The 56,753-nt window shown below is 70.4% G+C and carries 51 protein-coding genes (2 of these 51 only partly in view); 25 read left to right on the top strand and 26 right to left on the bottom strand.

The window, feature by feature from the left end; all coding sequences use genetic code 11:
* Window positions 1–151 carry the 3' end of a GNAT family N-acetyltransferase gene (locus AB0I98_RS09425; protein ID WP_362937769.1) on the top strand. The gene continues 305 nt to the left of window position 1, outside the view, so 151 of the gene's 456 nt are visible here — the last part of the coding sequence; its start codon lies beyond the left edge, outside the window; its stop codon occupies window positions 149–151.
* On the opposite strand, the gene galK is transcribed toward AB0I98_RS09425, so the two are convergent.
* From galK to galT, 3 genes are all read right to left on the bottom strand, one after another.
* Window positions 144–1,307, bottom strand: a complete 1,164-nt coding sequence (galK, locus tag AB0I98_RS09420; RefSeq protein ID WP_362937699.1) for a galactokinase — start codon at window positions 1,305–1,307, stop codon at window positions 144–146. The two genes, AB0I98_RS09425 and galK, sit on opposite strands and share 8 nt — an antisense overlap.
* 69 nt (window positions 1,308–1,376) lie before the next feature.
* Window positions 1,377–2,339 carry a UDP-glucose 4-epimerase GalE gene (gene galE / locus AB0I98_RS09415; protein WP_362937696.1) on the bottom strand — a complete coding sequence of 321 codons (963 nt, stop codon included), beginning with the start codon at window positions 2,337–2,339 and terminating at the stop codon, window positions 1,377–1,379.
* Complete coding sequence (galT, locus tag AB0I98_RS09410; protein ID WP_362937693.1) at window positions 2,336–3,397, bottom strand: galactose-1-phosphate uridylyltransferase; 1,062 nt, start codon at window positions 3,395–3,397, stop codon at window positions 2,336–2,338. The genes galE and galT overlap by 4 nt, the downstream gene beginning before the upstream one ends.
* 177 nt (window positions 3,398–3,574) lie before the next feature.
* Between galT and AB0I98_RS09405 the strand changes: the two genes are divergently transcribed.
* Both AB0I98_RS09405 and AB0I98_RS09400 read left to right on the top strand, forming a co-directional pair.
* Window positions 3,575–5,254: a sodium:solute symporter family protein gene (locus AB0I98_RS09405; RefSeq protein WP_362937690.1), complete on the top strand. Its 1,680-nt coding sequence runs from the start codon at window positions 3,575–3,577 to the stop codon at window positions 5,252–5,254.
* Window positions 5,255–5,275: 21 nt separating this feature from the next.
* On the top strand, window positions 5,276–5,593 hold the full coding sequence (locus tag AB0I98_RS09400) for a hypothetical protein (RefSeq protein WP_362937687.1): 318 nt from the start codon (window positions 5,276–5,278) through the stop codon (window positions 5,591–5,593).
* 97 nt (window positions 5,594–5,690) lie between these two features.
* On the opposite strand, the gene AB0I98_RS09395 is transcribed toward AB0I98_RS09400, so the two are convergent.
* The 11 genes from AB0I98_RS09395 to rsmI all read right to left on the bottom strand — a co-directional run bounded on the left by AB0I98_RS09395 (window position 5,691) and on the right by rsmI (window position 20,540).
* Entirely contained in the window at window positions 5,691–6,401 is a 711-nt protein-coding gene (locus AB0I98_RS09395; protein ID WP_328440223.1) for a response regulator transcription factor, read from the bottom strand.
* Window positions 6,402–6,660: 259 nt separating this feature from the next.
* Window positions 6,661–8,493 carry a PQQ-binding-like beta-propeller repeat protein gene (locus tag AB0I98_RS09390; protein WP_362937684.1) on the bottom strand — a complete coding sequence of 611 codons (1,833 nt, stop codon included), beginning with the start codon at window positions 8,491–8,493 and terminating at the stop codon, window positions 6,661–6,663.
* Between the two features lie 82 nt (window positions 8,494–8,575).
* A complete protein-coding gene (locus AB0I98_RS09385; protein ID WP_362937681.1) occupies window positions 8,576–10,444 on the bottom strand; it encodes a PQQ-binding-like beta-propeller repeat protein in 1,869 nt (622 codons plus the stop codon).
* 258 nt (window positions 10,445–10,702) lie between these two features.
* The gene (locus AB0I98_RS09380) at window positions 10,703–12,505 is read right to left on the bottom strand and encodes an ABC-F family ATP-binding cassette domain-containing protein (RefSeq protein WP_362937678.1); all 1,803 of its coding nucleotides are present in this window, start codon (window positions 12,503–12,505) and stop codon (window positions 10,703–10,705) included.
* A 659-nt stretch (window positions 12,506–13,164) separates the two neighbouring features.
* Window positions 13,165–14,277 carry a peptidoglycan recognition family protein gene (locus AB0I98_RS09375; protein WP_362937675.1) on the bottom strand — a complete coding sequence of 371 codons (1,113 nt, stop codon included), beginning with the start codon at window positions 14,275–14,277 and terminating at the stop codon, window positions 13,165–13,167.
* A gap of 211 nt (window positions 14,278–14,488) precedes the next feature.
* The gene (locus tag AB0I98_RS09370; protein ID WP_362937672.1) at window positions 14,489–15,382 is read right to left on the bottom strand and encodes a 4-(cytidine 5'-diphospho)-2-C-methyl-D-erythritol kinase; all 894 of its coding nucleotides are present in this window, start codon (window positions 15,380–15,382) and stop codon (window positions 14,489–14,491) included.
* On the bottom strand, window positions 15,379–16,296 hold the full coding sequence (gene rsmA, locus AB0I98_RS09365) for a 16S rRNA (adenine(1518)-N(6)/adenine(1519)-N(6))-dimethyltransferase RsmA (RefSeq protein WP_362937669.1): 918 nt from the start codon (window positions 16,294–16,296) through the stop codon (window positions 15,379–15,381). The genes AB0I98_RS09370 and rsmA overlap by 4 nt, the downstream gene beginning before the upstream one ends.
* 147 nt (window positions 16,297–16,443) lie before the next feature.
* Window positions 16,444–17,787, bottom strand: coding sequence for a ubiquitin-like domain-containing protein (locus tag AB0I98_RS09360; RefSeq protein ID WP_362937766.1), 1,344 nt, complete (start codon window positions 17,785–17,787; stop codon window positions 16,444–16,446).
* A 339-nt stretch (window positions 17,788–18,126) separates the two neighbouring features.
* Window positions 18,127–19,008 carry a TatD family hydrolase gene (locus AB0I98_RS09355; RefSeq protein ID WP_362937666.1) on the bottom strand — a complete coding sequence of 294 codons (882 nt, stop codon included), beginning with the start codon at window positions 19,006–19,008 and terminating at the stop codon, window positions 18,127–18,129.
* A gap of 85 nt (window positions 19,009–19,093) precedes the next feature.
* Window positions 19,094–19,492 (bottom strand): hypothetical protein, encoded by a 399-nt coding sequence (locus AB0I98_RS09350; RefSeq protein ID WP_362937663.1) that lies wholly within the window; start codon window positions 19,490–19,492, stop codon window positions 19,094–19,096.
* Window positions 19,493–19,682: 190 nt separating this feature from the next.
* Complete coding sequence (rsmI, locus tag AB0I98_RS09345; RefSeq protein WP_362937660.1) at window positions 19,683–20,540, bottom strand: 16S rRNA (cytidine(1402)-2'-O)-methyltransferase; 858 nt, start codon at window positions 20,538–20,540, stop codon at window positions 19,683–19,685.
* Between the two features lie 62 nt (window positions 20,541–20,602).
* On the opposite strand from rsmI, the gene AB0I98_RS09340 reads away from it, so the two are divergent.
* The 3 genes from AB0I98_RS09340 to AB0I98_RS09330 all read left to right on the top strand — a co-directional run bounded on the left by AB0I98_RS09340 (window position 20,603) and on the right by AB0I98_RS09330 (window position 25,847).
* Complete coding sequence (locus AB0I98_RS09340) at window positions 20,603–22,354, top strand: phospholipid carrier-dependent glycosyltransferase (RefSeq protein ID WP_362937657.1); 1,752 nt, start codon at window positions 20,603–20,605, stop codon at window positions 22,352–22,354.
* 73 nt (window positions 22,355–22,427) lie between these two features.
* Window positions 22,428–24,056 carry a penicillin-binding transpeptidase domain-containing protein gene (locus AB0I98_RS09335; RefSeq protein WP_362937654.1) on the top strand — a complete coding sequence of 543 codons (1,629 nt, stop codon included), beginning with the start codon at window positions 22,428–22,430 and terminating at the stop codon, window positions 24,054–24,056.
* A 111-nt stretch (window positions 24,057–24,167) separates the two neighbouring features.
* Window positions 24,168–25,847: a penicillin-binding transpeptidase domain-containing protein gene (locus AB0I98_RS09330; RefSeq protein WP_362937651.1), complete on the top strand. Its 1,680-nt coding sequence runs from the start codon at window positions 24,168–24,170 to the stop codon at window positions 25,845–25,847.
* Between the two features lie 18 nt (window positions 25,848–25,865).
* Here the strand turns inward: AB0I98_RS09330 and AB0I98_RS09325 are convergent, their stop codons facing one another.
* On the bottom strand, window positions 25,866–26,216 hold the full coding sequence (locus AB0I98_RS09325; protein ID WP_362937648.1) for an SsgA family sporulation/cell division regulator: 351 nt from the start codon (window positions 26,214–26,216) through the stop codon (window positions 25,866–25,868).
* A 168-nt stretch (window positions 26,217–26,384) separates the two neighbouring features.
* Between AB0I98_RS09325 and AB0I98_RS09320 the strand changes: the two genes are divergently transcribed.
* The 6 genes from AB0I98_RS09320 (at window position 26,385) to AB0I98_RS09295 (ending at window position 31,296) form a co-directional block, all read left to right on the top strand.
* On the top strand, window positions 26,385–27,440 hold the full coding sequence (locus AB0I98_RS09320) for an energy-coupling factor ABC transporter permease (RefSeq protein ID WP_362937645.1): 1,056 nt from the start codon (window positions 26,385–26,387) through the stop codon (window positions 27,438–27,440).
* A gap of 1 nt (window position 27,441) precedes the next feature.
* Complete coding sequence (gene cbiQ / locus AB0I98_RS09315) at window positions 27,442–28,203, top strand: cobalt ECF transporter T component CbiQ (RefSeq protein ID WP_362937642.1); 762 nt, start codon at window positions 27,442–27,444, stop codon at window positions 28,201–28,203.
* Window positions 28,191–28,958: an ABC transporter ATP-binding protein gene (locus AB0I98_RS09310; RefSeq protein ID WP_362937639.1), complete on the top strand. Its 768-nt coding sequence runs from the start codon at window positions 28,191–28,193 to the stop codon at window positions 28,956–28,958. Before cbiQ ends, AB0I98_RS09310 begins: the two co-directional genes overlap by 13 nt.
* A 46-nt stretch (window positions 28,959–29,004) precedes the next feature.
* Window positions 29,005–29,466, top strand: a complete 462-nt coding sequence (locus AB0I98_RS09305; protein ID WP_362937636.1) for a MarR family transcriptional regulator — start codon at window positions 29,005–29,007, stop codon at window positions 29,464–29,466.
* Between the two features lie 129 nt (window positions 29,467–29,595).
* A complete protein-coding gene (locus AB0I98_RS09300) occupies window positions 29,596–30,066 on the top strand; it encodes an organic hydroperoxide resistance protein (RefSeq protein ID WP_362937633.1) in 471 nt (156 codons plus the stop codon).
* A gap of 54 nt (window positions 30,067–30,120) precedes the next feature.
* A complete protein-coding gene (locus AB0I98_RS09295) occupies window positions 30,121–31,296 on the top strand; it encodes a serine hydrolase domain-containing protein (RefSeq protein ID WP_362937630.1) in 1,176 nt (391 codons plus the stop codon).
* Between the two features lie 21 nt (window positions 31,297–31,317).
* On the opposite strand, the gene AB0I98_RS09290 is transcribed toward AB0I98_RS09295, so the two are convergent.
* Together AB0I98_RS09290 and AB0I98_RS09285 are read right to left on the bottom strand one after the other, a co-directional pair.
* Window positions 31,318–31,842 (bottom strand): hypothetical protein, encoded by a 525-nt coding sequence (locus tag AB0I98_RS09290; protein WP_362937627.1) that lies wholly within the window; start codon window positions 31,840–31,842, stop codon window positions 31,318–31,320.
* Window positions 31,843–31,970: 128 nt separating this feature from the next.
* Window positions 31,971–32,246 carry a DUF1876 domain-containing protein gene (locus AB0I98_RS09285; RefSeq protein ID WP_362937624.1) on the bottom strand — a complete coding sequence of 92 codons (276 nt, stop codon included), beginning with the start codon at window positions 32,244–32,246 and terminating at the stop codon, window positions 31,971–31,973.
* Window positions 32,247–32,422: 176 nt separating this feature from the next.
* On the opposite strand from AB0I98_RS09285, the gene AB0I98_RS09280 reads away from it, so the two are divergent.
* Entirely contained in the window at window positions 32,423–33,937 is a 1,515-nt protein-coding gene (locus tag AB0I98_RS09280; RefSeq protein WP_362937621.1) for a metallophosphoesterase family protein, read from the top strand.
* A gap of 21 nt (window positions 33,938–33,958) precedes the next feature.
* On the opposite strand, the gene AB0I98_RS09275 is transcribed toward AB0I98_RS09280, so the two are convergent.
* Together AB0I98_RS09275 and AB0I98_RS09270 are read right to left on the bottom strand one after the other, a co-directional pair.
* Complete coding sequence (locus AB0I98_RS09275) at window positions 33,959–34,804, bottom strand: EamA family transporter (RefSeq protein WP_362937618.1); 846 nt, start codon at window positions 34,802–34,804, stop codon at window positions 33,959–33,961.
* Window positions 34,801–35,352: a YbaK/EbsC family protein gene (locus AB0I98_RS09270; protein WP_362937615.1), complete on the bottom strand. Its 552-nt coding sequence runs from the start codon at window positions 35,350–35,352 to the stop codon at window positions 34,801–34,803. The genes AB0I98_RS09275 and AB0I98_RS09270 overlap by 4 nt, the downstream gene beginning before the upstream one ends.
* A 103-nt stretch (window positions 35,353–35,455) precedes the next feature.
* Between AB0I98_RS09270 and AB0I98_RS09265 the strand changes: the two genes are divergently transcribed.
* A complete protein-coding gene (locus AB0I98_RS09265) occupies window positions 35,456–36,280 on the top strand; it encodes a methyltransferase domain-containing protein (protein WP_362937612.1) in 825 nt (274 codons plus the stop codon).
* Between the two features lie 172 nt (window positions 36,281–36,452).
* Here the strand turns inward: AB0I98_RS09265 and AB0I98_RS09260 are convergent, their stop codons facing one another.
* Window positions 36,453–37,022, bottom strand: a complete 570-nt coding sequence (locus AB0I98_RS09260; protein WP_362937609.1) for a YceI family protein — start codon at window positions 37,020–37,022, stop codon at window positions 36,453–36,455.
* Between the two features lie 98 nt (window positions 37,023–37,120).
* Between AB0I98_RS09260 and AB0I98_RS09255 the strand changes: the two genes are divergently transcribed.
* Window positions 37,121–37,795 (top strand): GNAT family N-acetyltransferase, encoded by a 675-nt coding sequence (locus tag AB0I98_RS09255; protein ID WP_362937606.1) that lies wholly within the window; start codon window positions 37,121–37,123, stop codon window positions 37,793–37,795.
* Between the two features lie 81 nt (window positions 37,796–37,876).
* Here the strand turns inward: AB0I98_RS09255 and AB0I98_RS09250 are convergent, their stop codons facing one another.
* Both AB0I98_RS09250 and AB0I98_RS09245 read right to left on the bottom strand, forming a co-directional pair.
* Window positions 37,877–40,132: an MMPL family transporter gene (locus tag AB0I98_RS09250; protein ID WP_362937603.1), complete on the bottom strand. Its 2,256-nt coding sequence runs from the start codon at window positions 40,130–40,132 to the stop codon at window positions 37,877–37,879.
* A gap of 150 nt (window positions 40,133–40,282) precedes the next feature.
* Complete coding sequence (locus AB0I98_RS09245; protein WP_362937600.1) at window positions 40,283–40,897, bottom strand: TetR/AcrR family transcriptional regulator; 615 nt, start codon at window positions 40,895–40,897, stop codon at window positions 40,283–40,285.
* 207 nt (window positions 40,898–41,104) lie between these two features.
* Here AB0I98_RS09245 and AB0I98_RS09240 point away from each other — a divergent pair, with 207 nt between their 5' ends.
* The gene (locus AB0I98_RS09240) at window positions 41,105–44,332 is read left to right on the top strand and encodes a S41 family peptidase (RefSeq protein ID WP_362937597.1); all 3,228 of its coding nucleotides are present in this window, start codon (window positions 41,105–41,107) and stop codon (window positions 44,330–44,332) included.
* A 37-nt stretch (window positions 44,333–44,369) separates the two neighbouring features.
* Entirely contained in the window at window positions 44,370–44,969 is a 600-nt protein-coding gene (locus AB0I98_RS09235) for a DinB family protein (protein ID WP_362937594.1), read from the top strand.
* A gap of 10 nt (window positions 44,970–44,979) precedes the next feature.
* Here the strand turns inward: AB0I98_RS09235 and AB0I98_RS09230 are convergent, their stop codons facing one another.
* Window positions 44,980–45,600 (bottom strand): MerR family transcriptional regulator, encoded by a 621-nt coding sequence (locus AB0I98_RS09230; RefSeq protein ID WP_362937763.1) that lies wholly within the window; start codon window positions 45,598–45,600, stop codon window positions 44,980–44,982.
* A gap of 191 nt (window positions 45,601–45,791) precedes the next feature.
* Between AB0I98_RS09230 and AB0I98_RS09225 the strand changes: the two genes are divergently transcribed.
* The 5 genes from AB0I98_RS09225 to AB0I98_RS09205 all read left to right on the top strand — a co-directional run bounded on the left by AB0I98_RS09225 (window position 45,792) and on the right by AB0I98_RS09205 (window position 50,951).
* Window positions 45,792–47,297 carry an NAD(P)/FAD-dependent oxidoreductase gene (locus AB0I98_RS09225; RefSeq protein ID WP_362937591.1) on the top strand — a complete coding sequence of 502 codons (1,506 nt, stop codon included), beginning with the start codon at window positions 45,792–45,794 and terminating at the stop codon, window positions 47,295–47,297.
* Complete coding sequence (locus AB0I98_RS09220) at window positions 47,294–48,211, top strand: alpha/beta hydrolase (RefSeq protein ID WP_362937588.1); 918 nt, start codon at window positions 47,294–47,296, stop codon at window positions 48,209–48,211. The genes AB0I98_RS09225 and AB0I98_RS09220 overlap by 4 nt, the downstream gene beginning before the upstream one ends.
* Window positions 48,208–49,092, top strand: a complete 885-nt coding sequence (locus AB0I98_RS09215) for an SDR family oxidoreductase (protein WP_362937585.1) — start codon at window positions 48,208–48,210, stop codon at window positions 49,090–49,092. The genes AB0I98_RS09220 and AB0I98_RS09215 overlap by 4 nt, the downstream gene beginning before the upstream one ends.
* Before the next feature lie 77 nt (window positions 49,093–49,169).
* Complete coding sequence (locus AB0I98_RS09210) at window positions 49,170–49,358, top strand: hypothetical protein (RefSeq protein ID WP_362937582.1); 189 nt, start codon at window positions 49,170–49,172, stop codon at window positions 49,356–49,358.
* Window positions 49,359–49,685: 327 nt separating this feature from the next.
* Window positions 49,686–50,951 (top strand): recombinase family protein, encoded by a 1,266-nt coding sequence (locus AB0I98_RS09205; protein ID WP_362937760.1) that lies wholly within the window; start codon window positions 49,686–49,688, stop codon window positions 50,949–50,951.
* A gap of 45 nt (window positions 50,952–50,996) precedes the next feature.
* Here the strand turns inward: AB0I98_RS09205 and AB0I98_RS09200 are convergent, their stop codons facing one another.
* A complete protein-coding gene (locus AB0I98_RS09200; protein WP_362937579.1) occupies window positions 50,997–51,788 on the bottom strand; it encodes an exodeoxyribonuclease III in 792 nt (263 codons plus the stop codon).
* Window positions 51,789–51,857: 69 nt separating this feature from the next.
* Between AB0I98_RS09200 and AB0I98_RS09195 the strand changes: the two genes are divergently transcribed.
* Entirely contained in the window at window positions 51,858–52,340 is a 483-nt protein-coding gene (locus tag AB0I98_RS09195; RefSeq protein ID WP_362937576.1) for a GNAT family N-acetyltransferase, read from the top strand.
* Here the strand turns inward: AB0I98_RS09195 and AB0I98_RS09190 are convergent.
* The gene (locus AB0I98_RS09190) at window positions 52,330–53,001 is read right to left on the bottom strand and encodes a response regulator transcription factor (protein ID WP_362937573.1); all 672 of its coding nucleotides are present in this window, start codon (window positions 52,999–53,001) and stop codon (window positions 52,330–52,332) included. The two genes, AB0I98_RS09195 and AB0I98_RS09190, sit on opposite strands and share 11 nt — an antisense overlap.
* On the bottom strand, window positions 52,962–54,245 hold the full coding sequence (locus tag AB0I98_RS09185; RefSeq protein ID WP_362937569.1) for a sensor histidine kinase: 1,284 nt from the start codon (window positions 54,243–54,245) through the stop codon (window positions 52,962–52,964). Before AB0I98_RS09185 ends, AB0I98_RS09190 begins: the two co-directional genes overlap by 40 nt.
* Window positions 54,246–54,441: 196 nt before the next feature.
* Here AB0I98_RS09185 and AB0I98_RS09180 point away from each other — a divergent pair, with 196 nt between their 5' ends.
* Together AB0I98_RS09180 and AB0I98_RS09175 are read left to right on the top strand one after the other, a co-directional pair.
* Window positions 54,442–55,179, top strand: coding sequence for an ABC transporter ATP-binding protein (locus tag AB0I98_RS09180; RefSeq protein WP_362937566.1), 738 nt, complete (start codon window positions 54,442–54,444; stop codon window positions 55,177–55,179).
* Window positions 55,173–56,753, top strand: the 5' portion of a protein-coding gene (locus tag AB0I98_RS09175; RefSeq protein ID WP_362937563.1) for an ABC transporter permease. Its footprint extends 966 nt past the window's final position; the window shows 1,581 of its 2,547 coding nt (coding positions 1–1,581); the start codon lies at window positions 55,173–55,175; its stop codon lies off the right edge, out of view. Before AB0I98_RS09180 ends, AB0I98_RS09175 begins: the two co-directional genes overlap by 7 nt.

Here is a 56,753-nt window from a genome sequence, read left to right as displayed (position 1 = left end):
CACGGAGCGCGGCTGTCGGGGCGCGCGCCTGGAGACCTGGGATTTCCAGGCGCCGGAGTTCTACCAGAAGCAGGGCTATGACGTGGTGTGCGTGATCCCCGACTATCCGCCGGGGATCACGGAGTACACGCTGACCAAGCGGCTCAGCTGAGCCGCCGCGCCCCCGCCGAAGGCACCGCCTCGAAGACGCGCGGTGCCGTGAAGCCGGCCGCCGCGAAGGCCTCCTGCACCGCCTTGGTGATGGTGTCGACGTCGGCCGTCTCGGCCAGCACGATCGCCGAGCCGCCGAAGCCGCCGCCGGTCATGCGGGCGCCGATCGCCCCGGTGGAGAGGGCTGTGTCGACGACCAGGTCCAGTTCGGGGCAGGAGATGCGGAAGTCGTCGCGCAGGGAGGCGTGGCCCTCGACGAGCACCTGGCCGATCGCGCGGGTCTCGCCGGCCTTCAGCAGGGCGACCGTCTGCTCCACCCGGTGGTTCTCGGTGACGATGTGGCGCACCAGCCGGCGCACCTCCTCCTCGTCGCCGAGCCGTGCGAGCGCCGCGTCCAGGCCGTCGTACGGTACGTCCCGCAGCGCTTCGACGCCCAGGAGGGCGGCGCCCTTCTCGCAGCCGGCGCGGCGCTTGCCGTACTCGCCGGTCGAGTGCTCGTGCTTGACCTGGGTGTCGACGACGAGCAGGCGCATGCCCTCGGCGGCCAGGTCGAAGGGGATCTGCTGCTGGGAGAGGTCGCGGGTGTCGAGGAACAGGGCGTGGCCCGCGGTGCAGCAGGCGGACGCGGTCTGGTCCATGATGCCGACGGGGGCGCCGACGTAGACATTCTCGGCGCGCTGGCACAGGCGGGCCAGCTGCCAGCCCTTGAGGCCGAGTTCGTACAGGTCGTTCAGGGCCAGGGCGACCGCGACCTCCAGCGCCGCCGACGAGGACAGGCCCGCGCCGGACGGGACGGTCGAGGTCAGGTGGATGTCGGCGCCGGTGACCGGGTGGCCCGCGTCGCGCAGGGCCCAGGCGACGCCCGCCGGGTAGGCCGTCCAGTTCGTGTCCGACCCCGGGTTCAGTTCGTCGACGCGCAGTTCGACGACCGGGCCCTCGACGTCCTCCGAGTGCAGGCGCAGGACGCCGTCCTCGCGTCGGGACACCGCCACGACCGTGACGTGCGGCAGCGCGAACGGCATGACGAAGCCGTCGTTGTAGTCGGTGTGCTCGCCGATCAGGTTGACCCGGCCCGGCGCCGCCCACACTCCCTCCGGCTCGGCCCCGTACAGCTCCTTGAACCGCTCGGCGACACCACCGACGACAGGCTCGCTCATCCCCTGACCCCTGACCTTTCGAACCGACCGGTCTGTACCGGCCCTGAATTTACTTGCCGCGCGTACGAGTCACTTGCCGCGCGACTGCGTGAACTCCCACGCGTCCGCGACGATCCCGGCGAGGTCCGCTCGGGACGGGTTCCAGCCGAGCCGCTCGCGGGCGGTGGAAGCGGAGGCGACAAGCACCGCCGGGTCGCCGCCGCGGCGCGGGGCCGTGACCTCGGGGATCGGGTGCCCGGTGACCTGGCGGACGGTCTCGATGACCTGGCGGACGGAGAAACCGTTGCCGTTGCCGAGGTTGCAGATCAGGTGCTCGCCGGGCTGCGCGGCCTGGACGGCCAGCAGGTGGGCCTCGGCCAGGTCGGCGACGTGGATGTAGTCGCGGACGCAGGTGCCGTCCGGCGTCGGGTAGTCGTCGCCGAAGACGGAGATCGCGTCGCGCTTGCCCTGCGCGACCTGGAGGACCAGCGGGATCAGGTGCGACTCGGGGTCGTGGCGCTCGCCGTACGCGCCGTATGCACCGGCCACGTTGAAGTAGCGCAGGGAGACCGCGGCCAGGCCGTGCGCCGCCGCCTCGCCGGTGATCATGTGGTCGACGGCGAGCTTCGAGGCGCCGTACGGCGAGGTGGGCGCCGTCGGGTCGGTCTCGGTGATCGGGGTGTTGACCGGCTCGCCGTACGTGGCCGCCGTAGAGGAGAAGACCAGCTTGCGGACGCCGGCCTCGCGCATCGCGCCCAGCAGCGCCATCGTGCCGCCGACGTTGTTGTCCCAGTACTTCTCGGGCTTGACCACCGACTCGCCGACCTGCGAGGACGCGGCGAAGTGCAGGACGGCGTCGAAGGTGGCGTCCAGCCACTTGGCGGCGTCGCGGATGTCGCCCTCGATGAAGGTGGCGCCGGTGGGCACGCCCTCGCGGAAGCCGGTGGTGAGGTTGTCGAGGACGACGACCTCATGGCCCGCCTCCAGCAGATGCTGGGCGACCACGCTGCCGACGTAACCCGCGCCACCGGTCACCAAGTACTTACCGCTCATGAACTCGCTACCTCTCGCAGTCGCTCGGCCGCGCGCTCCGGCGGCACGTCGTTGATGAACACGTTCATGCCGGACTCGGAACCCGCGAGGAACTTCAGCTTGCCGGACGTGCGGCGGATGGTGAAAAGCTCGAGGTGAAGGGCGAAATCGTCCCTGCTCACACCGTCGAACTCGTCCAGCGTGCCGAACGGGGCCTGATGCCAGGCCGCGATGTACGGCGTGGGCGGTTCGCCCTCGCCGAAGATCCGGTCGAAGCGCCTCAAGAGTTCCAGATAGAGCTGGGGGAATTCTGTGCGCGCCGCCTCGTCGAGCCCGAGCAGATCGGGCACGCGGCGCTTGGGGTACAGGTGGACCTCGTACGGCCAGTGCGCGGCGTACGGCACGAAGGCGACCCAGTGTTCACCCTCCAGGACGACCCGCTCGCCGGCGAGTTCACGCTCCAGGACGGCGTCGAAGAGGTTCTCACCTCCGGTCGCTTCCTTATGAGTTGCGAGAGAACGCAGCATGAGCGCGGTGCGCGGCGTGGTGAAGGGGTAGGCGTAGATCTGGCCGTGCGGGTGGCCCAGGGTCACGCCGATCTCGGCGCCGCGGTTCTCGAAGCAGAACACCTGGTCGACGGAGGGCAGATGGGACAGCTCCGAGGTCCGGTCGGTCCAGGCGTCGAGCACCAACCCCACCTGTTCCTCGGTCAGTTCGGCGAAGGACGCGTTGTGGTCGGAGGTGAAGCAGACGACCTCGCAGCGGCCGGAGTCGCCGGCGAGCGAGGGGAAGCGGTTCTCGAAGACCACGACGTCGTACGACGAGTCCGGGATCTCGCTCAGCCGCTCGCCCTGGGAGGGACACAGGGGGCACTCGTTGGCCGGCGGGTGGTAGGTGCGGCCCTGGCGGTGGGAGGCGATCGCGACGGAGTCGCCGAGCAGGGGGTCCTGCCGGATCTCGGACGTGGTGACGGTCCGCTCCAGCGGACGGCGGTCCACGGCGTCCCGGACCGTGTCGTCGCGCAGGTCGTAGTAGACCAGCTCACGACCGTCGGCCAGCCGGGTCGAGGTCTTCTTCACTGCGGACTCCCTATCAGGGCCACTCCACCAACCAACATAAGTCAACATATCGAAACACAAGCAACCAGGACAGTCAACATCACAATCAAACAAAGAGCACCATACGAAGTGTTCAGTTACTGAACACAGAGGCGTAGGTTCCGCTCTGGATCAGTTCGCGCAACGAAGCGAGTGCTTATGCAAACCCCCACATATCTGGCCGCTGAGCTCCGACTCCCCACCAACTGGCTCGACTACACGATCCTCGGCATCTACTTCGTCGTCGTCCTCGGCATCGGCTTCGCCGCCCGTCGCTCGGTCAAGACGAGCCTCGACTTCTTCCTCTCGGGCCGGTCGTTGCCGGCCTGGATCACCGGTCTCGCGTTCATCTCGGCGAACCTGGCCGCCACCGAGATCCTCGGCATGGCCGCCAACAGCGCGCAGTACGGCGCGTACACCGTGCACTGGTACTGGATCGGCGCCATCCCGGCCATGGTCTTCCTCGGCCTGGTGATGATGCCGTTCTACTACGGCAGCAAAGTGCGCTCGGTTCCCGAGATGCTGTTGCTCCGCTTCGACAAGTGGGCGCATCTGCTCAGTTCGGCTCTGTTCGCCTTTGCCGCCGTTCTGATCGCCGGTGTCAACCTCTACGCCCTGGCGATCGTCGTCGAGGCCCTGCTCGGCTGGCCGCAGTGGGTGGCGATCGTGGTCGCGGGCGCCTTCGTGCTGGCGTACATCACCCTCGGCGGCCTCTCCTCGGCGATCTACAACGAGGTCCTCCAGTTCTTCGTGATTCTCGCCGCCCTCATCCCGATCGTCGTGCTGGGCCTGAAGAAGGTCGGCGGCTGGGACGGTCTGACGGACTCGTTGACGAAGACGCACGGCGCCGACTTCACCACCGCGTGGGGCGGCACCGGCATCGGCAGCGACAACCCGCTGGGCGCGAACTGGCTGACGATCGTGCTCGGCCTGGGCTTCGTGCTGTCCTTCGGCTACTGGACGACGAACTTCGCGGAGGTCCAGCGAGCGCTGTCGGCCAAGAACCTGTCGGCGGCCCAGCGCACCCCCCTCATCGCCGCCTTCCCGAAGATCTTCATCGTGTTCCTGGTGATGATCCCGGGCCTGACGGTGGCGGCCCTGATCCCCGGCTTCGGCACCCCCGACTCGGGCTACCAGTACAACGACGCCATCCCGTACCTGATGGAGCAGTTGCTGCCCAACGGTGTCCTCGGCATCGCGGTGACCGGTCTGCTCGCGGCGTTCATGGCGGGCATGGCGGCCAACGTGTCGTCCTTCAACACGGTGTTCACCAACGACATCTGGGCCCGGTACGTGGTCAAGGGCCGGGAGGACGAGTACTACGTCGGGTTCGGCCGCCTGATCACGGTGATCGGCGTGTGCGCCTCGGTCGGCACGGCGTTCCTGGCGTCGTCGTTCTCGAACATCATGAGCTACCTGCAGACGCTGTTCTCCTTCTTCAACGTGCCGATGTTCGTCGTCTTCATCGTCGGCATGTTCTGGAAGCGCGCCTCCGCGGTGTCCGGCTTCTGGGGACTGCTCGCCGGCACCGTGGCCGCGATGGTGAACTACTTCTGGATCTACAAGGAGGGCATCATCGACATCCCCTCCGACCAGGGCGCCAACTTCGTCTCCGCGATCGTGGGCTTCGTGGCCGGCGCGGTCGTCATGGTCGCCGTGTCGCTGTTCACCAAGCCGAAGCCGGCCGAGGAACTCCAGGGCCTGGTCTACGGCACCGTCTCGCCCGGCATGTCCGAGGCACCGGCCGTCGGCGACGACGCCTGGTACCGCAAGCCGGCTCTGCTGGGCTGGGGTGCGATCGTCCTGGCCGCCGCCTGCTACGTCCCGTTCTCGTTCTGACCTCGGGAGGATTGAGAGACCATGTCTGAGCACTCCGGATACTCCGAGAAGGACGTCCACCGGGAAGTCAGCGAGTTGCAGGCCAAGTCCGCGACCGCGGCCCGCATCTTCGACCTGCGCCGCATCATCGGCGGCCTGTTCGTGATCTACGGCGTGATCGTCACGATCGCGGGCATCTCCCCGTCCGACGCCGACCTGGACAAGGCCGAGGGCGTCAACATCAACCTCTGGACCGGTCTGGGGATGCTGGCCCTCGGCGTGTTCTTCCTGGTGTGGCTGAAGCTGCGGCCTGTGGCTCCGCCACCGCCGGACGTCCTGCCGGACGAGTCGGCCGAGTGACCTCGCCGGTGAGATCGGGGCCGGAGTCCGTGACGGACTCCGGCCCCGTTTCTGATCCACTCGGCGCCCGTTTTCTGACTCGGGGCCTCGTTCCGACCTACTCCAGTCCGTTCCCCGTCCCCGTCTCAGGAGCCGAGTGCGGTACCGGACCCGCTCGGTCCAGCAGGCCGGTCCGGGCCGCCAGGGCCGCCGCCTCCAGCCTCGACCCCACCCCCAGCTTCATCAGCACCCGCTGCACATGCGTGCGGGCGGTCGACGGGGCGATGCCCATGCCGGCCGCGATCAGCCGGGTGTCCTCGCCGTCGGCGACCCTGACCAGGACCTCGACCTCCCGGGGCGTCAGCATCTGCAGCAGGCGCTGGCCCTCGTCGTCCGGCTGAACCGCCGGGTTGAGGAGTTCACTGAAAGCGCCTTGCAGGAGCTGCGGCGCCACGGCCGCCTCGCCCGCCCTGGCCTTCATGATCGCTCGCTCCACACCCTCGATGCGCTCGTCATGCCGTACATAGCCCGAGGCGCCCGCGGCGAACGCGGCGGCTATGCCGCGCGGTGACGGCACGGGCCCCAGGACCAGCACCGCGACCTGCGGGCGCTCGCGTTTGATCTTCATCACCGGGTCGAATATGCCCGGTTCCGCGGGCGTCGCCGTCCCCAGCAGGCACACCTCCGGCGCCCGCGTGATCACCAGCTCCGCCGCCCCCGCGGCGGGCGCCGCGGCGGCCAGCACCCGGTGCCCCCGCAGTTTCAGCGCCGAGGCCAGTGCCTCGGCCAGCAGTCGGTGGTCGTCGACCACCATGAGCCGCACTCCCATCGAGCAACCCCCCAGTCCCCCCAATGGATGCCCCACTATGCATGCCCACTGGTCCGCGCGGCCAGAAGCCCCCACCCGGCTCCCCCGCTCTTCATGCCCCCGGAAGCTACACGCTTGTTCGACGTTGCGCTCCCCCTACCGATGAGAAGTGCCCCGGATCGACGGAATTTCTCGCTTTCCGCTCATTCGAGGGTGATGGGCGGTACGCGCACGGCCCCGCCTCTGAGCAGGGACGGGGCCGTCAACGCGAGCGAGTGGTTCAGCCGTTCGTGCCGAACGCGATCACCAGGTACCTCTTGTCGTCCGGATTACCGAGTTCACTCGCGTACACAGAAGACATGTACAGATGCCCCTGCGCGTAGAGGAGCTCGGCGTACTGCGGAGACATCCGGGTCTCCACATCCCGCACCGTCTTCACGGAGGGGTTCTCCAGCAGCTTCGTCTCCTTGAAGCTGCCACCGTCGATGCTGACGATCTGCCCGCCCTTGTCGTACGGCGGACGCTTGTACGCGATGATGTTGCCGCCGTCCATGCGCAGCGGCGTGATCGTGTACCGGTCGCCCGCGTCCGCACGCTGCCCGGTCTGCTTGCCGGTGGCCAGGTCGAAGGCGACGATCTCGTTGGTACGGCCGTACTCGCCGCCGCCGGCGTGCTCCTGGGTCTCCACATAGAGCCGGTCGTTGCCCACCACGACGCCCGTGCAGGACTCGATCCTGGTGACGCCGGAGCAGCGGGCCTCGAACTGGTCGCCCGGCACGGAGATGCGGATGCGCAGCTTGCCGGTGGCGTTGTCGATCGAGAAGACGTCCGTGATGCCGACGGCGTCCTTCGACTCGCCGACCTCAGCGGCCACGACGAGCGGCTGGGTGGACAGGACGCTGGCGTAGTCGACACCCTCGGCCAGCTCGTACTCGGAGTTCACCTTCCCGGACTTCGGGTCGATGGTCTGGATGTGCAGCTGGGGACTGTCGTACGAGCCGCACTTGCGGACCGCGACCAGCTTCTCGCCGCCGGCGTACCCGGCGTCGTGGCAGTCCTCGTTGGCCTTGGGGAGCCACAGCGGCTTGCCGGACTCGAGGTCGAACGCGGTGCCGCCGCTGGAGCCGCCGGCGGCGACCGTGCCGCCGCTGACGGTGATGTTGTCGAACCGGATCGGCTGGCCGCCGACCTCGGCGGTCTTCGTCCACAGCTTCTTTCCGGCGTCGAGGTCGAGCGCCGCGATCTGGGTGCAGCCGTTAGAGGGCTTCGCCTTGGTCGGCATCGCGGGCTCGAAGGCGACGGCCGTCAGATTGTCCTCGGTGACGTGCTTGCTGGCCTGGCAGACCGGGCCCGGCAGCGGGATCGTCCACAGCTCGGTGCCCTTGTCGGGGTCGTAGCCGACGATCTCGGCGACGCCGCTCTTGACGTACGCCTTGTCGGTCAGCCACGAGCCGGACACGACGACGGTGGTGTCGTCCTTGACCTTGGGTGACGGGACCTGGAAGAGGACCTGCGAGGAGGCGTCGGCGGGCACCTTCTCCGTACCGGCGGGGACGCTGCCGCCGCCTGTCGTGCCGTCGTCGTCCCCGCCGCCGGTGCCGCCGCTGGAGCTGGCGGTGTCGTCCTTGCCGCCCTCGTCACCGGACTGCGCGTACCACACGCCGCCGACGACCAGCGCGATCACCACGACGGCCGCGACGATCACGGCCAGCGTCGTGTTGGACTTCCGCCCGCCGCCGTTCGGCCCGGTGGGGTGCGGGTGCGGATGCATGCCCGGCTGCGGATAGCCGTAGCCGGGGGGCTGGCCGTACGGGTTCTGCGGCTGGTTCTGGGGCTGTGCGTACGGGTTGGGCTGCTGGCCCGGGTAGCCGTATCCGGGCGGGGGCGACTGGGGATGCGGCGCCTGGGGGTGGCCGAAGCCGGGCTGCGGCGGTGGGGCGGCGGGCGGCGTGGGCGGCATGCCCTGGGGTGCCTGCGGTGGCTGCGGTGCGCCGAAGCCACCGGTGCCTTGCGGCTGAGGCGGCTGCTGCTGGGGCGGCTGGTCCTGGGGTGGGCCGAACCCTCCCCCCTGCGGGGGCTGGTGGGGCGGCGGTGGGGGCGGCGGCTGGGTCATGGCGTGGCTACCTCAGGGGAGGGGGACGGCGGGTGCGGCGGGTGCTTCGGGGACGGGGTCAAGGTCATGCCTGGTGCGCGCCTCACTTGCCGAAGGCGAGCATCAGCTTCTCCTTGCTCTCGTCGTTGCCGCTCAGCCGGGTGCTCGCAAGGTAGAAACGCCCGTCGACCCAGTCGAACGCGCTGGAGAAGAAGCCGTTTTCGATGTTCGCGGTGCCCGCCGGGTTCTGCAGCAGCTTTGTCGGAGTGTGGCTGCTGCCGGTCACCGGGATCGACACGACCTGGCCGCCCGCGTCGTACGACGGCTGGACGTACGCGATGAGCTTGCCGTCCTCGACCTTGATCGGCAGCATCGGCTCTTCCACCGGGGACTTGACGCGCCACTTCTCCTTGCCGTTGGCGAGGTTGATCGCGACGATCTCGTTGGCGCTGGTGGTGGCGTCGGTGGGCAGATAGAGCGTGTCGGCGTCGGCGGCCGCACCGGTGCAGCCCTGCAGATCACGCTGGAGGATGGCCCAGCCGCACTTGGAACCGATGTTGATGTCGACGCTGACCTGCGAGCGGAACTTGCCGCCGGCGCCGAAGGTGGAGATGTTCCACGCCTTCTTGTCCTCGTTGGTGCTGTAGATGACCAGCGGGTCGATGGAGTAGACGCGCGCGACCTTCCAGCCCTTCTGGAACTTCCGGGTCCACTTGGCCTTGCCGGTCGCCGGGTCGAGCTCCTGCACCTCGTCGTGCTCATTGGTGCCGGTGGCATCGCAGGACGCCACGGCGATCAGCTTCTCGCCGCCCGCGAACGCGTCCGGGAAGCACTTGTCGCCGTACCTCGTCTTGTCCCACAGCTTGTCGCCGCTGTCGATGTCGTACGCCGTACCGGACTGCGAGCGGCCCACCATCAGCGTCTTGCCGGTGATGGACAGCTCGACGTCGAGCGTGCTGTCGAACAGCGCGCCGTCGCCGACCGTGCCCTTCCAGCCCTGTTCGCCGGTGTTGAGGTCGATCTGCTGGAGCTGGTTGCACTTGGCGCGGTCGCTGGAGCCGTTCATGTACGCCACGACGATCTTGTCGCCGGACGACTTCTGCGGCGTGACCGCGCAGATCTTCTCCGGGAAGGTGATCGGGTCCCAGGTCTCGCCGCCGTCGCCGACGTTGTAGGCGAAGACCTGCTTGTACGCCGCCTTCACCGCCGCCTTGTCGGTGATCCACAGGCCGGGGGCGTCGGCGCCGCTGCCGGGCGCGTCCGGTGCCTCCTTGTACCAGAGCACCTTCGACTCGCCCGCCTGGCGGCCCTCGTTGAGGTCCTCCGGGTCGGAGCCGCCGTCACCGCCGCCGCCGTCACCGGAGCCGGTCGGGGACGCGGAGCCCTTCGGGTCGTCGCTCTGCTGGGCGACCGGCTTCTTGTCCTGGTCGTCGCCGCCCCTGGTCACCGCGAACACGGTGCCGCCGATGACGACCAGCGCCGCGACCGCCGCGCCGATGACGAGAGCGGGCTTTCCCTTGAAGGGGTTGCGCGAGCCGGGGCCGGGCGCGCCCGGATACTGCGGCGGCGGATAGCCGTAACCCTGGGCGGGCTGCTGGCCGTAGGGCCCGGGCTGGCCGTACGGTCCCGGCTGCTGCGGCGGCTGGCCGTACGGACCGGAGGCGTAGGGCCCCGGCTGCTGGTCGTACGGGCCTGGCTGCGCCGGCTGCTGCGGGTAGCCGTACCCCTGCTGCGGGGTACCGGGCGGCGGGCCCTGCGGGGGCGGCGGTGCCTGGGGCGGGCCCTGGGGCGGAGGGGGTGTCTGAGGGGCGCCCTGCGGCGGGGGCGGGGGCTGCGGAGTACCTTGCGGCGCGGGCAGGGGCTGCGGAGCGTCACCCTGCTGCGGGGGCGGCGGTGCCCCGAAGCCGCCCTGGCGTGGGTCCTGTGGTGCTCCGAAACCGCCCTGCGGCGGCTGGTTGGGCGGCTGGCTCATGAGCGGTTTCCCCCTTCGACCGGTGTGGTGCCACGTTCTGTGCCGTCGCGTCTCGGCCACACCAGCCGTCTCTCAGACTTTTCTCAGACGAGCCTTTCTATCACCCGCCGCCGACAGCGCACCGGCGCTCATCGGCCCCTGTTCCCAAGGGAGGACCGGCCTGTGATGCCCTCGTTATGACCCTTCACGCACCCTTCACGCACCAGCGCGCCGCCCGCGTGAAAGGGCCCCCGAGGCACGCTTGAAGGGCCCCAAGTGCTACGCGTCCTCGGCGAGTTCCAGCCAGCGCAGTTCCAGTTCCTCGCGCTCGCCGGTCAACTGGCGCAGCTCGGCGTCCAGTTCGGCCACCTTTGCGAAGTCCGTGGCGTTGTCGGCGATCCGGTCGTGCAGCTTGGTCTCCTTCTCGGAGATCTTGTCGAGCTGCCGCTCGATCTTCTGCAGTTCCTTCTTGGCGGCGCGCTGGTCGGCGGAGCTCGGCCCGGCGGCGGCCTTCACCGCGACGGGCGCCGCGGCGGCCACCGCCTCCTCCATGCGCCGGCGCCGCTCCAGGTACTCGTCGATGCCGCGCGGCAGCATCCGCAGGGTGGCGTCGCCGAGGAGGGCGAAGACCCGGTCCGTCGTCCGCTCGATGAAGAACCGGTCGTGGGAGATGACGATCATCGAGCCGGGCCAGCTGTCGAGGACGTCCTCGAGCTGGGTGAGGGTCTCGATGTCGAGGTCGTTGGTGGGCTCGTCGAGGAAGAGGACGTTGGGCTCGTCCATGAGGAGCCGGAGGATCTGGAGCCTGCGCCGCTCACCACCGGACAGATCACCGACCGGCGTCCACTGCTTCTCCTTGTTGAAGCCGAACGTCTCGCACAGCTGCCCCGCGGTCATCTCGCGCCCCTTGCCGAGATCGACGCGCTCCCGCACCCGCTGCACGGCTTCCAGCACCCGCAGATTGGGATCGAGCTCGCCGACCTCCTGCGAGAGATAGGCGAGCTTGACGGTCTTCCCCACGGCGATCCGCCCGCCGGCCGGCTGCTCCTCGCCCTCGGTCCGCGCCGCCTCGGCCATGGCACGCAGCAGGGAGGTCTTGCCGGCGCCGTTGACGCCGACGAGGCCGATGCGGTCGCCGGGGCCGAGCTGCCACGTCAGATGCTTGAGCAGCACCTTCGGCCCGGCCTGGACCGTCACGTCCTTCAGATCGAAGACCGTCTTGCCGAGCCGCGAGGACGCGAACTTCATCAGCTCGCTGCTGTCCCGGGGCGGCGGTACGTCCGCGATCAGCTCGTTGGCGGCCTCGACGCGGAAGCGGGGCTTCGACGTACGGGCGGGGGCGCCGCGCCGCAGCCAGGCCAGCTCCTTGCGGACCAGGTTCTGCCGCTTGGTCTCCTCGGTGGCGGCGATCCGCTCGCGTTCGGCGCGCGCGAAGACGTAGTCCGAGTAGCCGCCCTCGTACTCGAAGACCGAGCCCTTCTGCACGTCCCACATGCGCGTGCACACCTGGTCCAGGAACCAGCGGTCGTGCGTGACGCAGACGAGCGCCGAGCGCCGCTCGCGGAGGTGGTTCGCGAGCCAGGAGATGCCCTCGACGTCGAGGTGGTTGGTCGGCTCGTCGAGCACGATCAGGTCCTGCTCCTCGATGAGCAGCTTGGCGAGCGCGATACGGCGGCGCTCCCCGCCGGAGAGGGGCCCGATGACGGTGTCCAGCCCCTGCGGGAACCCGGGCAGGTCAAGCCCCCCGAACAGCCCGGTGAGCACATCCCTGATCTTGGCGTTGCCCGCCCACTCGTGGTCGGCCATGTCCCGGATGACCTCATGCCGGACGGTGGCGGTGGGGTCGAGGGAGTCGTGCTGGGTGAGGACGCCCAGCCGCAGCCCACCAGAATGCGTGACCCGTCCGGTGTCGGCCTGCTCCAGCTTGGCCAGCATCCGGATGAGGGTCGTCTTACCGTCGCCATTACGGCCCACGACGCCGATGCGATCCCCCTCGGAGACGCCGAGGGAGATCCCGTCGAGCAGGGCACGGGTGCCGTACACCTTGCTGACGTTCTCGACATTGACCAGATTGACGGCCATTACTCTCCTGACACGGGGGTCGATCGACCCTCCAGGGTAGTCCGCGCGGCGGGGCGGGGTCGGTCCGGCGGGGGTTCCGGGGGGCTGCGGGCTCTGGGGCCGGGGGGCTGCGGGCTCTGGGCCCGGGGACTCCGGCCCCTGGACCCGGGGACTCCGGCCCCTGGCCCCGGGGACTCCGGCCTCTGGACCACCGGTCGGCCTGGCCGAAACGCAGAGACTGGGCGCCGTACTCGAACTCGCGGGGATGCGCCGCGCCGGACGCATCCCCGCCCCGCCGGACAGCCACCGCGATCAGGGCAAGGTACCGGCCCTCGTACGCGCCCACATGCTGCCGTCAGGAGAACGCCAGCACGCCCTGTGTGTACGGCAGTTGGCAGGGGCAGGCCGATGAGTGGAGGCAAGGTCGAGTCACATGCACAGGCTGCCGAGCTGCCCATGTTGCGGGCCTACCGTCTGTGGTTCGAGCACGTCCTCAGGTGCGACGGCTGTAAGGGCGCCGGCAGGGCCCAGGACGGCTGTGATTCCGGGCGGGAGTGTGGGGCGCGTACCGCCTCGCGCGGATCGGGGGGACACCATGACGTGGGCTGCCCGGGGATGGCAGATCATGGCGGCTGATGGTTGGCCCGTATATCTATGAGGGCCAACCACCAGGGAAAACGTCAGGAACCCGTGCCCGCGACCGCCGTGCGGACCTCGCCCAGGAGGTCGTACATCGTCTGGCCGGGGCAGTCGGTCTGGAGCCAGTCGCGGTGGCCGCTGATCGTGTTGACGTCCTTGGTGACGCCGTTGACCGGGTTGACGAAGGTGACCTGGGCCTGGGGGTCGAGGCCCTTGAAGCGGGTGATCACCTTGATGAGGCGGATCAGGGAGGCCTTGGCGGCGTCGGTGGGCGGCTGGCCGGTCAGGTTGCCGAGGAAGGCGATGCCGAGGTTGCCGGAGTTGAAGCCGGCGGTGTGGAAGGCGGTGACGAGGTTGCCCTTCGCGTCGAAGGCGGGGATGCCGTCGTCGCCGGAGTAGCGGCCCTCGTAGACGGTGCCGGCCTCGTCGATGAGGAAGTGGTAGCCGATGTCGCCCCAGTCGTTGGTGATCGCGTGGAACTCGTAGATGCCGCGCACGGTCGCCGCCGGGTCGGGGTCGGCGTTCGGGGTGTCCGTGTGGTGGACGGTGATCGTCTGCAACGGGTAGTACGTCTCGGGCGAGTTGACCTTCCCGTCCTTGTACCGCTTCGACTCGTCCGCGCCCCACGCCGGCCGCGACAGGTACTGCACCCCACGCACCCGGGTCGGCTCGGTCGGCACCCGGAAGGTCTTGCCGGCCCCGCCCGTCGTGTCTATCGCCAGCGAGCGCACCCCGCTCGCCCCCTGCGGCGCCTTCAGCTCGTACGCGGTGGCGTCCCCCGCCGCCACCAGCGCCGTGCCGCCGTTCTCGACGGTCGCGCAACCACCGCCCAGCTCCTGCCACTTGCCGTCCGCGAACCGGATCCCGGCACCGGCCTCCGCGCCGGTCCAGCGGACACCGACGTACGAGATGGCGAAGGGGGCGGTGGTCGCGGCGGTACCGGCGGCGGCCTCGGTTCGGGTGGCCGGGAACTTCTGGGGCTCGGTGCCCGGAGTGCCGGACGAGGTGTCCGACGTACCGGAGTCCGAGTCGCCGGCCGCGAAGACGACCGGGGTCAGAGCGGCTCCCGCGGCCACCGCGCCGCCGGCGGCGATCATGCCTCGCCGGGAGAGAGAGCGCTTCCTGCGGTGGTCGGGAGTGGGGGATCCGGACACAGGTGTGCCTCCAGGGTCAGTTCACTTGGGGGACACCGCGCCGCGCGCACTCTGCGATGTGACACGGCGAGTGCTTGAAGTTGAAATGACCCTACGCGCCACACCCGCCCCACCCGCACCAACCCAGGCCAAGGAACGGTGAATTCACTGTGCCTGTCGGACAAATGGGGCGCGCGTGTTTGGTCCTGGGGTTTCAGATCCGCCTGGAGGTTCAGATCACTGTGGCGCCCGGCGCCGGGCCCGACGCCTGCCGTACGGTCCGGCACGTGCCGGACGCCAGCAACGCCTCCGCTACCTTCGACGCCGACTCCCGGTCCCGCGCGAGGAACGCCGTCGTCGGTCCCGACCCCGAGACCAGCGCCGTCAGCGCACCGGCGGCGCGGCCCGCGGCGAGGGTGTCGGCCAGCTCCGGGAAGAGCGAAAGCGCGGCGGGCTGAAGGTCGTTGGAGACGGCGGCGGCGAGCGCGTCGGGGTCGCCCTTCGCGAGCGCGCCGAGGAGTTCCTGGGAGGCGACGGGCTCGGGGATGTCCAGACCCTCGCCGAGCCGGTCGAACTCACGGAACACGGCCGGCGTCGACAACCCGCGCTCCGCCATCGCGAACACCCAGTGGAAGGTGCCGCCGACCTCGAGCGCCGTCAGCTTCTCCCCGCGCCCGGTGCCGAGCGCTGCCCCGCCGACCAGACTGAACGGCACGTCGCTGCCCAACTCGGCGCAGATGGCAAGCAGTTCGTCGCGCGAGGCGTTGGTGCCCCACAACGCGTCGCAGGCGAGCAGCGCGCCCGCGCCGTCCGCACTCCCGCCCGCCATACCGCCGGCCACGGGGATGTCCTTGACGATGTGGAGATGGACGTTCGGGGTACGGCCGTACCGCGCAGCCAGTGCTTCCGCCGCGCGCGCCGCCAAGTTCGTACGGTCCAGGGGGACTTGACCGGCGTCCGGACCCTCGCAGGTGACGCGGAGTTCGTCGGCCGGCGTGACGGTGATCTCGTCGTAGAGGCCGACCGCGAGGAACACATTGGCCAGATCGTGGAACCCGTCGGGCCGGGCGGCGCCCACAGCCAGCTGGACATTGACCTTGGCGGGAACGCGAACGGTGACGCTCACTGCTGACCGGGCTCCTTGTTGTCGGCGGCGCTCTTGCCTTGCTCAGCGGCGCTCTTGCCGTTCTCGGCGATACGGGCGAACTCCTCGACGGTCAGCGACTCGCCGCGGGCCTGCGGTGAGACACCGGCGGCGACGAGGGCGGCCTCCGCGGCGGCGGCCGACCCGGCCCACCCGGCGAGCGCGGCGCGCAGCGTCTTGCGGCGCTGGGCGAAGGCCGCGTCGACGACGGCGAACACCTCGCGCCTGGTGGCCGTCGTCTTGATCGGCTCGACGCGCCGGGTGAGGGACACGAGCCCGCTGTCGACGTTGGGCGCGGGCCAGAAGACGTTGCGCCCGATGGCGCCGGCCCGCTTGACCTCGGCGTACCAGTTGGCCTTCACGGACGGGACGCCGTACACCTTCGAGCCGGGCGGGGCGGCCAGCCGGTCGGCGACCTCCGACTGCACCATCACCAGCGTGCGCTCGATGCTGGGGAAGGTCTCGAGCATGTGCAGCAGCACGGGCACGGCCACGTTGTACGGCAGATTCGCCACCAGCGCGGTCGGCTCGGGGCCCGGCAGCTCGGTCACGTGCATGGCGTCGGAGTGCACGAGCGCGAACCGCTCGGCCCGCTCCGGCATCCGGGCGGCGACGGTGGCGGGCAGCGCGCCGGCCAGTACGTCGTCGATCTCTACGGCGATGACGCGGTCGGCTGCCTCCAGGAGCGCGAGGGTGAGGGAGCCGAGCCCCGGTCCTACCTCGACGACCACGTCATCGGGCCGTACGCCGGCGGTACGGACGATCCGGCGGACCGTGTTCGCGTCGATCACGAAGTTCTGGCCGCGCTGCTTGGTGGGACGCACACCGAGGGCTGCCGCCAGCTCGCGGATGTCGGCGGGGCCCAGGAGGGCGTCGGGGGGAGGGCTGCTGCTCACGGCGACAAGCGTACGGGGCGCTGGCCGCGGGCATTCGGGGCGTTCTGAGGAGGGTGTGCATTCTGCGGGTCGGTGGGGGCTGGGCGCGCAGTTCCCCGCGCCCCTTCGGGGCGCGATCCACCCCGCCCAGCACCACCCAGCGACCGCTCACCTGTGCAGCCGCGACCCACAATGCGGCCAAGGACTCGCCCCCCGCCGCACATACAGCCTCTTCGCCCGATGCGTCTGTTCCTCCGCCGACGCGTCCTGGGGTCGGCCGCTGCCGCCGAGGCTGTGCCACGTCTGCGTGTCGACCTGGTACAGCCCGCCGTACGTCCCGGAGGGGTCGACCGCGTTCGGGCGCCCTCCGGACTCGCAGGCGGCGAGGCCCTGCCAGTCCAGGTGGTCGGCGCCCTGCACGGACGTGGGCATCGGCTTCGTGCCGACCTTCACGACCCGGTCCCGCGGCTCCCGCACCACCTCGGTCTTCACGCGCCGCGGCTTCTGCTTGACCCCGTTGACGGTCCGGAGCACGTACGTGATGCGCCGCAGCCCCACCTGCCCGGCACGTTCGACGACTTCCGTGCCCTCGAACAGCGAGGGATCGTCCACCCGGCGCACCTGGACCGGGATCGCTTCCTCCCGGACCTCCTTGGTGCGGGTGATCCGCAGGACGGAGACGGTCTGCCCGTCCCGCGGGAAGCTCCCCGGCGCCACGGAGGTGGTGTCCTGCCCGCGCAGGGTGACCCCGGCCTCCTGGACGACCTCCCCCACGGTCGCCGCGTTCGTACGGACGGTCCGGGCCCGTCCGTCGGCCATGACCGTCACCGAGCGCTCGGTGCGGACGTCCAGCGCGAGCCCTTCACGCCCGATGCGCCGGGAGCGCGCGATGGACACGTAGGCGCCCTCCGCACGCACCCCCAGCTGTTTGAGCGCCTCTTCCACCGTGCGCGCGGTCGTCCACACCTCGCGCCGCTGACCGTCGAGGGTGAGCCGCACGGGCCGCCCGTAGCGCACGGCGACCTCGTCACCGTTGGCGAGCGCCGCACCGGGCGCGGGCGCCACCTCGTCGTGGGCCCCCGTCTCCAGGCCCTGGTCCGCGAGCAGCTCGGTCACGTCGTCGGCGAAGGTGTGCAGCGTGCGGGGCTCCCCGTCGACGGTGAGCTCGATCGCCTTGTCCTTGGCGACGAACGCGGAGGTGCCGCCCGCGAGGAAGGCGACGACCAGCGCCTGCGGCAGCAGACGGCGCATGGAGCCGTCGGCGCGCTCGGCGTACCGCGCCTTGCGCCGACGCGCGGACCGCCGATGCGCGCCGGAGCGCACAACGGGCGCGGGCGCCTCGTCATACGCGTCCTCGTCCCCTTCCTCCGCCGCCTCCTCATCCGCCGCCTCGTCCGCCTCCACAGCACCGCCGGCCTGCCGCGGCACCACCGGCTCACGCATCTCGTAGGCCGGCGCGTAGGTGTCCCCGTACGCCCAGGCGGTCTCCCCCTGCGCCTCGCCGGGCGCCATCCCGACCCCGTACCCCCATGTCTCGGCGCTGTACGGATCGAACGCGCCGCCCGAGGCGTCGTACGCCCCGTACGACACATACGGCCCGTACGCCGCGTCCACTCCGTACGGCGACTCCCCCGCGTACTGCGAGTCCTGCACGTTCTGCGCGTACTGCGAATTCCGCGCGTACTGCGAGTACTGCGAGTTGCTCACGCCGTCACGCTCCAGAAGGCCAGAGGGGTCCGGATCGGGCCCAGAACCTAGCGGAGCGCTGATCACTCTCCAAAGTCGCTCAACTACGCAGAGTAGTAATGGGACTGTGGTTGCACCTCGGGAGCGTTATCGGGCGGTTATGCGTCAGTAGCCGAAGGCAGTAGCCGTGTTCGAGCCGAGGGCCGCGGCCAGCGTGTCCTCGTCGATGCCCCGTATGGCGGCCATGGCGCGCACCGTGACCGGAATGAGATACGGCGCGTTGGGCCGTCCGCGGTACGGCACCGGCGTGAGGAAGGGCGCGTCGGTCTCCACGAGGACCAGCTCCAGCGGGGCCACGGCGAGGGCGTCGCGCAGGTTCTGGGCGTTCTTGAAGGTGACGTTCCCGGCGAAGGACATGTAGTAGCCGGCGCGGGCGCAGATCTCCGCCATGTCCGCGTCGCCCGAGTAGCAGTGGAACACCGTCCGCTCGGGTGCGCCCTCCTCCTTCAGCAGGCGCAGCACGTCCGTGTGGGCGTCGCGGTCGTGGATGACGAGGGCCTTGCCGTGCCGCTTGGCGATCTCGATGTGGGCACGGAAGGACCGCTCCTGCGCCGCCTTGCCCTCGGGTCCGGTGCGGAAGTAGTCGAGTCCCGTCTCGCCGACGGCCTTCACGTGGGGCAGCGCGGCCAGCCGGTCGATCTCGGCGAGCGCCTCGTCCAGGCCAGCGTCCCCGCCGGGCTCCCGTTCGCCCTGCCGGGACCAGCCGTCGGGGTCGCCGTGGACGATGCGCGGGGCCTCGTTGGGGTGCAGGGCGACGGCCGCGTGCACGGCGTCGTATGCCGCCGCCGTGTCCGCCGCCCACTGCGAGCCGCGTACGTCACAGCCGACCTGCACGACCGTCGTCACACCGACCGACGCGGCCTTCGCCAGACCCTCCTCCACCGTGCCGGACTGCATGTCGAGGTGGGTGTGCGAGTCAGCGACGGGCACCCGGAGCGGCGCGGGCAGCGGCGGTGCGGCGTTCTTGTCGGACGCGTTCGAAGGCATGCCTCGATCCTACGAAAGGGGCATGCCTTCTCAGCCGGGCCTCTCAGCGAGGCCTCTCAGTGGGCCCTCTCGGCGGGCGCCCGGATCAGCTCGCCTTGCGCTGGAAGACGTGCAGCAGATCGGAGAGGTGCCAGTGGTGGGGTTCCCCGGCGGCGGGCTCCGGCACGTCGACCGGCCCCGCCTGCGCCGGCACCGGACGCTGCCGATGCTCGGCGTCCCGCACGGACGACACCTGCCCCGCCCGCATGATCCGTACGACATGGTTGTCGCAGTTCTGACACGTGGGCCGGCTCAACGGGGACGGCACGATCTGCCCGTCGGCCACATACATGACGAACTCATGGCCGTCGGCGTCCGTGTGGTGCTCTATCTCGTACGACTGCTCCCAGCCGTGCCCGCAGCGCATGCAGGCGAAGGAATAGGACTCGTTCACTACGGCGGTCGCCCCGTTGCGAAGGCCGGTCTGCCCTGCGATCTCGGTCATGCCAGCTCCTGTTGTCCGCTGGAGGGACGGGTGGCGTCCCGGTTCCCAGTGGACTGCTCGGCCGGAGCGAACGCACGGGACCTGTCCAGTGTTGGGGCGCATTTGGGCGTTCCTTGCCGAAAGGGCCCGCGCGCTTTACCCGCTGATGGGGCGCTCGCTCAGCCGAGATACGCCCTGCTCAGAATGTGTTTCACGCCCCCGCGTTCTTCGCCGCCACCACCGCGTCGAAGACCTCCCGCTTCGGCACCCCCGCCTCCACGGCCACCGCGGCGATCGCCTCCTTGCGCCGCTCCCCCGCCTCCTCCCGCACCCGCACCCGCCGCACCAGCTCCTCGGCGTCCAGTTCCTCCGCCCCCGTCTCCGGCGCCCCCTCGACCACGACCGTGATCTCCCCGCGGACGCCGTCCGCCGCCCACGCGGCCAGCTCGCCGAGCCCGCCCCGCCGTACCTCCTCGTACGTCTTGGTCAGTTCGCGGCAGACGGCGGCCCGCCGGTCCGCGCCGAAGACCTCGGCCATCGCGGCGAGCGTCTCGTCGATCCGGTGGGTGGACTCGAAATAGACCAGCGTCCGCCGCTCCTGCGCGACCTCCCGCAGCCGCGACAGCCGCTCCCCCGCCTTCCGCGGCAGGAAGCCCTCGAAGCAGAACCGGTCGACGGGCAGCCCGGACAGCGCGAGGGCGGTCAGCACGGCGGACGGCCCCGGCACCGCGGTCACCTTGATGTCCTGCTCGACGGCCGCGGCCACCAGCCGGTACCCGGGGTCGGACACCGACGGCATCCCCGCGTCCGTGACGAGCAGCACACGCGCGCCGCCGAGGAGTTCCTGGACCAGCTCGGGCGTACGGGCGGCCTCGTTGCCCTCGAAGTACGACACCACGCGCCCCTTGGGCGTCACTCCGAGCGCCTGGGTCAGGCGCCGCAGCCGCCGGGTGTCCTCGGCGGCGACGACATCGGCTCCCGTCAGCTCTTGCGCCAGCCGGGGCGGGGCGTCGGCGATGTCGCCGATGGGGGTACCGGCAAGGACCAGGGTTCCGGGCGTTACTGTCACGTTTCCATCCTCGCAGCCCTCATCCACGGGACTCCCACAGAACGGTTCCCTACGATGGCGCGGTGACCAGTACAGCGTCGTCGATGGACTCCACGGACATCCGACAGGGCGAGGCCCTTCACGACCAGCGGCCGTCGTGGCAGCAGCGGCTGCGCCGTTTCGGCTACACCGCGGGGCCCAGAACCGACATCCGGGACCGGCTGGTGCCGCCGTACACCCGGCCCAGCCCGCGTCTGTGGGCCGCGCTCGGACTGCCGCAGGCGCTGGTCGAGCGGCTGATGCGCTGGTCGGGCTGGGGCGGTCCGCTGCTGGTGACGCTGTTCGCGGGCGTGATCCGGTTCTGGAACCTGGGCAGCCCGAAGGCGGTGATATTCGACGAGACGTACTACGCCAAGGACGCGTGGGCGCTGGTCCACCGCGGTTTCGAGGTCAACTGGGACAAGAACGTCAACAACCTGATCCTGTCCTCGAACGGCGACGTCCCGATCCCCACGGACGCGTCGTACGTCGTACACCCGCCGGTCGGCAAGTACGTCATCGGGCTCGGCGAGCTGATGTTCGGCTTCAACCCGTTCGGCTGGCGGTTCATGGCGGCGCTGCTCGGCACGCTGTCGGTGCTGATGCTGTGCCGGATCGGCCGCAGGCTGTTCCGTTCGACCTTCCTCGGCTGCCTGGCGGGCGCGCTGATGGCGGTGGACGGGCTGCACTTCGTGATGAGCCGCACCGCGCTGCTCGACGGCGTGCTGATGTTCTTCGTGCTCGCGGCCTTCGGCTGCCTGGTGATCGACCGCGACAAGACACGCGAGAAACTCGCCGCCGCGCTGCCCGGCGACTCCGACGGCCGGGTCGGCCCCGATGTGCACACGGCGGAGAACACCAGGTTCGGCCTGCGTCCCTGGCGGCTGCTGGCCGGCCTGATGCTGGGCCTGGCCATCGGCACCAAGTGGAACGGCCTCTACATCCTCGCCGCGTTCTGCGTGCTGGCCGTGCTGTGGGACGTCGGCTCCCGCAAGGTCGCCGGTGCCCGCCACCCGTACCAGGCGGTGCTCCGGCGGGACCTGGGCTGGACGTTCCTGTCGACGGTGCCGGTCGCCGTGGTCACGTACCTCGGCTCCTGGCTCGGCTGGATCCTTTCGCCGGCGGACGGCAGCGGCGGCTACTACCGCAACTGGGCCGCGACCGACGGCAAGAACAGCGACTGGTCCTGGCTGTTCCCGGACTGGTGGCGCAGCCTGTGGCACTACGAGCACCAGGTGTACGAGTTCCATGTCGGCCTGAGCTCTCCGCACACGTACGAGTCCAACCCGTGGAGCTGGCTCGTCGACGGCCGCCCGGTGTCGTACTTCTACGAGTCCCCCGCCCCCGGCAAGGACGGCTGCCCCGTCGACGCGGGCGAGAAGTGCGCGCGTGAGGTGCTGGCGATCGGCACGCCGCTGCTGTGGTGGGTGGCCGCCTTCGCGCTCCTGTATGTGCTGTGGCGCTGGTTCTTCCGCCGCGACTGGCGCGCGGGCGCGATCGCCTGCGGGATCGCGGCCGGGTACCTGCCCTGGTTCATGTACCAGGAGCGCACGATCTTCTTCTTCTACGCCGTCGTCTTCCTGCCGTTCCTCTGCCTCGCCGTCGCGATGATGCTCGGCGCGCTCGTCGGCCCCCCGGGCTCCAGCGACACCCGCCGCGTGGCGGGCGCGACGGGCGTGGGCGTGCTGGTGCTGCTGATCGCCTGGAACTTCATCTACTTCTGGCCTCTGCTCACCGGCACGGCGATCCCGATCGACGACTGGCGTTCACGTATGTGGCTGGATACCTGGGTTTAGGGGAACTCCCCTCACAGGTTCCTCTCCCGCCACTTACAGTGCAGGGACATGAGTAGGGGGAGGGAGCGCAGCCATGCGCAAGGGGGTCAAGGCCACCGTCGTCGGTGGGGTGTTCGTCGTGATGCTGGGAGGCGCCGGGTACGGCGCCTTCAACCTGGTGTCCGCGCTGAACGGTGACGGCGGGTTCGGGGCGAGCGAGCCGGAGCCCGTGAGAACCGGGCCGCCGAGCGGCGACGAGGTCAAGGAGACGACGGGGAAGTTCTTCGCGGCCTGGGAGAAGGGGCAGGCGGCGACGGCGGCGGCGCTCACCAACAACGAGCTGGCGGCCGAGCCGCTGTTCGCCGCCTACGGGCGGGACGCGCACATCACCGGCGTCAGCATCACGCCCGGTGCGGGGACCGGCGCGACCGTACCGTTCACGGTGAAGGCGACGGTGTCGTACGACGGGAAGTCCAAGCCGCTGACCTACAAGAGCACCCTCACGGTGGTGCGCGGCAAGACCACCGGGAAGGCGCTGGTGGACTGGAAGCCGTCCGTCGTCCACCCGGAACTGCAGCGGGACGACACCCTCGTCACGGGTGAGGCGGCGAGCCCGCCCATCGAGGCCGTGGACCGCGACGGGACCGTTCTGACCGAGGACAAGTTCCCGTCCCTCGGGCCGATCCTGGACGAGCTGCGCGGCAAGTACGGGGAGCAGGCGGGCGGTACACCCGGCGTCGAGCTGGCGATCCGGCACACGTCCGCCGAGGCCGCCGACACCCCGCTGCTGACCCTCGCGGAGGGCAAGGCGGGCCGGCTGCCGACGACGCTCAGCGCGAGCGCGCAGGCGGCGGCCGAGAAGGCGGTGAAGGGCTACGCCGAGTCGTCCGTGGTCGCCGTCAAGCCCAGCACCGGAGAGGTGCTCGCGGTGGCCAACAACCGCGCGGACGGCTTCAACGCGGCCTTCCTCGGCAAGCAGGCACCCGGCTCCACGATGAAGATCGTGAGCGCGGCCACGCTCATCGACAACGGGATCACGGAGATGAACGGCCCGGCTTCCTGCCCGAACGACGCGACCTGGCAGAGCCAGAAATTCAACAACATCAAGGGCATGGACCCGAACGAGAACGCGACCCTCTCCGAGAGCTTCGCCCGCTCGTGCAACACGGCGTTCGTGAAGTACGCGGACGAGGTGAAGGTGGACTCCCTCACCAAGGAGGCCGAGGAGCGGTTCGGGCTCGGCAAGGACAACTGGCAGACCGGCATCCCGTCCTTCGACGGCCAGGTCCCGGCCTCCGGCGGCCCGGACACCGCGGCCAACATGCTCGGCCAGGGCCAGGTCCAGATGAACCCGCTGAACATGGCGTCGGTCACAGCGACCGCGATCACGGGCACCTTCCGGCAGCCGGTGATCGTGCCGCAGAAGCTCGACGGCCGTGAACTGGCGAGCGCGCGCGGCCTGTCCGCGGACACCGTCGGCCAGCTGCGCGCCATGCTGAACCGCACCGCGACCAGCGGCACCGCGGCCGAGGCGATGTCCGGGCTGACCGGCAGCGTCGGTGCGAAGACCGGCTCCGCGGAGGTCGACGGGCAGAAGACGTCCAACAGCTGGTTCACCGGGTACCGCGACGACATCGCGGCCGCAGCGATGACCGAAGAAGGCGGGCGCGGCGGCGACGCGGCCGGGCCGATTGTCGCAGCTGTGCTACGGACCGGCGGCTGAACGGGCTGAGGAACTCACCCGCACAGGACGGGACTCTAGGGTGGTTGCCGTCGTTGATGAGGTGCATGAGGGCAACGGGGACCCTGGGGACTCTCGGAGGATTCGGAAGCTGTGGGAACGAGAAGGCGCGTCGCCGAGCGACGGAACACGAAGAAGCCCGCCGTCATCGGCGGGACCATCGCCGTGGTCATCGCCGGCGCCGGAGTGGGCGTCTACGCGCTGTACGGCGCGGGGGCCGCGGCCGACGACCGTACGTCCCCGACGGCGGCGCGCGCCGAGGAGAAGAAGGTCAAGACCGGCCCGCTGTCGGCGACCGAGGTCACCACGGCGGCCCGCACGTTCCTCACGTCCTGGCAGCAGGGCAAGGTGACCACGGCGGCGGCCGCCACGAACGACCCCACGGCGGCCACCACCCTGCTCACCGGCTACACCAAGGACGCCCACATCAAGGACGTCACCCTCACCGCGGGCACCCGCACCGGCGACAAGGTGCCCTTCACCGTCAAGGCGACGGTGTCGTACAAGGGCACCAGCAAGCCGCTGACGTACGGCAGTTCGCTCACCGTCGTCCGTGACACCAAGGACGGCAAGCCCTACGTCGACTGGCACTCCGCGGTCGTCCACCCGGACCTCGCGGACGGCGACACCCTGGTCACCGGCGCGTCCGGCACCCCGCCGGTCAAGGCGCTGGACCGGGACGGCGGGGAGATCACGACCGCCGAGTACCCGTCGCTGGGCACGGTGCTTGACGGGCTGCGCGAGAAGTACGGCAAGACCGCGGGCGGCAAGGCGGGCATCGAGCTGCGGGTGATCCGCGGCAAGGCGTCGAAGGCCAAGGAACTCTCCGACGAGACGGTCCTGGAACTCAGCAAGGGCACCCCGGGCACGGTCAAGACGACCCTGGACCCGGCCCTGCAGGCCGCCGCCGAGGCGCAGGTGGCCAAGAAGGCGAACTCGTCGGTCGTCCTCCTGCGCCCGTCGACCGGCGAGATCCTCGCCGCCGCCAACGCCTCGCACGGCTTCAACACGGCCTTCCAGGGCTCCCTCGCCCCCGGCTCCACGATGAAGGTCATCACCTCGTCGCTGCTGATCGAGAAGGGGCTCGCGTCGGAGGACAAGGCGCATCCGTGCCCGAAGTACTTCACGTACGGCGGCTGGAAGTTCCAGAACGACGACAAGTTCCAGATCAAGGGCGGCACCTTCAAGGCGAGCTTCGCCCGCTCCTGCAACACGGCCTTCATCAGCCAGGCCCCCAAGCTGGACGACGACGACCTCACCCAGCAGGCCCAGCAGGTCTTCGGCCTGTCCCTGGACAACTGGGCGATCGGCGTCCCCTCCATGGACGGCTCCGTGCCGGTCCAGTCGGACGCCCAGATGGCGGCCTCGCTGATCGGTCAGGGCGGCGTCCGCATGAACCCGCTCAACATGGCGTCGGTCTCGGCGACGATCAAGACGGGCGTCTTCCACCAGCCGTACCTGGTCTCCCCGGACGTGGACAACCGCAAGCTGGCCACCGCCTCCCGCACCCTGTCCGCCTCCACCCTGTCCCAACTGCGCGACCTGATGGCCTACACGGCGGCCTACGGCACGGCAGCGGAGGCCATGTCCGGCGTCACCGGCGACGTAGGCGCGAAAACCGGCTCCGCCGAGGTCGACGGTCAAAAGAAGCCCAACGGCTGGTTCACCGCCTACCGGGGCGACCTCGCGGGAGCGGGCGTGGTCCAGTCGGGCGGCCACGGGGGAGAAACGGCGGGCCCGATCGTGGCGGCACTGCTGAAGACGGGTGGGTGAGGGCGCTAAGGGCGCACCTCAGTGAGGGACGGGTTCGGCTGCCAGATACGTCCGGCGCAGGAACCTCATCAGTGCCTTCGTCTCGAACTGGACCACCGACACCCCCTGCGCGGAGTGGAACTCGACAACGGCTTGCACCCGCCCACACGGCCACACCCGCACATCCCCCGTGCCGGCCGGTGCCCGCAGTCCCTGTTCCAGCAGTGCCCGCGAGAACGTCCACTCGTGCGACGCCCCCGGCAGGCCGACCCGTACGGAACGCGGGTCGGCTTCGGGGTCGTAACGCAGGACGACCGGAATCGTGTCGCTGTCCTCGATGGGCGCGTCCGTGACGATATGGGCTCGTGCGTACTGTTCGACTGCAGACATCGGACGGCCCCTTACTCTGCGTTACTCAAGTAAAAAATGTGCATCCACTACCCCTCCAATGTCCCATATTTCGCGGATTACGCCCGCTGACGTCGCACATCTCACGTAGCCGATGTACGAGCCACTCGCTCTTGCAAGACATTCGCAACAAGCCACTATCATCGAACGGTGCACGTACCTGACGGATTCATAGACGCCCCCACCTCCGCCGTGACCGGCGTCGTCGCCGCGGCGGCGGTCGCCGTGAGCCTGCGCGGCGCGCGCCGGGAACTCGACGAGCGCACCGCCCCGTTGGCCGGCCTGGTCGCCGCGTTCATCTTCGCCGTGCAGATGCTGAACTTCCCCGTCGCGGCGGGGACCAGCGGCCATCTCCTCGGCGGCGCGCTCGCCGCGATCCTCGTCGGCCCCTACACCGGCGTCCTGTGCATCTCCGTCGTCCTGCTGATGCAGGGCATCCTCTTCGCCGACGGCGGCCTGACCGCGCTCGGCGTGAACATCACCGTCATGGGGTGCGTCACGACGGTCGTCGCCTACGGCATCTTCCGCGGCCTGGTGAAGCTCCTGCCGCGCACCCGTCGCTCCATCACCGCCGCCTCCTTCGTCGCCGCCCTCGTCTCGGTCCCGGCCGCGGCGGCCGCCTTCACGTTCCTGTACTGGATCGGCGGCACCACCGACGTCTCGATCGGCAAGGTCGCCACCGCGATGGTCGGCGTGCACGTCCTCATCGGCATCGGCGAGGCCGCGATCACCGCGCTGACGGTGGGCTCCGTGATCGCCGTACGCCCGGACCTCGTGTACGGCGCGCGCGACCTGCGCCAGCGCCTCCAGCTGCGGGTGAACGGCGAACTCGTCGACGCGCCCGCCCCCGAGGTCGCCGTGGCCGCGCGCACCTCCCACCGCAAGGTGTGGATCGGCGGTCTGGTCGCCTCCCTCGTGCTGGCCGGCTTCGTCAGCTTCTACGCGTCCGCCGACCCGGACGGCCTGGAGAAGGTCGCCGCCGACAAGGGCATGGACCAGAAGGTCGAGGAGCACGCGGCGGCCGACTCGCCGCTCGCCGACTACGGCATCAAGGACGTCGACAACGCCCGCCTGTCCGGGGGGCTGGCGGGCGTGATCGGCGTGGGCGTGACGGTCGTCGCGGGCACCGGCGTCTTCTGGGCGGTGCGCAGGCGTCGTACCAGCGAAGACGCTGCCTCTTCCGGTCCCGTCAGTACGAGCGTCTGACATGGGAGCGGGGCACGCGCACCGGCTCTACCGGCACGGGCACTCACCGGTGCACGCCCTGCCGCCGCACACCAAGCTCGCGGCGGTGTTCGCCTTCGTGGTCGTCGTGGTGTCGACGCCGCGGGAGGCGATGTGGGCGTTCGGGCTGTACGCCGTGCTGCTCGCGACGGTGGCGTCCATCGCGCGCGTGCCCGCCGGGTTTCTGCTGAAGCGGCTGCTGATCGAGGTGCCGTTCGTCGCGTTCGCGGTGCTACTGCCCTTCGTGGCGGAGGGCGAGCGGGTCGACGTACTCGGGCTCTCGCTGAGCGTCAACGGGCTGTGGGGCGCGTGGAACGTGCTCGCCAAGGGGACCCTGGGCGTCGCCGCCTCCGTCCTGCTCGCCTCCACCACCGAACTGCGCGAACTGCTGCTGGGGTTGCAGCGGCTCAAGCTGCCGCCGCTGCTCGTGCAGATCGCGTCCTTCATGATCCGGTACGGCGATGTCATCGCGGACGAGATGCGGCGGATGCGGATCGCCCGGGAGTCGCGGGGCTTCGAGGCGAGCGGGGTCAAGCACTGGGGCGTGCTGGCCAAGAGCGCGGGCGCGCTGTTCATCCGCTCCTACGAACGCGGTGAGCGGGTGCATCTGGCCATGGTGAGCCGTGGGTACGCCGGTTCCATGCCGGTGATCGACGAGGTGACCGCGTCCCGGGCGCAGTGGTCGTACGCTCTCGCCCTCCCCGCCGCCGCCCTTGTCGTCTGCGTGATGGGATGGGCCCTGTGAGTACCGCTTCCCTGGAGGTCTCCGGCCTCGCCTTCGCCTACCCCGACGGCCACCAGGCCCTGTTCGGCGTGGACTTCTCCATCGCGCGCGGCGAGCGGGTCGCGCTGCTCGGGCCGAACGGCGCCGGGAAGACGACGCTCGTGCTGCACCTCAACGGCATCCTGACCGGCGGCACCGGCACCGTGCACGTCGCCGGGCTGCCCGTCGGCAAGCGGCACATGGCGGAGATCCGGCGGCGGGTCGGCATCGTCTTCCAGGATCCGGACGACCAGCTCTTCATGCCGACCGTGCGGGAGGACGTGGCGTTCGGGCCCGCGGCGGCCGGGCTGAAGGGGGCCGAGCTGGAGGCGCGCGTCGACCACGCGCTGGAGCTGGTCGGCATGGCGGAGTTCAAGGAACGGCCGCCGCACCACCTCTCCTTCGGCCAGCGTCGCCGGGTGGCCGTCGCGACGGTGCTCGCGATGGAGCCGGAGATCCTCGTCCTCGACGAGCCCTCCTCCAACCTCGACCCCGCCTCCCGCCGCGAACTGGCCGACATCCTGCGCTCGTTGGACGTGACCGTGCTCATGGTCACGCACGACCTGCCGTACGCCCTGGAGCTGTGCGCCCGTTCGCTGATCCTCAGTGAGGGCGTGATCGCCGCGGACGGCAAGACGGGCGAGCTGCTCGCCGACGAGGAGCTGATGCGGGCGCACCGCCTGGAGCTGCCGTTCGGCTTCGACCCGCGCTCTGTGACCGCCGCGAATCGTCCATGATGCGTTTCCGTGACGGCCGTCCCCGGCCGTCCGTGACAATGGACGCGTGACGAACCAAGAGGATGCCGGATCGCTGCTGCTGGACGAGCAGCTGTGCTTCGCGCTGTACGCCGCCCAGCGCGCGGTGACGGCCATGTACCGTCCGCTCCTCGACGAGTTGGGGCTCACCTACCCGCAGTACCTGGTGCTGCTGGTGCTGTGGGAGCGCGGCGAGACCACGGTGAAGGAGCTGGCGGCGGCGCTGCGGCTCGACTACGGCACGCTGTCGCCGCTGCTCAAGCGGCTGGAGAGCGCGGGTGTGGTGCGCCGGGAGCGCGCGGCACACGACGAGCGCTCCGTGGTCATCGCGTGCACGGGACACGGCGAGGAACTCAGGGAACGCGCGGTGCGCATACCCGGCGCGCTCCTCACGGCCACCCAGCTCGGCGGCGCGGATGTCACCCGGCTCCGCGAGGAGTTGTGGCAGCTCGCGCAACGGGCGCGGGCCGCGGCCGAGCGCTCCCGCTGAGCTTCGGTTACCGCGGGTTTCCTCCCCCTCCCTCCCACACCCGCCGTTACTGGCGAGTACCTTGTGCACGATGCACTTGCACACGCCTGTGTTGCCAGCTGCCCCGTCCCATCAGGGGGAGGTCCTGCCATGATCGACGGCACCGAAGCCGACATCCGTCCCGACAGCCGTACCGACACACGCCCCACGAAGATCGTGTACGTCGCCGAGGCCACCGCCCACGGCGGCCGGGACGGCTATGTCACCAGCCAGGACGGCCAGATCGAGCTGAAGGTCGCGATGCCGCCCGAGCTGGGCGGCGACGGCAACGGCACCAACCCGGAGCAGCTGTTCGCGGCCGGCTACAGCTCCTGCTTCCACAACGCGCTGGTCCTGGTCGGCCGCCGCGAGGGCTACGACCTGACCGGCTCGACGGTCGCCGCCAAGGTCGGCCTCGGCCCCAACAGACAGCGCGGCTACGGTCTCGCGGTCGCCCTCAGCGTCTCGCTCCCGGTCCTCGACACGGACATCGCGGCCAAGCTGGTGGACGCGGCCCATGAGGTGTGCCCGTACTCCAACGCGACCCGCGGGAACATCGACGTAACGATCCTGCTTGGCTGAGGTGAGGGGGAGACCCCGGAGCGAGACGAACCCGGCGAGACGAGGAGTACGCACGTGGACGTGAACGGCACTGTCGCCGAAGGCTTCGAGCCGGTCAGGGACGCGTTCGCAGCGAACTTCGAGGCGCTCGGCGACCGGGGTGCGGCGGTCGCCGTGTACCGGGACGGGCGCAGGGTCGTCGACCTGTGGGCCGGTACCAGGGACATCGACGGCACCGAGCCCTGGCTGCGCGGCACCGCGCAGATCGTGCGCTCGGCGACCAAGGGCGTCGCCGCCGCCGTACCACTGCTGCTGCACCAGCGCGGACTGCTCGACCTGGACGCGCCGGTGGGCGACTACTGGCCGGAGTTCAAGGCGCGCGGCAAGGAGCGGGTACTGGTCAGGCACGTCCTGAACCACCGGTCCGGTCTGCCGGTCCTCGACCGTCCGCTCACGCCCGAGGAGGCCCTGAACCCGGCACGGGGCGCCGCGGCGGTCGCCGCACAGGCCCCGGTCTGGGAGCCCGGCACCGACCACGGCTACCACGCCCTCACCTACGGCTGGATGCTCGACGGACTCGTCCGGCGCGTGACGGGCCTGTGGACCGGCGAATGGATCGCCGCGGAGATCGCCGGACCGCTGGGCGCGGACCTGTGGCTGGGCCTGCCGGAAGCCGAGGAAGCCGCCGGCCGGACGGGCCGAGTGGGCCGTATCGAGACCCCCGAACCCGCCACCGGGGCGGGCCTGCGCGTCCGCCCGAGGCGTGCGGTGACCGAGGCGTACGACGACCCGGCCTCCCTCACCCGCCGCGCCTTCGCCGCGATCATCCCCTTCCCCGACCAGAACGACCCGGCGTACCGCGCGGCCGCCCTGCCCTCGACCAACGGCATCGCGACCGCCGACGGACTGGCCCGCTTCTACGCGGCGCTGATCGGCGAGGTCGACGGTGCTGCACGGCTGTTCACGCCTCAGACGCTCGCGTCGGCCCGCGCCGAGGAGTCGGCGGGCCCCGACCGCGTCCTGGTGGTCAGCACCCGCTTCGGCCTCGGCTACATGCTGCACGGCAGCGCGTCACCGCTCCTCGGCCCGGGTTCCTTCGGCCACCCGGGCCGGGGCGGCTCCCTGGGCTTCGCCGACCCGGAGACCGGCATCGCCCTCGGCTATGTGACGAACGGCTTCCGCAAGACCGTGACGGCGGATCCGCGGGCACAGGCGCTGGTACGGGCGGTGCGGCAGGCGACGGCCGGTTAGCCCTCAACGGAGGACAGGGATTCAACGGGACGACAGCGAGGTCGCGCGGAACTGCCAGATTTGGGCCGGGTCCTGCGGGCGCAGGGCGGTCAGGTCGATATGGGGCGGGTGGATCCGCAGGGGGCTGCCGTCGAGGGCGAGCTCGGTGCCGGAGGCCCTGAGGTGATGGCCGTTCGCGGCCGCGGTGAGGGACCACTCGACGGGGACGGCGTGTCCCATGACCCGCTTGCGGATGCCCCGGGTGCGCGCATAGCCGAGGTAGGTGCCTTCCTTGACGTTACGGATGGTCCTGTTGCCGTTGGCCAGGGGCTGGACCTCCCACACCTGGCCGCCGCCGGCGCCCTCCGGCAGCAGCACGACAGCCCCCTCCGCTTCATTGAGCGTGAGGAACTGCCAGTGAAAGCGGGAGATCGTGTAAAGCCCGCTGCGCAGCGGCGCGGCGGCACGGGCAGGACTCGCGGCCGGGAAGAGGGCGGCCAGTCCCGCGGCCGCCACGGTGCCGAGCGCACCGCGCCGGCTGATGGATCTGATGGATCGCTCTGTCATGCCGCGATCGTGACGCCGCGCCACCCCCTCGATCCGCCCGGACCCGCTCGGGCGGGCCGATTTCCCTCAGCCGTGTGAGCCCGCCCGGACCGGTGTACCTGGTGCGCCTCCCTGGCGTACCTCCCCGATCAGACGTGAATCGGATGCGAAGTACGCCCTGACGCCGCGTCGATCTCGGTGTGCGCCTTGGTCAGCATCTGCATGGCGAGCTCGTTCAGTGCGCGGGCCGCGGCGATCTCCTCGCCGACCCGTGGCTGATTCGGGTCCGTGTGGTGACGCGTGGCGTGCCCATGGGCCCGTACTTCCGAGCCGTCGGGCAAGCGCACCAGCGCCGCCGCCCGGGTGTGGGTGTCGTCCTCCTGGAACTCGAGCTCGACATGCCATCCCACTGTGGTGTGCATCATGACGATCACCTCCGGAACACTTGCTTCCAGAGTGCTCCTTCCGGCCTACGGCCGCATCCATGAGGCGTGTCCGACGTCACGCGGACACGCCGCGAGTGACGGATGTCGCACGCCGGACCGTATGACGCCGCCGACAAAACCGCCGCAGTTAACGTCAACAGGGCACAAACTGCAGTATGCGCTGCTGCCTCTCCGCTCCTCTGACGGTCCTGGCCGCCCTCCCCAGCCCCTGCGACATCATGCGCTCCGGCGCACTGCTCGCGCCCGCTCTGCTGCGCGGCGCCCTCACCCGCGCCCAGCGGGCCCGCCACGCCTTCCCCCACCACCCCGACGCTCTGGCCGCCGTACACCTCGAACTGGTCACCCTCACCGAGGACCGCGCGATCATCACGTGGTTCACCGGCGTCCCCGGCACCGACGACGGCTGGGGCCATATGCTGCCCGCCTTCACCGAGGGCGAGGTCGTCTACGGCACACACCCCGGCCGCCTGACCCGCACCGCGTCCGAAGGTCGCCTGACCGCGCACCACCAGGTGGAGATCACCGGCCTGGAACCGGGCCAGACGTACTACTACCAGGCCCGCTCCCGCGGTACGGCCGCCACACCCACGCCCCTCCACCTCGTGCGCGGCAACGCGGTCGGCACCAACCTGCACGGCATCGGCTCGCGCGGCGGACCGTACTCCTTCACCACGCCCCAGCCGCCGCCCGGCCGCCACCTGATGTCCATCGCCCTCTGCAACGACCTGCACCTCGGCGAGACCACCGCCGGCCGGGTGGCCGGAATGCCGATGCTGCGCGGCATCTCGCAGCAGCCCGGGCTCGCCCCGTATCCGGAGATCATGGGCCGGGCCCTGGTCGAGGAGGCGCGGCGGCGCGGAGCCGACGTGCTGCTGGCCGCCGGTGACATCTCGGCGGGCGGCGCCCCGCGCGACCTGGCCGAGGCGAGACAGATCCTGGACGGCTTCGGCGTCCACGGGCGGGACTACTTCGTCGTACGCGGAAACCACGACCGCCCCGGCCCCGCCGGAGACACCTTCCGCGACGGCTTCCTGGGCGGCACGGGCCCCGGCTACCTCACCCACGACCTGGGCGGACTGCGGCTGATCGGGCTCGACACCTACGAGAAGAAGGGCAACGGCGGCGACGCGGGCGGGCTCGGCGACGAGCAACTGTCCTGGTTCCGGGCGCGGCTGCGGGAGCAGCGGGAGCAGCCCACACTCGTCTTCGGCCATCACCCGCTGACCGTGCGGGACTCGGTCTTCCCGATGGGCCGCGGCCAACGCCTCGACCGCCGCCAGGCCCGCGCGATCGTCGACGCGTACGCCGCCACGCCGGGCGTCTTCCTCCACCACGCGGGCCACACCCACCGCAACAAGCGCACAGTCCTGATGCGCGCACCGCACGTCACCCAGCAGGAAGTCAGCGCGGTCAAGGACTACCCGGGCGGCTTCTCCCTCCTGCGCATCCACACCGGCGGCTACGCCCTCAACTACTACAAATGCGGCACCGACCCGGCCCGCGAGTGGAGCGAACGCAGCCGCCGCGTCGCCGGCGGCCTCTGGCCCCACCACGCCCTCGGCCGCTCCCCCGCCGACCGCAACAGCGTGCGCGCCCACGACCTGTCCGGGGTCGCCGTCCCGCGCCAACGCACCGTTTCGGCGGCTTTGCCGGGCGCGGCGGGGCTGTAGCTGTGAGGCCTCACGACGGTCTCACCCCGCGTGCAGCATCAACCCGATCCCCACAACCAGCACCCCCGCCGCCACGATCCGGGACACCCCGAACCGCTCCTTGAAGAACACCGCTCCGATGGCCGCGCCGACGATGATCGACGATTCCCGTAGGGCGGCGATCGGTGCGAGGGTGGCCCTGGTCTGGGCCCACAGGACCAGGGCGTACGCCGCCACGGACAGTGCGGCGCCGAGGAGGCCGAGGGCTGCGGACGGGCGTAGTAGGGCGATGGTCTGACGCCGCCAGCGGTGGATGGCGTACGCGGGGATGATCGTCCCTTGTAGCACCATCAGCCAGGCGATGTAGCCGAGCGAGGACCCGGAGGCCCGCACCCCGAGCCCGTCGACCACGGTGTAGACGGCGATGGTCAGCCCGGTCGCCAGGGCCGCGCCGATCGCCGCCCAGTCGGGGCGCCGGCCGCGCAGTCCCCACAGGGCGACGCCGGTGAGACCGGCGCAGGACAGGGCGATGCCGGTGGCTGCCCACGCGTCCGGCACCTCATGGGCGAAGACGGCGGCGAGCACGGTGACGACGAGGGGCGCGCTGCCGCGGGCGATGGGGTAGGCCTGCCCGAAGTCGCCCAGGCGGAAGGACTTCATCAGCAGCGCGTAGTACGCGATGTGGATGGCGGCGGAGAGAAGGAGGTACAGCCATGCGCCCGCCGCCGGTACCGCCACGAACGGGATCATGGCCAGCCCGATCAGCACGCCGCCGCCCGCGATCAGCGTGAAGCTGACGAGTTTGTCGGTGATGCGATGGGCGATGGCGTTCCAGCCGGCGTGGGTGACGGCCGCGAGGAGGACGGCGGCGGTGACCAGGGGGGTCACGGGGTGGGCTCGGGTGCGTCCTGGTTGTGGGTGTCCTGGTCGCGGGTGTCCTGCTCGCGTACGTCCACGAGGTTCGCGCCGGCGTGGGTGATCAGCGTCTTGGGCTCCATGGGGAAGACGGTGTACGGGGTTCCGGCGGCGGCCCACACGAGGTCGTGGTCGAGCAGGGAACGGTCGGCGAGGACCCGGGTCTTCGTACGGTGCCCGAAGGGCGGCACGCCTCCGATCGCGTACCCGGTCGTCTCCCGTACGACGTCCGCCTTCGCGCGCGTCACCTTCTCGGCCCCGAGTTCGCGCCGCACCAGCTCCACGTCGACCCGCGAGGCCCCGTCCATCAGCACCAGCACCGGCACGCCGTCCGCCGCGAAGATCAGCGACTTGCAGATCTGGCTCAGCTCACACCCGATGGCGGCGGCAGCCTCGGCGGCGGTGCGGGTGGCGTCCGGGAACCGGCGGATGCGGCCGTGGAGTTCACCGAGCCCCAGCTGTTGGAGTGCCTCGGCGAATCGGGGATGGGCTCCGGAGTCTTCGGTGGCGGAGGTCGTCATGAACCGCACGCTAACTCACAACACCGTTGCTCTTCGCGTTCGTTTTCATCTGTGTCACCGCGCCCCGCGCCAAGCCCGCAGAGCCCGCAGAGGGAGAAACTCCATGTCCCGCTACCTGTTCGACAACACCGACGCCCGCACCCCCGACCGCTTCTCGACCCTGGAGTCGTGCTACGACCCCGTCTCCCGCCGCCAGTTGGAACTGACCGGCCTGGCCCCCGACTTCCGGTGCCTGGAAGTCGGCGGGGGCGGCGGCTCGTTGGGGGCGTGGATGGGGGAACGGGTCGGTCCGGAGGGGGAGGTCACGGTGACCGACCTGGACCCCCGCTGGGCCGAGTCCCGGCCCCGGCCGCCGCAGGTACGCCTGCTGCGCCACGACATCGTCAACGACCCGTTGCCGGGCGGCGACTACGACGTGATCCACGCCCGGCTGGTCCTGCTGCACCTGCCGGAGCGGCTTGCCGTACTGGAGCGGCTCGTGGCAGCCCTGCGCCCGGGCGGGTGGCTCCTGCTGGAGGAGTTCGACTGCACGTGGATCCCGGTTCTCGCGACCCCGGATGAGGCTTCCACCGCCCTGTTCACCCACGTCCAGGCCGCGCTGCTGGCCCAGTTGGAGAAGGCGGGCGCCGATGTGGCGTGGGGGCGCCGGGTGCCTGCGGCGATGACACGGGCGGGGCTCACGGAGGTCACGGCGACGACGTACGCGGAGTCCTGGGCGGGCGGGGGCAGGGGGATCGACCTGCACCGCGTGAATATGGAGCAGGCGGAGGCGGGGTTGCGGGGGGATGGCGTTACGGAGGGGGAGCTGCGCCGCTTCTACGCGTTGTTGAAGAATCCGGGGTTTGTGATCAACTCCTATCCGTTGATCAGTACGCGGGGGCGGCGGCCGGGGTCTGGTGTGGGGGTTGGGTCGGGGGGCGGTGCTTAGGGGGACGGCGAATTTCGGTGACCGTTGGGCCGCCCGCTGGGGTGGGTGGCCGACGTGGGTTTGCGGTGAGGTGGGCTGGGGTGCGCGTCAGCCGGGTCGCGGCACGCCGATCAAGCTCAGCGGCGGACGGCCGGTGGGTGGGACGCGGCGGTGCGGGGAGCGCCGGGAGTGACTACCCCAGCGCCGCCGTGTCGGTCAGGGGGGCGAGGTCGAACTCGATTCGGACCTCGTCCGCCAGTCGCAGGGCGCCGGCGAATGCCTTGTACGGCTTGATGCCCCAGCTGCTCTGTACGACGGTGGCGGCGCCATGCACACCCCCCTCGGCGTCCAGGCCCGCCTCGAGGGTGATCGGATGGGTCGCGCCCATGATCGTGAGATCTCCGGTCACGGTGAAGGCGTGCGGGGTGCCTGCGATCTCGGTCGAGGTGAAGGTGATGCGCGGATGCTCCGCGGTATGGAGGATCTTCTCTCGGATCGTCCGCTTGATGTCCGCCCGGTCGTCGTCCGTGAGCGGCTTCAGGCCTCCGGCTCCCTCCCGGACCTCCAGGGAGTCGACCTCGATCGTGGCGACCACGGACGACCGGCCCGGATCGGCGACATCGACCGTGACATCCCCGGACCACCGGGTGACCTCGATCGTCAGGTCATGGCCGGCCTTGCGGCCCAGCCCGGTGCGGCTGGTCTTGATCCGTAGCTGCCCTGTGTCCGAGCCGATGCCGTGCTTTCCGCTTGCAGGGTCCATACGGCCAACATACGTCCGGCCCCTTGCCAGCGCCTGACGTGCGTTACGAAAACTGCATTGTGGGGGCGGGGGCGGCGCCGGACGGGCAGCATGCGGTGATGACCTCGACGCCCGCCGGGACACATGACGTCGCACCCGCCGCCGTACGCCCCTATCGCCCCGCCGATCGCGATCGCCTCGACGACATCTGCGTTCGCACCGCCCACGTCGGTCAGGACGCCCGCCCCCACTACGCCGACCCCGGCATCTTCCCGGTGATCTTCGCGCAGCCTTACGTCCATCTCGAACCGGAGCTGGCGTTCGTGCTGGACGACGGGCACGGGCAGGCCGTCGGTTACATCCTGGGGACCGCCGACACTCCTCGCTTCGTCGAGGACTTCCGGGCGAAGTGGCTGCCGAGGGTGGCGGACCGGTATCCGGAGCCCGGCGGTCCGCCGCGCACGCCCGATGAGGAGATCGTCGCACTGCTGCGCCGTCCCGAGCGGATGCTGCTGCCCGAGGTCGCCGACTACCCCGCCCATCTGCACATCGACCTGCTCCCGGAGTGGCAAGGGCGCGGCTACGGGCGCGAGTTGATGCGGGCGTTCCTGCGGGCGCTGCACAGCAGGGGTGTGCCGGCCGTGCATCTGTCGATGCTGACCGCCAACACGCCCGCGCGAGCCTTTTACCGTCGTCTCGGCTTCCATGAGATCTCGGTGCCCGATCCGGGGCCGGTCACCTATCTCGGGCGCAGCACGGCAGAAGGGCGCAGCACTACAGCAGAAGGCCGGTGAAGGCCGCCGTCCCCACGGAGCCCTCACCGGCCGGTCCTGTCAGAAGCTGTACATCAGCCCCTGTGCGTCAGAAGCTCTGCGTCAGACGCCTACCAGCTCCTTTTCCTCCTCCGGATCCGCGTTCTTGCGGTCCTCCGCGGTCCTCAGGGCTTCGCCCTCGACATCCACGTTGGGCAGTGCACGGTCCAGCCACTTCGGGAGCCACCAGGCCTTCTTGCCGAGCAGGGCGAGCACCGCCGGGACGATCGCCATGCGGACCACGAACGCGTCGAAGAAGACGGCGATCGCGAGGCCGAAGCCGATCATCTTGATCATCGACTCGCTGGAGCTGATGAAGCCTCCGAAGACGGCCATCATGATGACCGCGGCGGCGGCAACGACCCGGGCACTGTGCCGGAAGCCGGTCACGATGGCCTGGCTCGGCGACTCGCCGTGGACGTACGCCTCCCGCATGCGGGTCACGAGGAACACCTCGTAGTCCATCGCGAGACCGAAGACCACGCCCACCATGAAGATCGGCATCATGGACATGATCGGACCGGTCTCCTCGACGCCGATCAGGCCGGAGAGCCAGCCCCACTGGAAGACCGCGACCACTGCACCGAGCGCGGCGAGCACGCTGAGCAGGAAGCCGAGGGCCGCCTTCAGCGGGACCAGGATCGAGCGGAAGATCACGATCAGGAGCAGGAAGGCGAGGCCGACCACCAGGGCCAGATACGGGACCAGCGCGTCGGTGAGCTTCTGCGAGAAGTCGATGTTCATCGCGGTGGTGCCGGTGACCAGGACCCTCGCGTCCGTGTCGGCCTTGACGTCGGTGCCCTGGTCACGGATGGCGTGCACCAGGTCCTCGGTCTGGGTCGAGGACGGCTTGGAGTCCGGGATCACGGTGATCGTCGCGGTGTCGCCGGCTTTGTTGAACGCCGCCGGGGTCACCGTCACGACGTCCTTGAGGCCCTTGATCCCGTCGGTGACCGTGGTGGCCGCCGCCTTGGGGTCGTCGCTGTCCTTGGCGTCGACCACGATCATCAGGGGGCCGTTGAAGCCGGGACCGAAGCCCTCCGACAGCAGGTCGTACGCCCGGCGCTGTGTGGTGGACGTCGGCTGCGAGCCGTCGTCGGGCAGGCCCAGCTCCAGCTGGGTGGCCGGGACGGCGATCGCTCCCAGACCGACCACGCCGAGCAGCAGCACGGCGACCGGACGGCGGATGACGAAGCTCGCCCAACGGGTGCCCATGCCGGGCTTGGCCTGCGCCTTGGACTTCTCGGGCGCCACGGCCTTCTCGGACGCCTCGGACTTCTCGCCGCCAAGCCGCTTGCGCTTCTCGCCCGTCGGCCGGACCTTCCTGCCCGCGTACCCGAGCAGCGCCGGGATCATGGTCAGCGCGATGAGGACGGCGACCACGACCGTGCCCGCCGCCGCGAGGCCCATCTTGGTCAGCATCGGGACGCCGACGACCGAGAGGCCCGCCAGGGCGATCACGACCGTGAGACCCGCGAAGACCACCGCCGAGCCGGCGGTGCCGGTGGCCCGGCCTGCCGCCTCCTCGCGGTCACGGCCGTCGGCCAGCTCGCCCCGGTAGCGCGAGACGATGAACAGCGCGTAGTCGATGCCGACCGCGAGGCCGATCATCAACGCGAGCGTGGAGGTGGTGTCGCCGAGGTCGAGCGCGTTGGCGAGGGCGGTGATGGTGGAGACGCCGATGCCGACGCCGATGATCGCGGTCAGCAGCGGCAGTCCGGCCGCGACCAGCGAGCCGAGGGTGAGGACGAGGACGACGGCGGCGATGGCGAGACCGATGACCTCGCCGATCGCTCCCGGCTCGGCCGCGGCCTGCAGGGCGTCACCTCCGACGTCGACGGTCAGCCCGGTGGCCTGCGCCTCGTCCGCGGCCGCCTCGAGGGCGTCCCGGGTCGCGTCCTTCAGCTCCATGCCGGGGGCGTCGTACTTCACCGATGTGTAGGCGACCGTGCCGTCCTTGCTCACGGCGTTCGTCGTGAACGGGTCGGTCACGGAGACGACTTCGGAGCCGTCGCCCAGTTCCTCGACGGTCTTCGCGACGGTCGCCTTGTTGTCGGCGTCCGTCATCTTCTCGCCGTCGGGTGCCTTGAAGACGATGCGTCCGGTCGCTCCGTCGGCGCTGCCACCGGGGAAACGCTGTTCCAGCAGGTCGAAGGCCTTCTGCGCCTCGGTGCCGGGAATGGAGAAGGAGGTGGTGCCGGGGGCGGGCGCGGAGGCCGCGCCCACACCCGCGAGCGTCAGCAGCGCCACCCATATCAGTGCGACGAAGTGGCGTCGCCTGAAGGCGAGCCGGCCGAGTTTGTAGAGAAACGTTGCCACGAGGGCGTACTCCCGGTCAGGTCGTGGGTGTAACAGGGCAGGGGTGATCGGCCCGTTGGGGTGCAGGCGTGATCGGCCCGACGACGTGAGCGGTTACGTCAGGTGGGGTGGGGCTTGCTGTGGGGAATACCGGTTGAGTTACCGGTTGGGTTACCGGTCGGCAGACCGGTTCACGGTGACGCCGAGGGCGGGGAGGACCACGGCGTCGATGTACGAGGTGAGGAAGTCCCGGGTCGGCGGCCGGTCCTCGATCAGGCCCCGGGCGACGAACGCGCCGACCATCATGTGCGTCACATAGCCCAGCGCCGGGTTGTCCGCCCGGATCTCGCCCCGGTCGACGGCCCGTTGCAGCACACGGCCGAACTCCGCCATTTCCGGCTCGATGAGCTTTTCCCGGAACTCCTGCAGGAGGTCGGGGTTGTTGTGCACCGCCATGGCCAGGCCTCGCATGAGCCCGGCGTTCTGCTCCATCTCGCAGTCGTCCGTCTGCTCCATGTGGGCATGCAGATCACCCCGGAGCGAGCCGGTGTCGACGCCTTCGAACGGACCGGGCTTGCTGTGCCGCACGGCCTTCACGACCAGCTCGGGCTTGCCGCCCCACTGGCGGTAGAGGGTGGCCTTGCTGGAACGGGTGCGGGCGGCCACGGCGTCCATGGTGAGGGCGTCGTAGCCGACTTCGCGGAGCAGGTCGAGCACGGCCTCGTACAGCTCGGCCTCGCGCTCGGGTGTGATCCGACTGCGACGCACCATTGCGGCCTCAGCCATCCCACTCACCTTCTCCTGCTCCTCGCCGGAGCGACCCGGCTTCGAAAGACACTGCTTCAAACGGCACTGCCTCGAACGACACTGTTTCGTACGTCATGAATGTAGCGCAGCGCCCCGCGAAACGAAACCGTTTCGTACGTGTGCTGGGTCACGTGTGTACGTGCCGCATAAGTTGCCCGGGCCCATCGACGGGAAAAGCATGGGGAGGTGAGCTATCTGCGCCTGCCGCACCTCAGCGGCGACCTGCTGTGCTTCGTGACCGAGGACGACCTGTGGCTGGCCCCCCTCGACGGACCGGGCCGAGCCTGGCGGCTCACCGTCGACCGCACCAAGGCCGGCCACCCCCGCTTCTCGCCCGACGGCCGCCATATCGCGTACACGAGCTGGCGCAGCCTGGTCCCGGAGATCCACGCGGTGCCGGTGGACGGCGGCGCCGGGCGGCAGCTGACGTACTGGGGCAGCGCGGACACCCGGGTGTGCGGCTGGACCCCGGACGGCGACATCCTCGCCGTCGCCTCCCACGGCGAGCCCTTCACGCACTTCACCTGGGCCTACAAGGTGACCCCCGACGGCGACCCCGGCCGCAAACTCCCCTGGGGCCCGGTCTCCGACATCCAGGTCGCCGACCTCGACGGCGAGCGCAAGACCCTGCTCCTCACCGGCACCCCGCCGCACGAACCGGCCGCCTGGAAGCGCTACCGAGGCGGCGCCATGGGCCGCCTCTGGCTGCACGGCGACCGGCTTCTCGCGCACCTGGACGGCCACCTCGAATCCCCCATGTTCGTCGGCGGCCGCATCGCCTTCCTCTCCGACCACGAGGGCGTCGGCAACCTCTACTCGTGCGCCTACGACGGCTCCGACCTGCGCCGCCACACCGACCACGACGCCTTCTACGCCCGGCACGCCGCCAGCGACGGCACGCGCGTCGTCTACCAGTGCGCGGGCGACCTGTGGATCGTCGACGACCTGACCGCCGACTCGAAGCCGCGCAAGCTCGACGTACGCCTGAGCGGCCCCCGCGCGGGCCGCCGCCGGTACCAGGTGCCCGCCGCCCAGCACGTCGACGGCATCTCCGTCGACGAGACGGGCCGGGCGAGCGCGGTGATCGTACGAGGAAGTCTCTACTGGCTGACCCACCGCGACGGCCCGGCCCGCACGATCACCGACACTCCGGGCGTACGGGTCCGGCTCCCGGAGATGCTCGGCAAGGTCGGCCAGGTCGCGTACGTCACGGACGCGGAGGGCGAGGACGCCGTAGAGATCGCGTACCTGCCACGAGCGACGGGCGACCGCGCGCCCCGCCGCCTCGCCTCCGTTGAACTGGGCCGCGTCCTGGAGCTGGTCTCCGACCCCCAGGGCGAGCGCCTGGCGATGGCCTCGCACGACGGCCGCCTCCTGCTCATCGACGCGACCGAGGACTCCAACGGCGAGGTCGCCGAGCTGATCCGCTCGATCAACGGCCCGGTACGGGACCTGGCGTTCTCCCCCGACGGGGCATGGCTCACGTGGTCGCACCCGGGGATCGGCCGCACGCTCCGCCAGATCAAGATGGCGAGGATCAAGGACCGTTTCATCGTCGACGTGACCAACGGCCGCTTCGAGGACGAGAACCCGGTCTTCACGCGAGACGGCCGCTACCTCGCCTTCCTCTCCTGGCGAGGCTTCGACCCGGTGTACGACGTCCACACCGGCGACCTCTCCTTCCCCCTCGGCTGCCGCCCCTACCTCGTCCCGTTGTCCTCCGCGACCCCCTCCCCCTTCGCCCTGAACCCTGAGGGCCGCCCGGCGGCGGGCGGCCTTGACCCGGTGGAGGACGACGAGGGCGGCGACGGCGCGGTGACGGTCGAAGTGGAAGGCCTGGAAAGCAGGGTCACCCCCTTCCCGGTCGCCGCCTCCAAGTACTCGGCGCTTCACCCGGTCTCCGGCGGCGGCCTGGTCTGGCTGCGCTGGCCGATCTCGGGCGCGCTGGGCGAGACGTTCGCCAATCCCGACGACACGACCGGCCGCCCGACCCTCGAGTACTTCAACATCACCAAGGCGAAGAAGTCCGAACTGGTCGAGCACCTGGACTGGTTCGCGGTGAGCGGCGACGGCACCCGCCTGGTCGTCGTCGACGAGGGCGACCTGCGAGCCGTCCCCTCCACCGAAGCGGGAGACAGCGATACGACCGTCTGGATCGACCTCCGCCGCATCCTGCACGAGGTCGACCCGGTCGCCGAGTGGCGCCAGTCGTACGAGGAGGCGGGCCGCCTGATCCGCGCCTACTTCTGGGAACCCGGCATGTGCGGCATCGACTGGAACGCGGTGCTGGACCAGTACCGCCCCCTGCTCGAACGACTGGCCTCCCCCGACGAGTTCGCGGACCTGCTCCGCGAGGTGCTCGGCGAACTGGGCACCTCCCACGCCTACGTCTCCGCCGCCCGCCGCAACGAGGGCCCCCCGCACTACCAGCGCTGGCAGGGCCTCCTCGGCGCCAACTTCGTCCGCAGGGACGGTGGTTGGACGGTCAAGCGCATCCTGCCCGGCGAGTCGTCCGACTCCAAGGCCCGCTCCCCTCTCGCCGGCACCGGCATCCGCGAGGGCGCGGTACTGACCCACGTGGACGGCCGCCCGGTGGACCCCGACACTGGCCCCTACCCACTCCTTGCGGGAGCAGGCGGTACGACGGTGGAGCTGACGTTCACCCCGGCCGAGGGCGAAGGCCGCTCCCGCAGGGTCGCCGTAGTCCCCCTCATCGACGAACGCCCCCTCCGCTACCAGGACTGGGTGGCCAAACGCCGCGCAGTCGTACGCGAGTTGAGCGGCGGCCGCTGCGGCTACCTCCACATCCCCGACATGGGCGGCTCCGGCTGGGCCCAGTTCAACCGCGACCTGCGCATGGAGGTCTCCCGTCCGGCCCTCATCGTCGACGTACGCGGCAACGCCGGCGGCCACATCAGCGAACTCGTCGTCGAAAAACTCACCCGCACCATCCTCGGCTGGGACCTGACGAGAAACGCCCAGCCGGTGTCGTACGCCTCAAACGCCCCCCGGGGCCCGGTGGTAGCCCTCGCAGACGAGGCAACCTCCTCGGACGGCGACATGATCACGGCAGCATTCAAGCTCCTCAAACTGGGCCCCGTGGTCGGCCAACGCACCTGGGGCGGAGTAGTCGGCATGACCGGCCGCCACCGCCTCGGCGACGGCACCGTCATCACGGTCCCCATGAACGCCGCCTGGTTCGACGCCTACGGCTGGTCCATCGAAAACCACGGCGTAACCCCCGACTTGGAAATCCTCCGCACACCCCTGGACTGGGCAGAGGGCAGACACGCACAGCTGGACGACGCGGTACAACTGGCCCTGGACCTACTCCAGACGTCACCTCCGGCAACTCCCCCGGACTACTCACACGTACCGGACCGCTCAAGGCCGAAATTGCCGTCGCGGTCTTGAGAAGGGGCTGTCAGTGCCGAATGCAAGACTTCCCGGCATGACAGAGGCGAACCCGAAAGCGGACCTGGTCCACTACCTGCAACTCGCTCGAGAAGCCCTGCTGTGGAAGCTCGACGGGCTCTCGGAATACGACATCCGCCGCCCTCTCACGCCCACCGGCACCAATCTGTTGGGGCTGGTCAAACACGTCGCCAGTGTGGAGCTGGGGTACTTCGGCGACACGTTCGGACGGCCGTTCTTCGACAAGGAACCACCGCCCTGGTGGTACACGGAGGACTTCGAGCCCAACGCGGACATGTGGGCGACCGCCGACGAGTCACGCGAAGAGATCGTCGGGCTGTACCACCGCGCATGGGAGCACTCGGACAGCACGATCGAGTCGCTGGCACTCGACGCGATCGGTCACGTCCCGTGGTGGCCGGAGGAACGACGGCAGACCACACTGCACCACATCCTGGCGCGCATGATCGCCGAAACCCATCGGCATGCCGGGCACGCCGATATCGTGCGAGAGCTCATCGACGGGACCGTCGGGTGGGCGAAGGGGAAGGACAACATGCCAACGGGCGATCAGGACTGGTGGGAGACCCACCGACGTCGACTGGAGCGCGTGGCACGGGGAGCCGGTAGCAGTTGACCCCGACCGATCACGGCTGCTTCCGCATTCGCCGGTCCATCGCCAGCGAAAGTTCCGCCTCCACCACGCTCCGGGCCAGTGGGCGCAGGCGTTGCATGTCGTCCTCTGTGGCGTGGCGGAGGACGACGTCGGCGAAGAGTTCGGCGAGGGCGTCGACGTGTTCGCGTACCTGTTTGCCGGCTGCCAGGACTTCTGCCAACGGGATGCCTTCGCGGACGAGGGCGGCTGATACGTCCAGGAGGCGGCGGCTGACGTGGACGATCTCGTCGCCGTCGGTGCCGAGGTAGCCGAGGTCGATCGCGGCGGCGAGGTTTTCAGGGGTGACCTCGCCCTCGAAGCGGGCGGCGAGCTCCTCGGGGGTGAGGTGGACCGGCTCCTCCTCGGTGGGGGTGTCGACGCCGAGTACGTCGGCGACGTCGCGGCCGTGTTCGAGTGCCTCCGCCAGTTCCGCGATGCCGTTGAGGGTGTGGCCGCGTTCCAGCAGTGCCGCGATCGTGCGCAGGCGGGCCAGGTGGTGGTCGTCGTACCAGGCGATACGGCCTTCGCGGCGGGGTGGCCGGATCAGCTTGCGTTCGCGGTAGAAGCGCAGGGTGCGGACGGTGATGCCGGCCAGGCGGGCCAGCTCCTCCATGCGGTACTCGCGTCGTCCTCCGTCTTCTGCCACGTCGGAAGCCTATGTTGTACCGCCGGTAACTTTCCCGCGCACGCCCCCTACCCATCAGTACGGTCCTGCCCTACTCTCCCCATTGCGCCAGTGTTCACTGGCAGAGTCGCGAGCGAATACAGCGGATGCAGCGAACGCAGCGGATGCATGGAGGCGGGATGGCCCAGCAGGAGCACGAGCATGTGCGGGTGGCGGTGGTCGGGTCCGGGTTCGGCGGGCTGGGAGCCGCCGTACGGCTGCGGCGCGAGGGTGTCACCGACTTCGTCGTACTGGAGCGGGCCGACAGCGTCGGCGGCACCTGGCGGGACAACAGTTATCCCGGGTGCGCGTGCGATGTCCCGTCCCATCTCTACTCGTTCTCCTTCGCGCCCAACCCCGACTGGCCCCGCACCTTCTCCGGGCAGCAGCACATCCGCGCCTACCTGGAGCACGTCGCCGACGTCTTCCGGCTCCGGCCCCACATCCGCTTCAACTCCGAGGTCCAGCGCATGACCTGGAGCGGCGAGCGGCTCTGCTGGGACATCGAGACGAGCAGTGGCTCCCTCTCGGCGGACATCGTCGTCTCCGCCACCGGGCCGCTGTCCGAGCCCAAGATCCCGGACATCCCGGGGCTCGACTCCTTCCCCGGCAAGGTCTTCCACTCAGCCCGCTGGGACCACGACTACGACCTGCGCGGCAAGCGGGTCGCCATGGTCGGGACGGGCGCCTCGGCCATCCAGATCGTGCCGGCCATCCAGCCCCTCACCGAGCGGCTCACCCTCTTCCAGCGCACCCCGCCCTGGGTGATGCCCCGCGTCGACCGGGCGATCAGCGGCGCGGAGCGCGCACTGCACAGGGCCCTCCCCTTCACCGCCCAGGCACGCCGTGGACTGCTGTGGGGCATACGGGAGTTGCAGGTCCAGGCCTTCACCAAGCGCCCCAACGAGCTGGGCATGGTGGAGCAGTTGGCCAAGCGCAACATGGCCCGTTCCATCAAGGACCCGGACCTGCGGGCGAAGTTGACCCCCGACTACCGCATCGGCTGCAAGCGGATCCTGCTCTCCAGCGACTACTATCCGGCGCTCGCCCAACCCGACGTCGACGTGGTCGCGAGCGGGCTGAGCGAGGTCCGCGGGTCGACCCTCGTCGCCGCCGACGGCGGCGAGGCCGAGGTCGACGCGATCATCTTCGGGACCGGCTTCCACGTCACCGACATGCCCATCGCCGAACGGGTGGTGGGCGCGGACGGGCGCACGCTCGCCGAGGCCTGGAAGACGGGCATGAAGGCGCTGCGCGGAGCCTCGGCGGCCGGGTTCCCCAACTGGATGACGATCATCGGCCCCAATACGGGGCTGGGGAACTCCTCGATGATCCTGATGATCGAGTCCCAGCTGAACTACCTGGCCGACTTCGTACGGCAGTTGAACGTCCTCGGCGGTCGCGCCGCCCTCGACGCCCGCCCGGGCGCCGTACAGGCCTGGAACGACCAGGTCCAGGAACGCATGCGTCGCACCGTGTGGAACACCGGCGGCTGCACCAGCTGGTACCTGGACGCCAGCGGCCGCAACACCACCATCTGGCCGGGCACGACGACCGAGTTCCGGCGGGCGACGCGGCGGGTGGATCTGTCGGAGTACGACGTCCTGCGGGTGCCCGCGGAGCAGAAGGCCGAGGTGGACGCGTGAGCCGTCTGATGCACGTGGCGTCCGGTCCGTACGCTCCACCCGTCCCCGCCCGCGAGCTCACCGCCGTCTCCGCCGACGGCGCCCGGCTGCACGTCGAGGTGCACGGCCCCGAGAACGCCCCCGCCGTCGTCCTCGCCCACGGCTGGACCTGCTCCACCGCCTTCTGGGCGGCGCAGATACGCGAACTGGCCGTCGACCACCGGGTCATCGCCTACGACCAGCGCGGCCACGGACGCAGCCCCGCGAGCCGCGCCTGCAGTACGGACGCGCTCGCGGACGACATCGAAGCCGTACTGAAAGCGGCTCTCGCGCCAGGCGAGAAGGCCGTGCTCGCCGGGCACTCCATGGGCGGGATGACGGTCATGGCCGCCTCCACGCGGGCCGGGTTCCGGCAGCATGCGGCGGCGGTGCTGCTGTGCAGCACGGGGGCGTCGCGGCTGGTCGCCGAGTCGACGGTCGTACCGATGCGGGCCGGACGCCTGCGGACCGCGCTGACCCGGCGGATCCTCGGCTCCCGGGCACCCCTCGGACCGGTCACGCCGCTCGCCCGGCGGATCCTCAAGTACGCGACGATGGGCCCGGGTTCGCATCCGCAGATGGTCGAGGCGTGCTCGCGGATCGTGCACGCGTGTCCGCGCAAGGTGCGGTACGCCTGGTCACAGGTGCTCGACCTGCTCGATCTCGCCCACGGTGTACGGGAGTTGACGGTCCCGACGGCCGTCGTCGTCGGTACGGCGGACCGGTTGACGCCGGTCGCGCACGCCCGCTCGCTCGTCGCCGCGCTGCCCAACTGCGTCGGGATCACCGAACTGCCCGGGCTCGGCCATATGACGCCGATCGAGGCGCCCGAGCTGGTCACCGGCAAGATACGGGAACTCGTCACGACGTACGCACAGGTCAAGGAGGGCGCATGAGCAGGGTCAGCCTGGAGGGCCAGGTCGCGGTCGTCACCGGGGCCGCGCGCGGCGTCGGCGAACTGCTCGCCCGGAAGCTGTCCGCGCGCGGCGCGAAGCTCGCGCTGGTCGGTCTGGAGCCGGACGCGCTCAAGCAGGTCGCCGAGCGGCTGCACGGCGACAGCGACCACTGGCACGCCGACGTCACCGACCACGAGGCGATGGCACAGGTGGCGGGCGAAGTGAAGGAGCGGTTCGGGAAGGTCGACATCGTGGTCGCCAACGCGGGTGTGGCGACCGGCGGTCCCTTCGCTGACTCCGATCCGGATGCCTGGCGGCGGGTGATCGAGGTCAATCTGATCGGGTCGGCGGTGACGGCGCGCGCGTTCCTGCCGGTGCTGCGGGAGAGCCGGGGCTATCTGCTCCAGATCGCCTCCCTTGCGGCCATCACGCCGGCGCCGATGATGACGGCGTACTGCGCGTCCAAGTCGGGCGTCGAGGCATACGCGCACAGCCTGCGGGCCGAAGTCGGGTACCAGGGCGTGAAGGTGGGGGTCGGGTATCTGTCGTGGACCGACACGGACATGGTGCGCGGGGCCGACCAGGACGACGTGATGCGGGAGTTGCGGCAGCGGTTGCCGTGGCCCGCCAACAAGACCTATCCGCTGGGTCCCGCGGTGGACCGGATCGTCGCCGGGATCGAACGGCGGGCCGGCCATGTGTACGGGCAGTGGTGGCTGCGCGGCATGCAGGGCGTACGGGGGTATCTGCCGGGGGTCATCGGGACTGTCGGGCAACGGGAGATGAAGCGGTTCGCTCATCGACTGGAGGGCATGCGGACGGGGCTGGTCGGTGCGGGGGGCTCCGCCGATGAGCAGGAGCGCGTTACGCGCCGTAACTGATCGACATGCGGAGCGTCACACCGCGTGTGAGGCTGGTCGAGCCCGATCCCCCTCACCCATTTCGGGAGTGAAACCACATGGGCATGAAGGACAAGTTCCAGGACAAGTCGGAGCAGTGGCAGCAGCAGGCCAAGGAGAAGGCTCAGCGCGGGCGCGAGGAGCGCGAGGAGCAGGAGCCTCAGCGGAGTGGCCGGCCGCGTGATGAGGAGACGGAACGCCTCCAGCGGGAGGAAGAGGACCGGTTCAATCAGGACTATGACGCGTAGCCGCGCGGCGTTCGGCTATAGCCGTTGACGTGGGGTGCCCTGTTCTTTGGGGCACCCCACGTTTGCGTTTCCGCTTGAAACGGCTAACACGGCTAAGCCGTAAAGACAGCCCACTCCCTGTAAGTTCGCCTGATATAAGCATCTTTCAGGGAATGAGATGCGAACTCGGGTTTGCACTCCGAAAGTGAGACCGAAAGGCCCCGGCGACTGTCCTACCAGCCCCGGGGTATGGCCGACACTTCACGGAGCGCCGACATGTCCAAGCCTAGCCCGCTGCCGTCGCAGCCCGCTTCAACTCCCGTCGAGTACCCGCGCGCCTTGGGCGCCGTGCGTCTCAGCTACCTGACCGAAGTGACCACCTCACCGGGCAGGCAGCGCGCCTCGATCCGGCTGTGCACCGAGCAACTGGGCTTCGCGCTGATCGCCGAAGCAATCGATCTCGGAGTATCTGCACGCAAGATGTCTCCTTTCGAGAGGCCGTCCCTCTCGTCCTGGCTGCAGCGCCCGGACGAGTACGACGCCATCGCATGGTCACATGTGGACCGTGCCGTGCGATCTGTGGCACACATGGACGAGTTGATCGCTTGGGGACAGCAGCACGACCGGACGCTCGTATTCGGAGCGTCCGAGAACAGCTGGCCCCTGATGGTCACACCGCACGCGGACGGCGCCACCATCCGCCGATGTATGGACCTGGCCCACGCCGCCGAACAAGAGGTCCGCACCATCTCCAACCGGCTCGCCGACAGCCACGAGGCGCTACGTGCCGCCGGACGCTATGGCGGCGGCTTGGTCCCCTTCGGTTACCGCAAGGCACCGCACCCGTCCGGCAGTGGATGGTGCCTGGCTCCTGATCCCGAGTCCACCGCCGTCGTCCGCATGATCGTGGAAGACGTACACGCAGGGGTATCCCTGATTGCCATCGCGCGGAAACTCAACGAGTCAGGGGCACTGGTGCCTCGCGACCGACATGCCCAGCTCCAAGGACGTCCGTTGGGAGGTCGACGTCACGGACGCGACTTCGAACGCTTCCGTTGGACGTCCGGAACCCTGTCCAAAGTGCTGCGCAGTCCGTCACTGATGGGCCATCGCGTACATCAGGGCCAAACCGTTCGCGATGCCGGAGGTGCACCCGTGCTCATCGGCCCGCCGTTGCTCACGGAACACGAGTTCCAGATCCTCCAGGACGTTCTCCTGGCACGCTCGAACGGCACCCGGCGTGAGCGCCGTACAACAACAGCCCTGCTCACCGGGGTGGCGGTCTGTGCGGGATGCGATGGGCGCATGTACTTCGCCGTGCGGAAGGGTTATCCGTACGGCGACTACGCCTGCCGTGCCACCGCCCGGGGCGAGGTCTGCCCGACGCCCGCCGCCATTCGCTCCGACTGGCTCGAGGACTACGTGGTCGGTCGCTACAGCCAGACGGTCTCTGCAGGCACCGAGGTGACCCGGGAGGACCTCCTTCGCAGCCGTGTCCGCGTCATCGTCGCCAAAGGCCGCCCCGGAGGAGGGCCTGCCCGACTGACCGGGCCTGACGTCTCACGCCTGGCCTTCAGCATCGAGGAACCCATCGATGCACGGCAAACCAGCTAACCCCTCAGCGGGGCGGTCTGTGTCGATCGGACCGCCCCGCACCTGTCAGGTCTCGAAGACCACGGTCACGGGCGCGTGGTCCGACCACCGCTCCTCATGGCTGGCGGCCCGCTCCACGAACGCCTTCACCGCCCGCTTCGCAAGGCCGTCCGACGCTACGGCGAGGTCGATCCTCCAACCTGCATCATTGTCGAAGGCCCGCCCCCGATACGACCACCACGTGTACGGCCCCTCCACATCCGGATGCAGCGCCCGCACGACGTCGACGTACTCGTCGAACACGCTGGACAGCCACTCCCGTTCCTCCGGCAGGAAGCCGGAGTTCTTGGTGTTGCCGCGCCAGTTCTTGAGGTCGGCCTGCTGGTGGGCGATGTTCCAGTCGCCGCAGACCAGGACTTCACGCCCGTCGGCGGCGGCGCGCTCGCGCAGGCCCTTCAGGTAGGCGAGGAACTCGCCCATGAAGCGGACCTTCTCGTCCTGCCGCTCGGTGCCGACCTCGCCGGAGGGGAGGTAGAGGGAGGCGACGGTGACGCCGGGCAGGTCGGCCTCGACGTAGCGGCCGCTGGTGTCGAACTCGGCCGAGCCGAAGCCGACTTGGATGCGGTCTGGCTCGCGGCGGGAGTAGAGGGAGACGCCGGCGCGGCCCTTGGCGGCGGCGGGGGCGTGTACGACATGCCAGCCGTCGGGCGTGCGCACATGCTCCGGCAGCTGCTGCGGCTCGGCGCGCACCTCCTGCAGGCACAGCACGTCGGCTTCGGTCTCCGCGAGCCACTCCACGAAGCCCTTCTTCGCGGCGGCACGCAGCCCGTTCACATTCACAGAGGTCACAGTGAGCACCCGGGCACCCTACCGGCACACTGGACAGAGTCTAGATTTCCCTCGGCTCATAGATATACGATTGATAGCATGCATATACGTCGTGTCCCTTTCGACCACCCCGACGCCGTCAAGCTCGACAACGAGGTCCAGGCCGAGTACCACGAGCGCTACGGCGACGGCGGCGACGCCACCTCCCTCGCCCCGTCCGACTTCGAGCCGCCGAACGGCGTGTACTTGATCGCGTACGACGATCAGGACCGTCCCGTGGCCACTGGCGGCTGGCGCAGTCAGGACGAGAACGCCGAGGGCAACCAGGACGGGGACGCGGAGCTCAAGCGGATGTACGTCGTCGCGGACATGCGTGGGCGAGGGCTTGCGCGGCGCATGCTTGCCGCCCTGGAGGACGACGCGCGTGCGGCGGGCCGTGTGCGCATGGTTCTGGAGACCGGGCTCCAGCAGCCGGAGGCGATAGGCCTGTACACGTCCAGCGGCTATGAGCCATGCGAGAAGTTCGGCTACTACCGCTTCTACGAGTCCAGCCGCTGCTTCGCGAAGCCCCTCAGCTCCTGAGGAAGGCGAGGACCGCGAGGACCCGCCGGTGGACGTCGTCGGCCGGCGGCAGGTCCAGCTTGGTGAGGATGGAGCCGATGTGCTTGCCGACGGCCGCCTCGGACACCACCAGCGCCTTGGCGATCGCGCCGTTCGAGCGCCCCTCGGCGATCAGCGCCAGCACCTCCCGCTCGCGCGGGGTGAGCCGGGCGAGCGGATCCCGGCGCCGGCGCAGCAGTTGTCGTACGACTTCCGGGTCGACGACCGTGCCGCCGGACGCCACTTCGGCGAGCGCGTCCACGAACTCCTCGACCTGGCCCACCCGGTCCTTGAGCAGATAGCCGACGCCGGATCCGTCGCCGGAGTCGAGCAGTTCGGCCGCGTACGCTCGCTGCACGTACTGGCTGAGCACCAGCACCGGCAACCCGGGCCGCTCCTCGCGCAGTTGGACGGCCGCGTGCAGCCCCTCGTCCTGGAAGCCGGGCGGCATGCGTACGTCCGTGACGACGATGTCGGGGTCGTGTTCGGCGACCGCCGCGCGCAGGGCGTCCGCGTCACCGACGGCGGCGGCCACCTCGTGCCCGAAGCGGGTGAGCAGCCCGGTCAGCCCTTCGCGCAGCAGCACGCTGTCCTCGGCGAGGACTATGCGGAGGGTTCTCGTGCGGGGCGGCTCGGACGGCAAGGAATCTCCATGCGCAGCAGGGTGGGTCCGCCCGGCGGGCTGGACAAGGTGAGTCTGCCATCGAGGACCGACACCCGGTCGGCGAGGCCGGTGAGTCCAGTGCCATGTGACATATCGGCTCCGCCGCATCCGTCGTCCTCGATACGGAGCACCAGGCGTCCGCCGTCGTACCGCCCGTGTATCCCGGCCGTTCCCGCCCCGCTGTGCTTGGCGACGTTGGCAAGGGCCTCGCGGGCGAAGAAGTACGCGGCCGTCTCGACGGGCCGGGGCAATCGGCCGGGCAGGTCGAGGTCCAGGTCCACCGGCACCGGGCTGCGGTCGGCCGCGTCGGTGAGGGCGGCTTCGAGGCCGTAGTCGGCGAGGACTTTCGGGTGGATGCCGTGGATCAGCTCCCGCAGTTCGGCCAGGGCTCCGTCGGCGTCCGCGTGGGCCTTGGCCAGCTGGTCGGCGAGCGGGCCCGGCGGCGCGTCGAGGCGGGCGAGGCCGAGGGTCATGGTGAGGGAGACCAGGCGCTGTTGGGCTCCGTCGTGCAGATCGCGTTCGATACGGCGGCGCTCCGCCTCGAAGGCGTCCACCAACCGCACGCGGGAGCGGACCAGTTCGGTGACGCGTTCGCTGTCCTCGGCCTTCGTGGTGAGCAGCGCACGCGCCAGCTCGGCACGCGCTGCGGCGGCGCACCCGAGGGCATACGCGCCGGGCGCGAGGAGCGCCAGCCCGAGCGCGGCGATCCCGAAGACGCCGGGCCACGTCTCGACGGTCCACAGCTTGACCACCTTCGCCTCGCCGTCGACGGCGACGACCAGGGGTGCGCAGGCCATGGACAGCGGAACACCCGCCAGCAGTACGACGGCCAGCGCGTCCAGCGGCCACAGCACCAGCCCGAACAGCACGGCGTACGCCAGCTCCCGCCAGGTCGCCGCTTCCTTGAGCCGCGTCGACAGCCACGCCCGCAACCCCGGCACGGCAGGCACCCGATGCTGCCCTGCGGCCACCTGCTGCCCGGCGATCCGCAGCCGCCACCGCTCCATGCCCGCCACGGGTATACCGGCCAGCGCGGTGAGCAGCAGCACCGGCAGCCCGACGACCACGACGGACAGCGCGGCCCCGACCACCACCCCACTGACGATCACCACCAGGACGACCGCCCCGCACACCGCCCCGCTCGCCAGATAGAGACCGGCCCGCCAGGGCCACGCGGACAGCAGATACCCGCGACTGCCCAGCGCCCGCCAGATGTTTCGCATGGGGATCACCGTAGGAGCCCGGGGCATCTCCCGCGATCGGGCTGCACGGAGAGTCGGAGGTATGCCTAGCCCTACCCAAAGTCTCGGTCCTGCCGCACTGCTTCGGACGGCGGTCGGGCGGTTTCGTGGACGCCATGAAGCCGCTTCGCCGCTTCGTGGAGACCACGAAGCCGAACGACTATGACTGCGGGGAGAGATGAGACCCAACGCGATCGAATTGCGGGACATCAGCAGGCAGTACGGTGGCGGCGACGGCGGGGTGACGGCGCTGGACCGGGTCTCGCTGGCGTTCCCGCCGGGCACCTTCACCGCCGTCATGGGCCCGTCGGGGTCGGGCAAGTCGACTCTGTTGCAGTGCGCGGCCGGGCTCGACCGGCCCACGTCCGGCTCGGTCAGGATCGGCGACACGGAGCTGACCGGGCTGAGCGAGCGCAGGCTGACCTTGCTGCGGCGGCAGCGGATCGGCTTCGTGTTCCAGTCGTTCAACCTGCTGCCGTCCCTCACCGCCGAGCAGAACATCGCCCTGCCCCTGCGCCTGGCCGGACGGCGCGTGGCCAGGGCCGCCGTGCGCGAGGCGCTCCACCGGGTCGGCCTCGGCGACCGGGCCCGGCATCGGCCCTCGGAGCTGTCCGGCGGGCAGCAGCAACGCGTCGCCATCGCCCGCGCCCTGATCACCCGCCCCGAGGTCCTCTTCGGCGACGAGCCGACGGGCGCGCTGGACACGCGGACCGGGCGTGAGGTGCTGGATCTGCTGCGCGGCCTGGTCGACGCCGAGGGCCGCACGGTGGTGATGGTGACCCACGATCCGGTGGCCGCGTCGTATGCGGACCGGGTGGTCTTCCTGGTGGACGGGCGTGTGCACGGGGAGCTGTGCGGGGCCTCGAAGGGGAAGATCGCCGCGCACATGACGGAGCTGGAGGCCCTGCCGTGCTGACCACCACCCTGCACGCGCTGCGCACCCGCTGGACCACCTTCGCCGGCAGCTTCGTCGCGCTCTCGCTCGGCGTCGCGCTGATGACGGTCATGGGGCTGACCCTGGCCTCCTCCCTGAACGCGCCCGGGCAACCGCCGGAACGGTTCGCCGCGGCCCCCGTCGTGGTGCAGGGCCAGGACACCCTGCGCGTCGGCGACCGCACCCAGACGCTGGCGCAGCCACGCCCGGTCCCGGCGCGGACGATCGCCGCACTGCGCACCCTCGGCAAGGTCACCGAGGACCGCGCCTTCGCCGTACGAGCGGAACGCGCGCCCGGCGGTCTGGTGGGTCACCCGTGGTCGACGGCCGCCTTCGCCCCGTACGAACTGAGCGCGGGCCGTGCGCCCAGAGCAGCGGACGAGGTGGTGGCGACGGGCGACTGGGCCGCCGTAGGGCAGAAGTTGCGCACGGACCGTGGGACGGTGCGGGTGGTCGGGACGGTGCGGGTGGCCGGGGCGGTGCGGGTGGTCGGGCAGGCGCGGGCACGCGGATTCGGCTTCGGCTTCGGCTTCGGCTTCGAGGACGCGTTGTTCTACCCGGACGCTCGGGCCGCCGCGCTGTCGCCGCCGGTCACGCGACTCGTCGTGGACGCGAAGGCGTCGGAGGTACGACGGCTGGTGGCTCCCGGCGTGCGCGTCCTCACCGGGGACGAACGGCGGCTGGCGGACGCCGATCCCGACCGTGACGCCGAGGCGCTCACCGCGCTGAACGCCCTGTTCGGCACGGCGGGCGGCGTCACCGCGTTCGTGTCGGTGTTCGTCGTGGCGTCCACGTTCGCCTTCGCGGTGGCCCAGCGGCGCCGCGAGTTCGGGCTCCTGCGCATGGTGGGGGCCACGCCGGGCCGGCTGCGCCGCATGGTCCTCGCGGAGGCGCTGACGGTCGGCGCGCTCGCGTCGGCGGCGGGCTGCGCGCTGGGGGCATACGGCGCCCCGCACCTCGCCGACCTGGTCGTCGAGGGCGGCCTCGCACCGGCCTGGTTCGCGATCGGCGACCACAGCTGGCCGTACCAACTGGCCTTCTGGACGGGCCTGTTGGCCGCCCTGTGCGGGTCGGTCGCCGCGTCCTGGCGGGCCGGGCGAACCGGTCCGACGCAGGCGCTGCGGGAGGCGGCGGTGGACAGCGGGGCGAGCGGAATGCGGCCATGGGGACGTCTCCTGTGCGGGACAGCCCTGCTGATCACGGCCGCCGTGACCCTGGTCCTGGCGCTGCTGACCGAGCCGGGCGACCTGCTGCACCGCAAGACGTACATCAGCCGCCCGATGCTCCTGATCACCGCGGTCGCCCTGCTCTCCCCGGTGCTGGTGGGCCCGCTGACCCGGCTGATCGTCCGCCTGCCCGGCGCGATCGGCCTGCTGGTCCGGGAGAACGCCGCGACCGGCGTCGGACGCACGGCCGCCGTGGCCGCCCCGGTTCTGGTCACGGTCGCTCTCACGGGCTCCCTGCTGGGCGCCACGGCGACCTTGAACGAGGCACGGGCGACCGAGGCAAGGGAGCGCACCACCGCGGACTTCGTGGTGACGTCGGCGGGGGCGCCA

The sequence above is a fragment of the Streptomyces sp. NPDC050211 genome, from assembly GCF_040656035.1.
Classification (GTDB): domain Bacteria; phylum Actinomycetota; class Actinomycetes; order Streptomycetales; family Streptomycetaceae; genus Streptomyces.
This window is presented reverse-complemented; position numbering and strand designations above follow the sequence as displayed.

Excerpts from the sequence above, each read along its gene's own strand:
- AB0I98_RS09270 (WP_362937615.1), bottom strand. The coding sequence starts at position 35,352 with ATGACGACCTCCGCCACCGAAGACTCCGGAGCCCATCCCCGATTCGCC.
- AB0I98_RS09360 (WP_362937766.1), bottom strand. The coding sequence starts at position 17,787 with ATGGCGCCCGGCGAGGCGCAGGGGGAGACCGCCTGGGCGTACGGGGAC.
- AB0I98_RS09285 (WP_362937624.1), bottom strand. The coding sequence starts at position 32,246 with ATGATGCACACCACAGTGGGATGGCATGTCGAGCTCGAGTTCCAGGAG.
- AB0I98_RS09355 (WP_362937666.1), bottom strand. The coding sequence starts at position 19,008 with ATGCCTTCGAACGCGTCCGACAAGAACGCCGCACCGCCGCTGCCCGCG.
- AB0I98_RS09255 (WP_362937606.1), top strand. The coding sequence starts at position 37,121 with ATGACCTCGACGCCCGCCGGGACACATGACGTCGCACCCGCCGCCGTA.
- AB0I98_RS09380 (WP_362937678.1), bottom strand. The coding sequence starts at position 12,505 with ATGGCCGTCAATCTGGTCAATGTCGAGAACGTCAGCAAGGTGTACGGC.
- AB0I98_RS09335 (WP_362937654.1), top strand. The coding sequence starts at position 22,428 with ATGCGCAAGGGGGTCAAGGCCACCGTCGTCGGTGGGGTGTTCGTCGTG.
- AB0I98_RS09310 (WP_362937639.1), top strand. The coding sequence starts at position 28,191 with ATGGGCCCTGTGAGTACCGCTTCCCTGGAGGTCTCCGGCCTCGCCTTC.
- AB0I98_RS09265 (WP_362937612.1), top strand. The coding sequence starts at position 35,456 with ATGTCCCGCTACCTGTTCGACAACACCGACGCCCGCACCCCCGACCGC.
- AB0I98_RS09405 (WP_362937690.1), top strand. The coding sequence starts at position 3,575 with ATGCAAACCCCCACATATCTGGCCGCTGAGCTCCGACTCCCCACCAAC.
- AB0I98_RS09225 (WP_362937591.1), top strand. The coding sequence starts at position 45,792 with ATGGCCCAGCAGGAGCACGAGCATGTGCGGGTGGCGGTGGTCGGGTCC.
- AB0I98_RS09180 (WP_362937566.1), top strand. The coding sequence starts at position 54,442 with ATGAGACCCAACGCGATCGAATTGCGGGACATCAGCAGGCAGTACGGT.
- AB0I98_RS09235 (WP_362937594.1), top strand. The coding sequence starts at position 44,370 with ATGACAGAGGCGAACCCGAAAGCGGACCTGGTCCACTACCTGCAACTC.
- AB0I98_RS09245 (WP_362937600.1), bottom strand. The coding sequence starts at position 40,897 with ATGGCTGAGGCCGCAATGGTGCGTCGCAGTCGGATCACACCCGAGCGC.
- galE (WP_362937696.1), bottom strand. The coding sequence starts at position 2,339 with ATGAGCGGTAAGTACTTGGTGACCGGTGGCGCGGGTTACGTCGGCAGC.
- AB0I98_RS09185 (WP_362937569.1), bottom strand. The coding sequence starts at position 54,245 with ATGCGAAACATCTGGCGGGCGCTGGGCAGTCGCGGGTATCTGCTGTCC.
- AB0I98_RS09215 (WP_362937585.1), top strand. The coding sequence starts at position 48,208 with ATGAGCAGGGTCAGCCTGGAGGGCCAGGTCGCGGTCGTCACCGGGGCC.
- AB0I98_RS09230 (WP_362937763.1), bottom strand. The coding sequence starts at position 45,600 with ATGGAGGAGCTGGCCCGCCTGGCCGGCATCACCGTCCGCACCCTGCGC.
- AB0I98_RS09395 (WP_328440223.1), bottom strand. The coding sequence starts at position 6,401 with ATGGGAGTGCGGCTCATGGTGGTCGACGACCACCGACTGCTGGCCGAG.
- AB0I98_RS09390 (WP_362937684.1), bottom strand. The coding sequence starts at position 8,493 with ATGACCCAGCCGCCGCCCCCACCGCCGCCCCACCAGCCCCCGCAGGGG.
- AB0I98_RS09300 (WP_362937633.1), top strand. The coding sequence starts at position 29,596 with ATGATCGACGGCACCGAAGCCGACATCCGTCCCGACAGCCGTACCGAC.
- AB0I98_RS09400 (WP_362937687.1), top strand. The coding sequence starts at position 5,276 with ATGTCTGAGCACTCCGGATACTCCGAGAAGGACGTCCACCGGGAAGTC.
- AB0I98_RS09350 (WP_362937663.1), bottom strand. The coding sequence starts at position 19,492 with ATGACCGAGATCGCAGGGCAGACCGGCCTTCGCAACGGGGCGACCGCC.
- AB0I98_RS09210 (WP_362937582.1), top strand. The coding sequence starts at position 49,170 with ATGGGCATGAAGGACAAGTTCCAGGACAAGTCGGAGCAGTGGCAGCAG.
- AB0I98_RS09195 (WP_362937576.1), top strand. The coding sequence starts at position 51,858 with ATGCATATACGTCGTGTCCCTTTCGACCACCCCGACGCCGTCAAGCTC.
- AB0I98_RS09280 (WP_362937621.1), top strand. The coding sequence starts at position 32,423 with ATGCGCTGCTGCCTCTCCGCTCCTCTGACGGTCCTGGCCGCCCTCCCC.
- galK (WP_362937699.1), bottom strand. The coding sequence starts at position 1,307 with ATGAGCGAGCCTGTCGTCGGTGGTGTCGCCGAGCGGTTCAAGGAGCTG.
- AB0I98_RS09290 (WP_362937627.1), bottom strand. The coding sequence starts at position 31,842 with ATGACAGAGCGATCCATCAGATCCATCAGCCGGCGCGGTGCGCTCGGC.
- AB0I98_RS09325 (WP_362937648.1), bottom strand. The coding sequence starts at position 26,216 with ATGTCTGCAGTCGAACAGTACGCACGAGCCCATATCGTCACGGACGCG.
- AB0I98_RS09385 (WP_362937681.1), bottom strand. The coding sequence starts at position 10,444 with ATGAGCCAGCCGCCCAACCAGCCGCCGCAGGGCGGTTTCGGAGCACCA.
- cbiQ (WP_362937642.1), top strand. The coding sequence starts at position 27,442 with ATGGGAGCGGGGCACGCGCACCGGCTCTACCGGCACGGGCACTCACCG.
- AB0I98_RS09260 (WP_362937609.1), bottom strand. The coding sequence starts at position 37,022 with ATGGACCCTGCAAGCGGAAAGCACGGCATCGGCTCGGACACAGGGCAG.